Source organism: Nitrospirota bacterium, assembly GCA_040752355.1.
GTDB lineage: Bacteria > Nitrospirota > Thermodesulfovibrionia > Thermodesulfovibrionales > Dissulfurispiraceae > JBFMCP01.
Genome location: JBFMHE010000001.1, coordinates 416,150 through 460,630, shown reverse-complemented (window position 1 = coordinate 460,630; position 44,481 = coordinate 416,150). Strand labels below are relative to the sequence as shown.

34 protein-coding genes are annotated in these 44,481 nt (G+C 54.0%); 31 read left to right on the top strand and 3 right to left on the bottom strand.

Annotated features, from left to right (window positions below; genetic code table 11):
* The first annotated feature begins 271 nt into the window (after positions 1 to 271).
* Positions 272 to 2,035, top strand: a complete 1,764-nt coding sequence (locus AB1805_01980; protein ID MEW5744198.1) for a S8 family serine peptidase — start codon at positions 272 to 274, stop codon at positions 2,033 to 2,035.
* Between the two features lie 59 nt (positions 2,036 to 2,094).
* Here the strand turns inward: AB1805_01980 and AB1805_01975 are convergent, their stop codons facing one another.
* Positions 2,095 to 2,955 carry a choice-of-anchor N protein gene (locus tag AB1805_01975; protein MEW5744197.1) on the bottom strand — a complete coding sequence of 287 codons (861 nt, stop codon included), beginning with the start codon at positions 2,953 to 2,955 and terminating at the stop codon, positions 2,095 to 2,097.
* Positions 2,956 to 3,461: 506 nt separating this feature from the next.
* On the opposite strand from AB1805_01975, the gene AB1805_01970 reads away from it, so the two are divergent.
* Complete coding sequence (locus tag AB1805_01970) at positions 3,462 to 4,310, top strand: PEP-CTERM sorting domain-containing protein (GenBank protein MEW5744196.1); 849 nt, start codon at positions 3,462 to 3,464, stop codon at positions 4,308 to 4,310.
* A gap of 75 nt (positions 4,311 to 4,385) precedes the next feature.
* Positions 4,386 to 5,096 (top strand): hypothetical protein, encoded by a 711-nt coding sequence (locus AB1805_01965; protein ID MEW5744195.1) that lies wholly within the window; start codon positions 4,386 to 4,388, stop codon positions 5,094 to 5,096.
* Positions 5,097 to 5,124: 28 nt separating this feature from the next.
* Here AB1805_01965 and AB1805_01960 read toward each other — a convergent pair whose 3' ends face one another.
* Entirely contained in the window at positions 5,125 to 6,720 is a 1,596-nt protein-coding gene (locus tag AB1805_01960; GenBank protein ID MEW5744194.1) for an FAD-binding oxidoreductase, read from the bottom strand.
* Between the two features lie 423 nt (positions 6,721 to 7,143).
* Here AB1805_01960 and AB1805_01955 point away from each other — a divergent pair, with 423 nt between their 5' ends.
* Both AB1805_01955 and AB1805_01950 read left to right on the top strand, forming a co-directional pair.
* Entirely contained in the window at positions 7,144 to 7,839 is a 696-nt protein-coding gene (locus AB1805_01955) for a PEP-CTERM/exosortase system-associated acyltransferase (GenBank protein MEW5744193.1), read from the top strand.
* Positions 7,840 to 7,849: 10 nt separating this feature from the next.
* Positions 7,850 to 8,680, top strand: a complete 831-nt coding sequence (locus AB1805_01950) for an HDOD domain-containing protein (GenBank protein MEW5744192.1) — start codon at positions 7,850 to 7,852, stop codon at positions 8,678 to 8,680.
* Positions 8,681 to 8,690: 10 nt separating this feature from the next.
* Here AB1805_01950 and AB1805_01945 read toward each other — a convergent pair whose 3' ends face one another.
* The gene (locus tag AB1805_01945) at positions 8,691 to 9,032 is read right to left on the bottom strand and encodes a hypothetical protein (protein MEW5744191.1); all 342 of its coding nucleotides are present in this window, start codon (positions 9,030 to 9,032) and stop codon (positions 8,691 to 8,693) included.
* A gap of 776 nt (positions 9,033 to 9,808) precedes the next feature.
* Between AB1805_01945 and prsT the strand changes: the two genes are divergently transcribed.
* From prsT to AB1805_01815, 26 genes are all read left to right on the top strand, one after another.
* Positions 9,809 to 12,589 carry an XrtA/PEP-CTERM system TPR-repeat protein PrsT gene (gene prsT / locus AB1805_01940; GenBank protein ID MEW5744190.1) on the top strand — a complete coding sequence of 927 codons (2,781 nt, stop codon included), beginning with the start codon at positions 9,809 to 9,811 and terminating at the stop codon, positions 12,587 to 12,589.
* Positions 12,590 to 12,593: 4 nt separating this feature from the next.
* The gene (locus AB1805_01935; protein MEW5744189.1) at positions 12,594 to 13,937 is read left to right on the top strand and encodes a TIGR03013 family XrtA/PEP-CTERM system glycosyltransferase; all 1,344 of its coding nucleotides are present in this window, start codon (positions 12,594 to 12,596) and stop codon (positions 13,935 to 13,937) included.
* Between the two features lie 86 nt (positions 13,938 to 14,023).
* The gene (locus AB1805_01930; protein ID MEW5744188.1) at positions 14,024 to 14,872 is read left to right on the top strand and encodes a polysaccharide biosynthesis/export family protein; all 849 of its coding nucleotides are present in this window, start codon (positions 14,024 to 14,026) and stop codon (positions 14,870 to 14,872) included.
* A gap of 9 nt (positions 14,873 to 14,881) precedes the next feature.
* Positions 14,882 to 16,456 carry an XrtA system polysaccharide chain length determinant gene (locus AB1805_01925; protein ID MEW5744187.1) on the top strand — a complete coding sequence of 525 codons (1,575 nt, stop codon included), beginning with the start codon at positions 14,882 to 14,884 and terminating at the stop codon, positions 16,454 to 16,456.
* 80 nt (positions 16,457 to 16,536) lie between these two features.
* Complete coding sequence (locus AB1805_01920) at positions 16,537 to 17,412, top strand: XrtA-associated tyrosine autokinase (protein MEW5744186.1); 876 nt, start codon at positions 16,537 to 16,539, stop codon at positions 17,410 to 17,412.
* A 54-nt stretch (positions 17,413 to 17,466) separates the two neighbouring features.
* Positions 17,467 to 18,636 carry an XrtA/PEP-CTERM system-associated ATPase gene (locus AB1805_01915; protein MEW5744185.1) on the top strand — a complete coding sequence of 390 codons (1,170 nt, stop codon included), beginning with the start codon at positions 17,467 to 17,469 and terminating at the stop codon, positions 18,634 to 18,636.
* A 121-nt stretch (positions 18,637 to 18,757) separates the two neighbouring features.
* Positions 18,758 to 19,924, top strand: a complete 1,167-nt coding sequence (locus AB1805_01910) for a glycosyltransferase family 2 protein (protein ID MEW5744184.1) — start codon at positions 18,758 to 18,760, stop codon at positions 19,922 to 19,924.
* A 7-nt stretch (positions 19,925 to 19,931) separates the two neighbouring features.
* On the top strand, positions 19,932 to 21,179 hold the full coding sequence (locus tag AB1805_01905) for an O-antigen ligase family protein (GenBank protein MEW5744183.1): 1,248 nt from the start codon (positions 19,932 to 19,934) through the stop codon (positions 21,177 to 21,179).
* 6 nt (positions 21,180 to 21,185) lie between these two features.
* Entirely contained in the window at positions 21,186 to 22,412 is a 1,227-nt protein-coding gene (locus tag AB1805_01900) for a glycosyltransferase family 4 protein (protein MEW5744182.1), read from the top strand.
* 48 nt (positions 22,413 to 22,460) lie between these two features.
* Positions 22,461 to 23,663 (top strand): glycosyltransferase family 4 protein, encoded by a 1,203-nt coding sequence (locus AB1805_01895; GenBank protein ID MEW5744181.1) that lies wholly within the window; start codon positions 22,461 to 22,463, stop codon positions 23,661 to 23,663.
* On the top strand, positions 23,656 to 25,113 hold the full coding sequence (locus AB1805_01890) for a lipopolysaccharide biosynthesis protein (GenBank protein ID MEW5744180.1): 1,458 nt from the start codon (positions 23,656 to 23,658) through the stop codon (positions 25,111 to 25,113). Before AB1805_01895 ends, AB1805_01890 begins: the two co-directional genes overlap by 8 nt.
* Before the next feature lie 33 nt (positions 25,114 to 25,146).
* Complete coding sequence (locus AB1805_01885; protein MEW5744179.1) at positions 25,147 to 26,262, top strand: glycosyltransferase family 4 protein; 1,116 nt, start codon at positions 25,147 to 25,149, stop codon at positions 26,260 to 26,262.
* Positions 26,263 to 26,407: 145 nt separating this feature from the next.
* On the top strand, positions 26,408 to 28,480 hold the full coding sequence (locus tag AB1805_01880) for a glycoside hydrolase domain-containing protein (GenBank protein ID MEW5744178.1): 2,073 nt from the start codon (positions 26,408 to 26,410) through the stop codon (positions 28,478 to 28,480).
* A 35-nt stretch (positions 28,481 to 28,515) separates the two neighbouring features.
* A complete protein-coding gene (locus tag AB1805_01875; protein ID MEW5744177.1) occupies positions 28,516 to 29,646 on the top strand; it encodes a glycosyltransferase family 4 protein in 1,131 nt (376 codons plus the stop codon).
* On the top strand, positions 29,630 to 30,892 hold the full coding sequence (locus AB1805_01870; GenBank protein MEW5744176.1) for a glycosyltransferase family 4 protein: 1,263 nt from the start codon (positions 29,630 to 29,632) through the stop codon (positions 30,890 to 30,892). The genes AB1805_01875 and AB1805_01870 overlap by 17 nt, the downstream gene beginning before the upstream one ends.
* 2 nt (positions 30,893 to 30,894) lie before the next feature.
* Positions 30,895 to 31,902, top strand: a complete 1,008-nt coding sequence (locus AB1805_01865) for a glycosyltransferase (GenBank protein ID MEW5744175.1) — start codon at positions 30,895 to 30,897, stop codon at positions 31,900 to 31,902.
* A gap of 50 nt (positions 31,903 to 31,952) precedes the next feature.
* Positions 31,953 to 32,786 (top strand): FkbM family methyltransferase, encoded by an 834-nt coding sequence (locus AB1805_01860; protein MEW5744174.1) that lies wholly within the window; start codon positions 31,953 to 31,955, stop codon positions 32,784 to 32,786.
* A gap of 75 nt (positions 32,787 to 32,861) precedes the next feature.
* Positions 32,862 to 33,893, top strand: coding sequence for an acyltransferase (locus AB1805_01855; GenBank protein MEW5744173.1), 1,032 nt, complete (start codon positions 32,862 to 32,864; stop codon positions 33,891 to 33,893).
* Positions 33,894 to 33,936: 43 nt separating this feature from the next.
* Entirely contained in the window at positions 33,937 to 34,632 is a 696-nt protein-coding gene (locus AB1805_01850; GenBank protein MEW5744172.1) for a CAAX prenyl protease-related protein, read from the top strand.
* Entirely contained in the window at positions 34,598 to 34,960 is a 363-nt protein-coding gene (locus AB1805_01845) for a hypothetical protein (GenBank protein ID MEW5744171.1), read from the top strand. The genes AB1805_01850 and AB1805_01845 overlap by 35 nt, the downstream gene beginning before the upstream one ends.
* Positions 34,961 to 35,093: 133 nt before the next feature.
* The gene (gene xrtA, locus AB1805_01840) at positions 35,094 to 35,948 is read left to right on the top strand and encodes an exosortase A (protein MEW5744170.1); all 855 of its coding nucleotides are present in this window, start codon (positions 35,094 to 35,096) and stop codon (positions 35,946 to 35,948) included.
* Entirely contained in the window at positions 35,945 to 36,577 is a 633-nt protein-coding gene (locus AB1805_01835) for an exosortase C-terminal domain/associated protein EpsI (GenBank protein ID MEW5744169.1), read from the top strand. Before xrtA ends, AB1805_01835 begins: the two co-directional genes overlap by 4 nt.
* Positions 36,578 to 36,629: 52 nt before the next feature.
* Positions 36,630 to 38,723, top strand: a complete 2,094-nt coding sequence (prsK, locus tag AB1805_01830) for an XrtA/PEP-CTERM system histidine kinase PrsK (protein ID MEW5744168.1) — start codon at positions 36,630 to 36,632, stop codon at positions 38,721 to 38,723.
* Positions 38,724 to 38,732: 9 nt separating this feature from the next.
* Positions 38,733 to 40,088, top strand: coding sequence for a PEP-CTERM-box response regulator transcription factor (gene prsR / locus AB1805_01825; protein ID MEW5744167.1), 1,356 nt, complete (start codon positions 38,733 to 38,735; stop codon positions 40,086 to 40,088).
* Positions 40,089 to 40,383: 295 nt separating this feature from the next.
* Positions 40,384 to 40,989 carry a PEP-CTERM sorting domain-containing protein gene (locus tag AB1805_01820; protein ID MEW5744166.1) on the top strand — a complete coding sequence of 202 codons (606 nt, stop codon included), beginning with the start codon at positions 40,384 to 40,386 and terminating at the stop codon, positions 40,987 to 40,989.
* A 28-nt stretch (positions 40,990 to 41,017) separates the two neighbouring features.
* On the top strand, positions 41,018 to 44,481 hold a 3,464-nt coding region (locus tag AB1805_01815; protein ID MEW5744165.1), incomplete at its 3' end, for a PKD domain-containing protein.

Sequence of the window (44,481 nt, the reverse complement as noted above, 5' to 3'; positions counted from 1 at the left end):
CTGCCGTGCCATGATAATGTCCCTTCCTGCCATCGCTGCCTCCTTACTTAAAAAGAAGCAGTTTAGCACCTCCTCAATAGGACATTTCTAAATTGGCAACTGAGGACATTATCATTTTGGCGTTACAGATGGTTTCCCATCATCGTCCCTTTGCGTTCCGGCTCTCTCCGCTTTAAGCGCTGCATACGGTTTCGTGATCCGGGTCACACAACTTTCTTTTCGGAAAACGTATTCTCAAATCAACGATAACATTTCCGATGGAGGTGTATTCATGGAGCAGAAGAGTGTTCTCGGATGGTGTCTCGTCGCAGTGATCTTCTGCATGGGAATGCTGGCCCCCGTTATAATCATGACAGCATATGCCGACAGCGGCAAAGGCCCTTTTATCGACGACGAGTTGGTTGTACAGCACAAAGCGGGCGTAGCAGAAGGGAAGATAAGAGAGGTGCTGCAGGGGCAGGGCGCCTCTGTCGAAGATGAAATCACTCCTCTGAGAGTAAAGAAGATCAGGGTTCCGGCCCATGCCCGGGAGAAGGTAAAGGCCGCCCTGGCAAAGAACCCTCACATCACTTTTGTCGAAGATAATTTTATTGCAGAAGCGACCGTCACTCCTGACGATACCTATTATCCCTCGCAATGGCATCTCCCGAATATCTCGGCCCCCCTGGGCTGGGATCTGAGCACCGGATCGGTCAGCGTTCCCGTAGCCATAGCCGACTCCGGCGTCGACCCGTTGCATGCCGACCTCAGCGGGAAACTGATCCCGGGATATAACTTTGATGCGGGGAACGCCGATACCCGGGATATCTTCGGGCATGGGACTAAAGTTGCGGGAGCTGCTGCGGCCCTTTCGAATAATGCAGGCGGCGTCGCCGGCGTCGCCTGGGAGAGTCCGATCATGCCGATCGTCATTTCCGATTCCACCGGATACGCCACCTACTTCAACATGGCACAGGCGATCACCTACGCTGCTGACCACGACATCAGGGTTATCAACCTCAGCTTTGCGGGGTCGAGCGCTTCGTCGACACTGCAGAGTGCGGTCAACTACGCCTGGAACAAGGGCACGATCGTCTTTGCGTCAGCCGGCAATTTTTCGACGAGCACGCCTTATTATCCTGCGGCATGCGATAACGTGGTCGCCGTTTCAGCGACGACGTCGAGCGATACCCTGGCGAGCTTTTCCAACTTCGGCAGCTGGATCGACCTCTCGGCGCCGGGCTCGGGCATCTACACGACGACAAAGGGCGGCGGCTACGCCGCAGCGAGCGGCACCTCCTTTGCCTCGCCGATTACCGCCGGCCTCGCGGCACTGGTGCTCTCGGTCAATCCGGGACTGACCAACGCGCAGGTCGTCGATATCCTGCAGCAGAACAGCGATGACCTCGGGGCTCCGGGGTTCGATCCCTATTTCGGCTATGGCAGGATCAATGCGTACGGCAGTCTTGCAGCGGCTATGAACTATGTGCCGCAACCGGATACCACGGCGCCGCTGGTATCGATCGTATCGCCGGCAGAAGGCTCGGTGGCAGGCGGCGCCGCGACGGTCAATGTTTCTGCAGCGGATAACGAAGGGGTCGTCCGCGTCGAGCTCCATGTCGACGGCGCCTTTTACGCGGACGACGCAGCAGGGCCTTATAGCTTCTCATGGGATACGCGTATGCAGCCTGACGGTCTCCATACGCTCTCGGCACGGGCCTTCGATGCAGCAGGCAATATCGGAGAGTCTGCGCCGGTAGCGGTCTCTGTCAGCAATCCGAAGGATACGACCCCGCCCTCGGTGCGCATAGCTTCGCCGCTCAACGGCTCGATACTCGAAAGGAAGGCGGCAATAAGCGCAGGAGCGTCGGATGATGTCGGCGTGGTCCGGATGGAGCTCGCTATCGATGGTAAAGTGATGGCAACCTCGTCAGGGAGCAGCCTCTCCTATTCATGGAACACGGTGAAGGCAGCGCCGGGCAGCCACACCATCAGGGTCCAGGCCTATGATGCCGCAGGCAACGGGGGAGCAGCATCGGTCATAGCATATAAATAAAGAGAGGGGAGGACGGCTGCCGTCCTCCCCTCACGCTCATACCCGGGCAGTTCTATCGTTCACTTCCTGAGCTTTCTCCTTCCGAAGAGCGCAAGCCCCAGAAGACCGCTGCCGAGGAGCACGATCGTGCCGGGCTCGGGCACCTCGCTGCTGCCGCCGCCGTCGCCTTTCCAGGTGGCATCATGGGAGCCGGGGTTTCCCTCGATATCCGTGTTGCTGACAAGGGTCGTATACTTGACCGCTCTCTTCCTGCCGCTGCCGGTGACCTCCCTGACCTCCTCGGTCTCCGTGACCAATGCGAAGACATCGAAATGCACCCACTCGTAACCGGTTACGCTGATCAGGAGCTTCTTTATTTCACCATTAACAAAACCTGTATCGCCCGGCTCTTCTGCGAAATTCGGGACGGCGTTCAGACTGTTCAGAAAATTCCCGATATCGAAAAAGAGATAATCCTGGTTCTGTATCGGCGCATGATTTGACGGAGGGCTGGGAACAATAAAGCCGTATTCGTATAATGAGGAAGTATAGATGGGGCTGCTCCCGTTCACGGTCAGCGTCCCCATCGAAAGGGTGCCGTCGGGAACCGTCGCCATAAGGACTGCACCTGCGCTATTGAAGTAAGCGCCATTGAAGCCGAAGTCGGACCAGTTCTTCCCGGTTCCCTCAGGGCCGCTATACCTCCCGCCGACCCGGATGACGTCATCCTGCTTGTATGCGCCGGCAGCGTATATGATGTTGCCCGAGGTCACCGCAGTATCCTCTTCAACAGGATTCGAAAGGGAGGGTATATAGTCGGCATACGTGCCTGTATCCCCGGCGCCTGCAGGAGCTCCGACCTGCAGTACGGGTATTGCCTCGACAGGCGGGGCTGACAGCAAAAGGCCGAGTATGCAGGCTGCAGTAAATAGTTTCTTCATTAAAATGCCTCCTCAATCCCGCCTTTTTTAAAGTGATCGTGTATTCCTTTATAGTCTTTAAATCATGCACATTTCATACCAAACAGATAAAGTGAAAAACCAATAGGGGAAATCATAATAAATTTAATTGTTTGCGATGGCAGAGCACAGGGACTCCGGAACCGATGTCCGCTTTTCCTGACAGTCCACCAGTCAGTTTGGGCCTGTTTGCAAAGTAAAGCGGACGGGCTGATTTCATTAAAGTCGTTCAGAATGGTGAGATAATTTTGCTGCAGCTCGGGAAACTGTTAAGTTTCCCGACGTTTTGTCGGAAAACTTAACAATCAAGGCAGTTAGAAAGTCGATTTTTTTTACAAAAGGACAGAGTTTCAACCCCTTATAAGTTTGGCACGCGGATTGCAAACTATGAGACATCATAGTTCGCTCACGAAAACCGAAAGGGGGCAATAGAAATGGAAAATATCCTAGTTAGCAGGTCTAGTCACAATAAAAAGGAGGTGAAAGGAATGAAAAAGTTAATGTCTTTTGTGCTTACGGTGGGCGCGTGCGTGGTGCTCCTGGCATCCGGAGCCTTCGCTTTCTCGCTGGACGGCTATGCAGGACCGATTTCGATCAAGTATGAAAACTGGGAGAACATAGTCAATAACACGAACCGTGGGACCGGCCTTACCCTCACCAGCGGAAATCAGTCAGTGTACATGGGCGACAACTACGGTATCCTCAAGGTCACTTCTGTACAGGGTCTGAACGGACAGATCTGGTCTGAAAATGACGGCGGGCAGATAACCGGCATATTTTACGGGTTCGATGTATGGAAAAATGTCGGTGCTCTTCCGGCATTGCAGATTGACGCGACCGGGGGCAGGCTCGATATGTACTATAGTTCCTCACAGACGTTCAGTGCAGACCCCGACAATGACAACAATCCGATGAACAACTTATCCATCGGTGTCGACGGCCTGCCGAAGTTCACGAACACGACGGTGGGGAGCTCCTTCTTCAGCGCCCTTGCCGTACCCGGCATCCTGTTTAACCAGGGCGATTCGACAACTACGCTGAGCGGAACGTTTTCTTCAACGAATCCGTTCACCGGTGACGGGAAAGCGTACTGGAGCATCATCCCGGGGTCGGGCGATTTCGCCTCTACGTTCGATAGCGATTGGCTCTTGAGCGGATTAGCAGATCTGTTCTCCAACAGCAGCTTCCCGCGCCTCGGCTTCCCTGCCGAAGGATGGACCACGAACAGTGACGATCCGGTGACGGCGTATGCCGTTCCCGAGCCCGGCACGATCGTGCTCCTCGGCGCAGGACTTCTCGGTCTCGCAGGACTGGGCTACAGGAACAGGAAGAGATAACCACACTTCTTGTTCTCAGCAGAACGCGAAGAGGGCTGGTGACGAACCGGCCCTCTTTGTTTTATGCTAGATGCCATGGGGTTGGTCCATTCGGCACCGGGGCTCAGAAGGGTGAATGTCGTCTTCGGCATGCTCGCGACGCTCGGTATTGTTTATCTCGTAGAAAATACGCTTTTGGCAGCGGCGGTACTCATCCCTTTCTGGATAGTACTCTTCCGCCCCTGGGGCCTCGATGACGCGCTCATCTTCTCTATCGCCTCCCTCTTCTTCCTCGGACAGAATTACGCGGTGCTCAAAACAGGGGGATTCGCTTTTACTCATAAGGATGTTCTGCTGATGCCCTACTATGAACCCTTCCTCTGGGGGGTTTACTATCTTGCATTGAAGCGGTTTATCGGCGAGCCGGCCGTCACGGTGCGTCTGCAGTGGAATGCCTTCTTCGGCCTTTTTCTGACAGGCTTCTGTTTTTCGGTTTTTTCCGGCAGTTCGGATATGCTTTGGGGAGCGACGCTCGTCTCGACAGCAGTTCTTTTCCTGATGTTCCACGAGCGGTACGATCTCGTTTATGCGCTCTCGGCCCTCGTGCTGGGGCTTGTTGTCGAGCTGTTCGGCGTCTCGGCAGGGCTCTGGGAATATCCCGATCCCGACTTCCTCGGCATCCCCTACTGGTTTGCCACCATGTGGCTTTCGGTCGGGCTGCTGGGGCGGCGCTTTCTGATTCCCCTGGCTGAGCTCGCTGCCCGCAGGATTAGAAGGACGATCACGCCTCTCTCGGCAGAACCTTAGACGATCGTTTACCCGCCCTCATAACAGCTTATGCCCTCGAGTAGCGGCCCGGCGCCAGGATGCCCTGCGGGTCGAGCGCCTTTTTCAGGGCATCCACAGTGCCCCAGAATACGTCGTTTCTTCCCGTAAGTTCAGCCATCGATTGAATGCCGAAGCGATAGGGAATATAGCCGTTTTCCATGCAGATGCCGAGCAGCTCATGGTAGCATGCATCGGCCCTGGACCTGTCATCGGGATCGTTCCTGTCATAGAGTATGGGAGCCGTGCAGTCGAAGCAGCGCGGATTAACGGGGGTGAGGGTCAGGCAGCAGTCGAAGCGGTACTTGTGAAAGATAGGCTCCACGAGCTCTCTGAACTCCGCAACATGCCGGTGCGTCATCGGGATGACCGGAGACAGCCAGATGACTCCGCAGTTGTCCCTTGCAGGATTGATGGTGTGCTCAGGTTTGCTCCTGCGCGCTCTCCAGTACGGCGTGGAGAGCGCCACCTCGTTCGGAATGCCGTTCAGGATGCCGAAGGATGCCTTGACAGCACCCACCGTCTTCGACATATCGACCCCGAGCACCATGCCGATAGGGCGCTGGAACCGCTCGAGGAGCGAGATCGTGGCTGCCGAAACAAAGTGCAGTTCCGAAACCTTTCCTGCAAGCACCTCCTTCACTGCACTCTTCGCGGACTGCACCTGCTTCCTGGTTCCGTACAGAGCCCCGACGCCGTTCCAGACGCCGACGCGGTTCTTCTTCGCCAGCCGGCTCGCGACCTCTTCCGACAGGGGGGTCATACCCTTCATCTCTTCCCACGGATAATGCATGAGCAGGGTGAGTGCCCTGTTCCGGTGCAGCAGATTGAGGGGTCCTCTGACGATGCCCTGTAAGAGCAGGGTGCGTACCCCGTCGATGAGGCCGCCGAGCATTTGATCGTCATTGATAGCGAAGTAGCAGGCCTCGACATGCTCGGGCTTCGGCATGAGCCAGACGCCGATCTTCGTGACGATCCCGAAGTTGGACTGGGTAAAGATGCCATCGAGATAGGGTCCGGTGCCCCACTTGAAGAGGTAGGTCGTCTTTGCGTTTTCGTAGTGGCCGAACCCCGTATTCAGGACCTTGCCGCTGGCGAGGACGACCTCCATCCCGCATTGGCACATGAAATGGTCGCCATAGGGAGTAATGCCGTAGCCCCGCTCGAGGGTGTTGCCGAGTATGCTGCAGCTCGGCCCCGCGCCGGTGGGATCGATCATGAGCGGTATCTTATTCTCCTCCAGGTACCGATGAAGCTTCGCCTGGGTAACGCCCGGCTCGATGACCGCATAGGCGAGCTCGGTATTCACCTCGATAATCCTGTCCATCCGTACCAGGTCCAGGATGATGTTTCCGTTCGTCACCGGCCGCGCTGCACCATATCCCCAGTTGTTCCCGGTGCTTACGGGGTAGAGTGCGATGTTATATTCCCGGGCTATGTTGACGAGTTTCTGCATCTCTTCCGTGCTGCCCGGGAGCACTGCCGCAGCGATGCTTACCTCTGCCGGGATATCGCCCCAGTGATAACGGGCCAGCGCTTCGGGGCCGGTCCGTACATGCTCGTTCCCTATTGCTTTCTTGCATTCCTGCAGAGCCTCGGCGATCATGGCAAATGCGCTCCTTTCGTAGCGGCAGAGGGCTGCTCACAGCCCGAAAACTATCGCACGGCATATGTGATCCCCTGTGATCCCCTGTGCTCCATTGTATCGCGGTGTTGCAGAAGGGACAACCGGATCAGCCGCATCTACTGTTTATTATCGAAGGTTTCCGATAAATACTCACCGGAAGAGACGAACCCGGCCTCTGAGCGCGAGAGGAACCGCTGTCTTACGGAATGACCGCCGCTTATGCTGCATACCAATTTCCCGATAGATAAAACGGTGATACCGTTGTTGCGATATATACGGGGAACGGGTTGATTCCTTTGAGGGACTGGTATGGTTGTTGCAAGTCTTTCTGAACGTTGGTGCAGGTTCGGCAGTCGCGGGCAGGAATAACGAGGCGATAAGCGCCGTCAAAGAGGGGACCCTATGGAAAATATCTGGGGCTTTGAGTTTGCGAAGGTTTCTAGTGTAGCTGAGCTGCAGGATATTTACACGCTGCGGTACAAGGTGTATGTCGACGAGTGGGGTTTCGAACATCCCGACGATCACCCGGAGGGAATAGAGACCGATGCCTTTGATAAGTATTCGGTCCATTTCATGGCCTCCCGCTATGGGCAGCTGCTCGGCACTATCCGTCTGATTCTCCATTCACCCGAGGGGTTTCCCATCGAGAAGCATTGTACGATCACCGCCGACTGCTCCGCGATAGGGCCGGAGAGGATTGCCGAGATCTCGAGGCTGGCGATCAGCAAGGAATACCGGAAGAGGGCGGTTGACCGCCTTCTCTATAGCGCAAGTCCCGGCGAAGGACAGGATGTCTCGCAGGAGGACGTGCCCAATTCGCGAAGAAAGCGCCAGGAGATCATTATAGGCCTCTTCAAGGCCATGTATGCCGAGAGCAAGCGGCTCGGGTTGACGCATTGGTATGCCGTCATGGCAAAGGCCCTTCATGTCTTGTTGCAGCGTATCGGGTTCGATTTCGTTCCTATCGGTCCCGATGTGGAGTATCATGGCCTCAGGGCCCCTTATATTCTCTGCATAGAGGATGTCGAGAAGAGGCTCTCGATGAATAATCCCGAACTGTACAAAGAATTTGTCGAAGCCGCAGGATGCGGTGTGTAAAGCAGGCATCATGAACAATGATGACCTCGAGAGGCTTATTCTCGATACCATAGATATACCGAGCCTGCCCCCCATCGCCCTGCGCGTCCTGCAGCTTGCCCGGAAGGAAAATACCTCTATGGGAGAACTGGAAGCGACGATCTCAGGGGACCAGGCATTTGCCGCCCGGGTTCTGAGGATCGCCAACTCCCCTTTTTACCGGGGGCAGCATATCAGCAGTATTGCCGCTGCTGTCAGTCTCATCGGGTTCGATGCGATGATCTCCCTCGTTACCGGCGCCGCAATGCGCGATCTCTACCGAAAAAACGATCCCTTTGACTCCTCTCTCTGGGACCATAGTCTCGGCGTCTCGCTTGCAGCATCACTCCTCGCCGGGGAGACGGGAATGGCGAAGCCCGAAGACGCCCTGGCAGCGGGATTGCTGCATGATATAGGCAAGGCGCTGCTGAACCGCAGTATTCCCGGGACCTACGCCGATATCGTCGAGATGACGGGACGCGGCGGTTACTCATTCAGCGAGGCCGAAACGGCAGTGCTCGGTTATGACCATTGCAGCGTTGGCGGTGTCGTCGCCCGCCTATGGAATTTACCTCCCCTGCTCGAGGTCGTCATCGAGCGGCACCATACGCATCATTTTCCGGGATTTGCCGCGGAGACGCATAGAGACCTCTGTGCCGTGGTTGCCGCTGCCGACGCGCTCTGTCTTCAGCTCGGTATCGGGCCGCGGAGCACTCCCTCCTCCCGGGAGACCGGGCTGGGGCTCACAAAAGAAAGAATGCGCGAAATGCAGAGAGAGTTCTCAGCGCTCTACAACAAACAGCGGGAGCATCTCATGGAGTGATACTGCGGGCTTAGAGGTACATCAGTCCTGCGTGGTAGAACTGGCTGCCTCTTCTTATCCACCGCACGAGCGCCATCTGCTTTCCCTCACTGTTCAGCTCGACAATGCAGTCGCGCTCCAGGGGAAGGGATGTTTTTACGCGCACGCCGCTGTAACTGATATCGATAAGGTCGACCGTACCGGTAATCGCCCGATAGTACTTCGAATTATTATAGTAGTCCTTGTAATCTCGAGGCTGCTCCCTGCGGTGCTCGCTATTGCCGAAATATGCCGTGATAGAGACCGAACCGGAAGTATGCTCCCTCCGGTGCTCTCTCCGCTCCGCCCCGGCATATTGCGGACCATCCTGCAAGGAATGCCCCCTTTTCTCAACGTCTATGATTGGTTTCTTATGGCTCTCTACTCTGCTCCGGCTGCCCCCTTGGAAAAGTATCTATGACAGCCGGGGAGGGCTCACCATAGCGCTAATTTCCGAGAGCTCTACAAAACATTAGGAATATCAAGCAATTGTTATGCCATTGTCCAGGGAAAACACGGGCTCTCGGCAGTACTATGCGAAGGAGAGGGAAAATCGTGAAAAGTCAATGCTTCATCCTTAGTAATCAGGCGGAACGATCTGCTTACGGCGGCGATAAGGAGGCGCTGCATGCTTTTGATCAATGGCTCTGTAAGCTGATCGGCTCCGTGGTGTAAAGTTTTTCGACAACACTGTCAGAAAACTTGACACTTCACACTGCTCTCCGCTGTAAGCGCATGCGCAATGCTCGGAGCTTAATGAGGTCTCTCTCCTCCTCCGCATAGGGTCGTTCGATCCCCTCGCTGCTAAAGTAGAGCCGGATCCGGTCGATTAAATAAGAGCAGCGTTTGTTAATAAGCCCCTTCTTGGAGAGGTGTCCCGTATGCTGCAAGCCTTGATTTTAACGGATACGATTCTATAAAATTTATAGGCATTAATAGGTAAGTATTTGTCTTTAATTTGCTGTAACAATCTCTAATCCTGTTATTTCAGGTATAGGCAATCTTCTCAGCTATTGAGCCTGTAACTGAGAGGGCGGAGCATTGCCGGAATTCTCGCTGTGGTCTTTATTTCTCAATAACAAATGAAATCCTAATATGAGGAGTTATCGAATGGCTAAGCTATTGCGTGCTGTCGCTAAGGGATTCTCGGCATTGTTCCTCGTCTCCCTGCTCATCTCTTGCCAGGGCAAGACCAAAGAGGAGCTGCTCAGCGAGTCGGTCAAGCTCATGAAGGAGGGAAACCCGTCGGGGGCTATCGTAGCCCTCAAGAGCGCCCTCGAGAAAGACCAGAACTTCTTCGATGCCCGCTACCAGCTGGCGAAGGCGTACCGGGCGAGCGGCAAGCTCGAACAGGCCGAGCGGGAGCTGCAGAAGGCGATGAGGATGGACCCTTCGCGCACCGAGCTCCAGCTCGAGATGGCGCGCGTCCACCTCGATGGAAACAAGCCCGACGAAGCGATGAAAGAGGCGAACGCCTATCTTGCGGCGCACCCGGACAACCCTGATGCAACGGAGCTTCTCGGCTATGCCTCCGTTGTGAAGGGTGATGCCGGGGAAGCAGAGAGGCATTTTCTCCGGGTGGTGAAGGCCGATCCCGAACGGGTATCGGCCAGGTTCGGGCTGGCGCAGGCGTACATAGCGGACGGGAGGGCCGACCAGGCGCAGAAGATTCTAGAGGAGATTATCGGCAAAGACCAGAAGAACGCCAAAGCGTACTACCTCCTCGCCGGCGTCGAGCTCAAGGCGAAGCGGAGCGATCGTGCGATCGAGCTCTACAAGAAGATCGAGGACATCAACCCGCAGGACAGTAACGCTCCTTATCGCAGGGGCATCATCCATGTCGAGAGAGGCGAGCTCGACAAGGCGGGGACAATAGCCGACGACCTGCTCAAGAGGTTCCCTAAAAAAGCGGAAGGGAGCACGCTCAAGGGAATAGTCTATTACTATAAACGGAATTATCGTGAGGCCATAGCGGAGCTCCAGAGAGGCATTGCTCTCCAGGCCAACCTGTTCGCCTACTATTTCCTCGGTCTCAGCCATTATAACCTGGGCGAGTATGAGGTCGCGTTGACGCAGTTCAAACGGATACTCGACCACCATCCGTCCTTCCACCAGGTGCGCCTGCTGGTTGCCATGCTGCTCATGAGGCAGAACAGGACCGACACCGCGGTGGCAGAGATAAAAAAGGTCCTGGAGATGGACTCCCAGAACGCGCTGGCTCACAATATGCTCGGCAGCGCCTATATTATGAAGGGAATGCATGACGAGGCGATGCGCGAGCTCAATACGGCGATCGACATCGATCCGAAGCTCGTTGACGCCCATCTCAAGAAGGGCATCTTCAACTTCAGCATGGGCAACCTGAAGGAGGCCGAGTCCGAGCTCAAGACAGCCGTGAAGGTCGCCCCTGATGTCCTCAACACCCGCTTTCTTCTGGCCTCTTACTATGTCAAGCAGAAGAACTACGGCAGAGCAACCGAGCTTCTCAAGGAAGGGCTTACCGGCAAAGACACGGACGCCGTCGTCTACAACAGCATAGCCGCGGTCCTCCTGAGAGAGAAGAAGTATGCCGATGTGCTGGGATACCTGCGCAAGGCAAAGGAGAGCAACCCCGCCTATTTCCCTCCCTACTTCAACCTGGCGACATACTACACGGCCAGGGGTGAGTATGCCAAGGCGATGGAGGAATACCGTGCGGTACTGCAGAGGGATCCGAAGAATCTCGCCGCCCTGTTAGGCTCCGCGGCAACGCTTGAGCTCCAGGGCAAGGAGGGCGATGCCCTGGCGTTCTATACGAAAGCGAAGGAGGCGCAGAGTCCGGCAGCCTTTCTGGCCCTCGCCCAGTATCATGCCAAGAAGAAAGAGGTCGATAAGGCGGCAGGGATACTCGATGAGATGCATCGGGCGCATCCCAAGGCGCTCGAGGCCCTCGAAGCAAAAGGGAGGGTTTATGCCGGCGCAAAGAGATACAAGGAGGCGCTGTCGGCATTCCAGCAGATCGAGGCTGCGAGTCCGGAACGAGGGGTGCCGCTCCTGGTCGCCACCTACGTTGCCATGAAAGACTATGCGCCGGCAGTAAGACTCCTGGATAAGAAGCTTGCGGAGAAGCCCGACAATGTGGGGATGAGGGCCGAGCTGGCGATGCTCTATGCGCTCATGGGAGACGAGGCGCGCGCTGCCGAGGCCGCCCAGAAGATAATCGATTACAGACCCCGCTCTGCAGCGGGCTATGTGGTCCTCGCCTCCGTTTATGAGAACCGGAACAAGATCGACAAGGCGATAGAAAGCCTCAAGAGAGGACTGCAGACGGAGCCGAAAGACCTCGCCGCTTCACTGAAACTGGGCTCGCTCTATACCCGGAAAAAAGACTATACGCTCGCGATGAGCACCTACCGGGAGATCGAGCGGCACCATCCCCGGGATGTGCAGGCGCTCTTCGGCCAGGGAGCGGTCCTCGAGGTGACGAACAAGAAGGCCGAGGCGGTGAAGAAATACCAGGAGGTGCTTGCGAAAGCGGAGAATTACCTCCCGGCATTGAACAACCTCGCCTACCTTTATACGCAGGGATACGGGAGCAAGGAGAAGGCCCTCGAGCTTGCGGTAACGGCGTATAAGCTGGCGCCCGACCGTCCCGAAATCCTGGACACCCTGGGCTTCGTGTTTCTTAAAAACGGCAGGAAAGAGGATGCGCTGAAAGTGCTCAAGCGGGCCTCGGAGCAGCTTCCGGACAATCCGTCGGTGAGCTATCACCTTGCGCTCGCCTACAAGGAAACGGGCGATGCCGCAAAGGCGGCGGATACGCTCCAGCGGGCGCTCCGGGCAGGGGACTTCCCGGAGGCGAAGGAAGCGGCCCAGGCGCTCTCGCAGTTGAGGGGCACGAAACGCCCCTGATCCCATGAGGAGGAGGACGCACCTCATCGCCGGTGATGTCTCTCTTTCGGTTCTGGCCGTATGGTCCGGGCACGCCCTGCTCGGGCAGAAGATCGGGACCCCACGGGACCTCGTGCAGGTAGTGCTCATAGGAAGCGTTATTCTCTTCTCCTCGTTCATGACCGAGCTCTATAATACGAACAAGTTCATGCCCGTGCGGGAGCGTTTTGCACGCATTGTTCTGGCGCTGCTCATAACCCTCCTCCTCCTGTCCTCATTGTTCTATATCGTCCCCACGCTTATGCTGGAACGGCGCCTGCTCCTTGCGTCGATCGCTGTCTTCGGAGCTCTTCAGTTTTTCTGGCACCAGGGCTACATGTCCACCAGCAGTGCGCCGGGGTTCGCCCGGAGGGTGCTCATCCTCGGCACCGGTCCCCTTGCGCTCAAGATGAGCGAGGTGATCTCCTCGGCGAACTCCCGTCACACGGTTGCGGGATACGTCGCCCTAGAGGACACCCCGCCCCAGGTCCCTGCAGGGTCGATCCTCGGCACGAGCAAGAACCTCTGTACTATCGTGAAACGGGAGAGAATCCAGCGGCTCGTCGTCTCTCTCTCAGAACGGCGGGGGGTCTTCCCCCTGCAGGATGTTCTCAATTGCAAGTTCGACGGGGTCGATGTCCTGGACGCGCCGTCGTTTTACGAGGATATTACCGGCAAACTCCTCATCGAGAACATTACCCCGAGCTGGTTCATCTTCTGCGGCGAATTGAAGCTGACACAACCGAAGCGGGCCGCGAAACGGCTCTTCGATATCGCGGCCGCCCTTGTCGGATGCATACTGGCCGCGCCGCTGGCGCCGTTCATCGCGCTGCTCATAAAGCTCGATTCGAAAGGCCCCGTGCTGTTCAGGCAGGTGAGGATGGGGGAGCAGGGGAAGCTCTTCACGCTTTATAAATTCAGGACCATGCGCCAGGATGCGGAGAAGTCCAGCGGCGCTGTATGGGCGCAGCAGGACGATCCGCGGGTGACGCGGATCGGCAGGTTCCTGCGCACGAGCCGTCTCGACGAGCTTCCGCAGCTCTTCAATATCCTCAGGGGCGACATGAGCCTCATCGGCCCGCGGCCGGAACGTCCCGAGTTCATCGAGGGGCTGAGCAAGATCATTCCCTTCTACTCCCAGCGCCATGCCGTCAAGCCGGGTTTGACAGGGTGGGCGCAGATACGCTACCCTTACGGATCGTCGGTGGACGACGCCATCGAGAAGCTCCGCTACGATCTCTTCTATATTAAACATATGTCGATGCTCTTCGATATAGGTATTATCCTGGAAACCATTAAGGTGATACTCTTCGGCAGAGGGGCCCGATGATGAAGGCAGCTATCGGCAATCAGCTGTCAGGCTGCTGAGGACTGACAGCCGGGCGCCGAGCTCTGCTTGACCAAGGAGGAAGAAGCGTGGGAACAAGGATACCTGTCATAGCGGTTGTTGTCCTGGTATCGATAATGGGCTTTGCTGCGCTCTGCAGCGGATACAATGCGATCGGCGAGGAGGATGAGCTGATGCTCTCCGTGTGGGGGCACCCTGAGCTGACCGTGACCGTGCCGGTACGGCCCGGAGGCATGATCTCGGTCCCCTTCGTCGGCGAGGTCAAGGCGTCGGGCCTCACCTCCCAGGAGCTGAAAGCGCTCCTCGAGAAGGAGTTCGGCAAGTTCATAAAGACACCGACCGTGAGCGTCGTGATTACGAAAGTGAACAGCTACAAGGTATATATCCTCGGCGAGGGCCTTTCGAGCGGTGGCGACGGCGGGTCCGTCTCGGGCACGACCTCGGGCGCGATAACGCTCAAGCGGGATACCACGCTCATTCAGCTGCTCTCGCTGCTCGGGTTCAAGATGGATGCCGATCTCAGGAGCGCCTACCTGATGAGGGAGGGCAAAAAGCTCACTGTCGATTTCTATAAACTGGTGCGGCAGGGCGATGTCTCCCAGGACCTGCTCCTGCAGCCGAACGACGTGATCTTCGTCCCCTTGAACGTGGAGCGGCGGATCAAGGTGATCGGTGCGGTGAAGACCCCGGGCATGCTCCCCTTCATCGACGGGATGACGACGCTCGACGCCATACTGAGCAGCGGGGGGTTTACCGAGTTCGCCAGCCAGAACAGCGTCGTCGTCATCAGGAAAGAGGGCGACGAGGTGAAAAACATCGAGGTGAGAATGAAGGATGTCATCAAGGGCGGCGACCTCGACAAGAACCTGCCCCTGAAACCGGGCGATATCGTCAGGGTCAAGTCGGGCATCTTTTAGGGGGGGACGATGGCATCGCAGACGACCAAGGAATTCGATGTGCGCCGGTACTGGGGAGTGGTCCTCAAGCACCGGTATCTCATACTCGCGATCTTTCTCGTCGTCGCCTCCGGATTTACCTGGGGGAGCTTCTTCTGGCCCGAGAGTTACGAGGCGAGCTCCACCGTCTTCGTCCAGCGGAGCGCGGTGATGGACCCGCTCATAAAGGGCGTCGGCGTTGCTACGAGTATGGAGGAGCGGCTGAGGACGATCAAGGACCGGCTGATAAGCCGTAATATCATAGAGCGGGTCATCAAGAAGCTCGACATGGATGTCTACGCCAGGACTCCCGACAAATACGAGAGCCTCATCGAGAATGTACGTTCCAGCCTCGCGATTACCATAAAAACGCCGCGGGGCAAGGAGACGGCCGACCTCTTCACCATCGCCTACACCGGGCCGGATCCGCGGAAGGCCCGCGATATTGTCAATACGCTGGTGAGCGAGTATATCGAGGAGAACCTCGGGTTCAGGAGATCCGACGCCTACGGCGCCTTCGAGTTCATCCAGAGCCAGCTCATGGAGTACAAGGCAAAGCTCGAGGAGTCGGACAAGCAGATGAGGGAGTTCAGGGAGAAGCACCCGAGCATGATCCCCCAGAGCGAAGCCACGCTGCTCGGCAGGGTGGAGAACTTCCAGACCGCGAAGATAGAGACGGAGATAAGGCTGAAGGAGCTGACGAGGCGTCGGGACAATCTCAAGAAGCAGATATCCGGCGAGAAGGAGCTGACCGTCGCCATGGTAACCCGTGAGGGATCTCCCCAGTCGCGGCTCAACTACCTCAGCAACCAGATCGTCCTCCTCTCCGCTAAGTTCACCGACAACCATCCCGAGATCATCAAGATCAAGGGGGAGATCGAGGAGCTGAAACGGGAGATCGCCCGGGCAAAGGATGCGCCGCCGGACACCACCGGCTCCGAGACATCGACCTTGAACCCTATCTATCAGCAGCTGAAGGAGGACCTGGCCAAGACCGACGCTGAAATCGAATCGCTCCGTGCGCGTGCAGGGGAGCTGGCCCGGCAGCAGCAGACTGCTCAGGGCATCCTCGGCAGCATGCCGAAGGGCCAGGAAGAATGGATGAAGCTGATGCGGGACAGGAATGTCTACCAGAAGATTTATGACGACCTGCTCCAGAAGCTCGAGCAGGCGAGGGTCTCGAAGGACCTCGAGCTCACCGACAAGTCCGAGGCCTTCAGGGTCGTGGATCCCGCGGTCCTCCCCGTCATTCCGGTCAAGCCCGACCGGGTGAAGCTGATCCTGATGGGCATCGGGCTCGGCCTTGCAGCGGGCTTCGGTGCGGCGCTGGCGCTGGAGGCGCTGAGCCCCTCCTTCAAGGATGACGATTCCATCGAGACAGTGCTCAAGCTGCCGGTCCTCGCTTCGATACAACGCATCGAGGTCGCTGATGCGAAGCTGATGGCGGCAAAGAGGATGGAGCGAAAGATATTCGCTGCTGCAGGGGCATACGTCAGTGTTATCCTCCTGGTGCTGATAAAAGAGGCGCTCTACCGCTACATGGGGATCACTATTATCAGCTTTTAACCGTCAGCCGTCAGCGGTCAGCACGGGGAAAGCTGATGGCTGAGAGCTGACAGCGGTTACTAACCCATAAGGAGCAACGAATGAGCAAGATAGAGAAGGCATTGGAGAAGGCGGTCGAGGCCCGCGAGCTGGGCCCGGGTGCGCCGCCGCAACCCGCAGAGAGCCGGAATGGCGCAGGGCAGCACACCTTCGTGTCCGGCCCCGAGGTGATCGATGCCGCACTGGTCGATCCCCATGTCGTCTGCATTACCGACCCCTTTTCGGCGAATGCAGAGCAGTACAAGAGGCTCCGGGCCCGTCTCATCAGGGATACGGCAAAGGACTTCCGGAATATCATCATGGTGGCGAGCACTACCGGCGGCGAGGGAAAGTCCCTCACCGCGATCAATCTCGCCTTGGCCCTCGCCCAGGAGATCGACCATACGGTGCTCCTTGTCGATGCGGACCTCAGAATGCCGTCGGTCCACACCTATCTCGGTCTCAATCCCCGCTGCGGGCTCAGCGACTATCTGAGCGGGAAGGCGGAGCTCCAGGATGTCCTTGTCAGGACAGGCATAGGAAAGCTGGTGCTCCTCCCTGCCGGGGAGCCCCCGGAGAACCCCGCCGAGCTCCTCTCATCCGGAAGGATGAAGGAGCTTGTAAAAGAGATGAAGCACCGGTATAAGGACCGCTATATCATCTTCGACACCTCGCCGGTGCTGATCACGGCCGACGCCCTCTCCCTGAGCAGGCATATGGACGGCGTCGTGTTCGTCGTGCATGCTGACCGGACCCATCAGAAGGACGTCGCCAGGGCGCTTGCGCTGATCAGGGGCACCCCGGTGCTGGGCGTCGTACTGAATGATATACCGGGATACCTGGCGAGGACTGCCGACAGCTATTATCGCTATCGGTATGGCGATCAGAAGCGATCAGCTGCCGTCGGTCAGCAGCCGGAGGAAAAGCAGAAGCCATGAGCAGGCGGTCTCTTCTCCGGAGAGCTGAATGCTGACAACCGAAGGCTGACGGCCATGTATATCTCTTTTTTCGGACTCAGATGCAAGCCCTTCGAGCTCGTCCCCGACCCGGGGTTCCTGATGCTGAGCAAGGCGCATAAGCGCGCGCTCATCCACCTCAACTACGGGATCGCCGAACATGCCGGCTTCATTTTGGTCACCGGCGAGGTGGGCACCGGAAAAACAACGGTCATCAGGAAGATGATGAAGGGCCTCGGCAGCGACATCAAGCTCGCCCGGATCAACAATACGCGGGTCACCTCCGAGCAGCTCATCTCGATGATCAACGAGGATTTCGGCCTTCAGGTCAAGGGAAAGAGCAAGACAGAGATGCTGAGCGACCTGAGCGATTTCCTGATCGGCGAGTACGCCCGGGGCGGCAAATCGATGCTCATCATCGACGAAGCGCAGAACCTCTCGGCCGACCTGCTCGAGGAGATACGGCTCCTCTCCAACCTCGAGACCGACAAGGCCAAGCTCCTCCAGATAATCCTCGTCGGCCAGCCCGAGCTCCTGAAGGTGCTCGCCAGGCCCGAGCTGCGCCAGCTCCGCCAGCGCATCAGCATCAGCTGCCAGCTCCAGCCGATAACCCGTGAAGAGACCGAGGCCTATATCCTCCACCGCCTCGAAATCGCCGGCAACCGGCAGGCGGTCCGTTTCCAGGAGGGCTCCATTGACGCCATCCACAAATTCAGCAGGGGCATCCCGCGGCTCATCAATATCGCCTGCGACTTCCTCATGCTCTCCGCCTACGCCGAGGAGACGAAGGAGATATCACTGCACTTCGTGAAAGAGGTGATAGGAGAGATCGAGAACAGCCATGGGTACTGGCACGATGTGAGCGTCCAGGAGCATCATGAACCGCTCATCGACCGGGACACCCTGCAGAGCCTGCTCAGCCGCCTCGAGCTCCTCGAAGCCTCGCGCCACAAGGCGGAGATATCCAGGGCCGAGCGCGAGGACCTGCTGGCGCGTCTTGCTGAAGTAGAAAAGCGCCTCGACAGCGTGCTCGCTCTGCTCTCAAAAGGGAATGACGGTGAAACAGAGAGAGACCGGCACGATCCCGCGTTATCCCGGGAGATCGAGGTCCTGAGAAAGCGCATGGCCGCCTTCGAGAAGAAGCTCTCGATCAAGGAAAGTCCGGAGCTGAAGAGGAAGAATCTCTGGACGAGGATATTCAATTAGCTTTCAGCGGTCAGCACTGAAAAGAGTAGCTGCACGCCCCCGGTTATCTGCGTTCGAGCATCTTTACCTGACGCCTCAAAGCTGACGTCCGACTGGCGATAGCCGAGCGCAGCAGTTTAATATGTTTGAGTATATTTTCTGGATTTCAATAGGACTCATCGCGTATACCTACCTCGGCTACCCTTTTATCCTTTCCCTTTTATCCGCCGTAAAAAGAAGACCCGTCCAGAAGAGTGCCTTTGAGCCTCATGTCTCAGTAGTTATCGCGGCTTTTAATGAAGAGAGGACCATTGAGTGGCGATTACAGAATCTGATTGAACAGGATTACCCGAGAGAGAAGATCGAAATTGTTGTTGTATCGGACGGGTCTACTGATAGGACCGAACAGATAATAAAGGAGTTCAGTTCTTGGCAGAGGCAGGTCCGATTTTTTTCGATGAGAGAAAGAAAAGGCAAGGTAGAAGCGCTCAACCTCGGCGTTGCTCAGGCAAAAGGCGATATTATTGTTTTTACCGATGCACGCCAGACGTTCAGGCCTGAAGCCGTGAGACACCTCGTTGCGAATTTCAGCGACCCCGAGGTGGGATGCGTCAGCGGGGAGCTTATTTTCATTAAGAATCTCAAGAGCCTGATTCAGTCCGAAATGGGGGCATACTGGCTCTACGAGAAATGGATCAGGAAAGCGGAAAGCCGGACAGGATCGACGATCGGCGCAACAGGCGCCATTTACGCTATTCGGAAACAACTTTATAAACCGCTGCCTTCGGGAACGCTCCTGGATGATGTCTTGACGCCGATGAACATCGTGATGCAGGGATATAGAGTGGCATTTGACGGTAGTGCGGTCGCTTATGATGTCCCGTCCAAGGATGCATCGCAGGAGTGGACGCGAAAAGTGAGGACACTTGCCGGAAACTGGCAGATCACGAGCCTCGCTCCTGCATTGCTGAGCCCGTGGAAGAACCCCTGCTGGTGGCGCTTTATCTCTCACAAGCTCATGCGCCTGGCTGTTCCCTTCCTGCTTCCGGCCGTACTGATGTCAGGGGCGCTGCTGTCTGGCCCCATTTACCGGGTAAGCACGTCAATCCAGATGACAGTGTACGCCCTGGTTCTGATAGGATTTGCCGTGCCGCCCTTGAGGAGATTTAGACTCATCAATATTCCTTACTTCTTTATACTGCTGAACCTGGCTGCTGTAGTCGGCTTCTGGCGGTGGATTACAGGGCAGTCGCAGACGGTGTGGATTCGCTCCGACAAGGCTGGTCACGTAAAGAAAGCTCTCAAATAGTTCAAGAGTGGAATACTCGGAAACATACACATATCGCAGGCCCAATTTTGCTATTTACGGCGCAATGGCGCTTATCCCGATCTATGTAGGGCGGGTGCAGGAGCTATCTCAGTTTCTCATCAGCCTGCATACAGCAAAAGTTGCGATTGCAGCGGCGCTGTTGCTTGTAGCATATGCTCCAAGAGATGGTGATACAAGCATACGAGCAATATTTTCTTATCCGCAAATGAAATATATTCTCGGTATTATAATTCTTGGGCTATTTTCTGTACCGTTCAGCGTGTGGCCAGGGCAGAGCTTCAGCTTTATGTTCGATTTCTATTGGAAGCTAATTGTATTTATGCTGCTACTCGTTAAAAGTGTCCAGTTTCCTGAGGACATTAAAAAAATTGTCTGGACGCTGTTTGCTACTGTAGCCTTCCTTGTGCTTTATAGTTATATCAATCCCCGAATTGTCGAGGGGAACAGAGTATCGGTTACCGTATCTTATGACCCAAATGATTTCGCACTCTTTCTCATTATGTGTTTTCCCATGCTGTTTTACCTGATGGAAGAGGAACAGGGCATCAAGAAAATGGTTCTGATAGCCACGCTTGTGCTGATGCTCATTGCCATTGTTAAAACAGGATCAAGAGGAGGGTTTATCAGTTTATGTGTCGCCTTGTCGATAATGTTCTATCGTAAAGGGTTCAAATATGTACTGAAAAGTATTCCGATTTTTCTGTCGATTTTATTGATTTTGAATATCACTACAGGCAGCAGCTCATGGGAACGCTTCTCTACGATCCTCGAGCTTGAAGATGATTACAACATGGATGCTCGGGGCGGGCGTGTCGAAATTTGGAAGAGGGGTGTAAATCTCATGCTCAAAAGCCCTGTAATCGGGTGGGGAATTGGCGCATTTGCGGTGGCAGAGGGGAGCAAGAACGAAGGTGGAATGTGGAAGACAGCGCATAATTCGTTTATTCAGATCGGTGCCGAGATCGGGGTCGCGGGTCTTGCGCTCTTTGCAATGATCCTTGTCAAATCTATTACCACCGTGTGGAGACCAGGAAAGATAGATGAGCTGGAATGGTTTAGAAAAGGCTTGGAAGTTGGCTTCTATGCCTTTTGCGCCGGAGGATTCTTCCTGTCATGGGCATATTCGTATGTTTTGTATTTCTTTATAGCACTTGCCATTATTTATGCTCATCTCAATCAAGCTGTTTCCGATCAATCCGAATCCCTTCATTTAGAGTCTCAATTCAATCAATAACTTAGATTGAAGAGCATAATTGCTAACAAAAAAGAGGTCAGTGCGGTAGTCCAGATGACCTTTTCGGGCTCATTTGGCGGGAGGGAAAACGTCGCCTTTTCACTCGCAAAACTTATGAGCAGTAGCATGCAAAGCTCCGTGCTCTATCTTATTCTGGAAACGCGAGCGGATCAGGGGCACAGAAACGATTTGTTGTCAAGGTTAGAACAGAGCAAAATTAGGCATCGAATATTCTATCTTGACCGACGATTCTCATGGAATATAGCCAACGAGATCGCAGCTGCGCTGCAGGAGGACGGCGCTCAGATCGTCCACTGCCACTGCTACAAATCTGGCGTATACGCTGTCTTGATTAAACACCTTAAAGGACTGAAGGGAATGATTGTTGCATTTACTCTCCACGGTCTTCAAGTACCATTTTCGCTTAACGCACTGGTGCTGCATCTTCTGAACTTCCTCGCCATTGCTACTGTCGACAGCATAATAGGCTGTTCCGGAGAGATCGTCTCACGATATGCACGAATTCCCTTTCTTAATCGAAGAGTTGCAATCATCCAGAACGGTCTTGTTACCGATACCGCTAACATCAAGAAATATACGGAGATGAAACATTATATCCGTGAGAAACTTGCCGGCCGCTTCGGATTAGATAAGAACGCCCTGTGGATTGGTAATGTGGGGAGACTTACAAACCAAAAAAATCATGCCTTATTTATCGATGCTATCTTAAGTATGAAAGAAGACTTCAGGAGAATGCTCAATGTCAATTTTCTCATCATCGGTGATGGTGAGTTAAAGGATAAGTTAACGCGGATGACCCGAGAGGTTTCCATTGATGATGTCGTGTTTTTTACCGGTCATGTTTCGGATATGAACGAGATTTATGCTGCCTTGGACATTCAGGTGCTTTCTTCTGATTGGGAAGGTACTCCCATGTGTATACTGGAAGGTATGTCTTTCGGTCTCCCTATTATCGCGTCTGCTGTGGGTGGGACCCCTGATCTTATAGAGCACGAAGAGACCGGCTTGCTATTCAAAAAGAGAAATAAAGAGCAGTTACGGCGGTGCATGATCGATCTCATAACAAATGAGCGAAAACGACGAAGCCTTGGTGAAAAAGCGCAGGAGCACCTGTTCCAAGCCTTCACTGCCGGCGTATGGGCCGATAGACATATCGGCCATTATGTGAAGCTCCTGTCAAGGAAGAGAGGTGCTGCCTGTGCGGCTGACTGATATGCCGCGTTTCTGCAGCATAGCGGCCGTTGTTGTAGGTTCATCTCGATGCGGACGGTGAAAGCACGAAAGATAAAAGTAATGCAGGTCACCCATGATCTTGCCATTGGCGGGCTTCAACGGGTGATTGTAAATATATGCAAGGGCATCAACAGGGATATCTTTGATGTGTCGGTGCTCTGTTTGAGACGTTACGGGGAGTTCCAGCCGGAGTTGGAAGAAATGGGAGTGAAAACCTTTCTTCTCCCAGACGCCAAGGAGAGCGGTCTCGATTATCTTTCTGTATGGAAGATTAAAAGGATATTGAAAGAACAGCAGACGGATGTGGTTCATACGCATAATACGCAACCCTTTGTTCAGGGTGGAGTGGCTGCGTTCATTGCTGGCGTAAAAACAGTGGTCCACACCGACCATGCACGAAGCTATCCTGATAAATGGCGGTATATGTTTGCAGAGCGTGTGGTCTCTCACCTTGTGAGAAATGTTGTAGCCGTGTCCGATAGTACTGCACAGGATCTCATACAGCGCGTTAAAATCCCTGCCCGAAAGGTAATTACTGTTCCGAACGGAATTGACGGAAATCCTTTTTGCATCACTGTTGATAAAGACGAGAAAAAGAAGGAGTTGGGCTTCGGAGGAAGGGGGCCGGTTATCGGCTTCGCATCCCGTGTAGCCCGGCAGAAGGGCCTGACGTATTTGTTGAAAGCTATGCCGGAGATTATTCAGGTGTTTCCCGAATGTGTTTTGGTCATCGCAGGTGAGGGGCCGGAAGAGTCGCCACTGCAACAGGAGGCGGCAAACCTGAACATCAAAGATCATGTTGTATTCCTGGGGCCTCGGCTCGACATCCCGGAGCTGCTGAAGCTGTTCGACATTTTGGTGCTTCCCTCGGTTTGGGAAGGCCTGCCCATGATCTTACTCGAAGCGATGGCAGCTGGCTGTCCGACTGTCGCTACTGATGTGGGAGGGGTGTCAACCGCAATAAAGAACGGAGAGAGCGGCGTTCTGGTCGAGGCTGAAAATCCGGCAGCGCTCTCTCGAGAGATAGTCAGTCTTTTATCCGATGAGGATAAGAGAAAAGTATTGTCGGAGAAAGGCCGTAGACGTTTTCTGGATATGTTCAGTGCGGAAGTGATGACACGGAAATACGAGGAGCTTTATCTTTCAGGTGCCAACGATAAAGGCGTATTAAAACCACTGCTGGCAGCACGAAGAACAACTGTTGAGCAGGAGAGGCGCTCGCTTGAATAAACCGACGAATCTCAAGCGTAACGTCGTAGAGAGTATTTTATGGATGGGAACATCGAGTCTCGTGAGCCAGGCGGTGACATGGATAGTCACCATTTTTGTTGCTCGGATTCTTATGCCGGCTGATTACGGTCTGGTAGCACTGGCCGGCATATACATAGGCTTTACGGAATACGTTAATGAGTTCGGTATCGGAACCGCTATAATTCAGGCAGAGAGACTGGATGAAACGGATATCAGATCAATGTATTCCATATCTCTGATAATCGGGGCAATAATGACTGCTGTAACACTGTTTATTGCCCCTTTTGTTGCCGCTTATTTTAACGAAGAAAAACTGATCCTTATTATACGGGTGCTGAGCATTACTTTTCTTATCAGCTCGGCCCGATCGGTGCAGCGGAATTTGATGATTAGGGAGATGAAGTTCTCTTTAATATCCCGGATCGAGATGGTTACGAGAATAGTGACATCCGTGGTTGCGTTAGCTTGTGCACTATATGGTATGGGTGCCTGGACCCTTGTTGTGCAGTACCTACTGCAGAATTTACTGGGATTTGTGGGTTCTGCCTGGTATGAAAGGAGACTGCCAGGAGCCATCAGGATTACTCCAGAGTTTAAAAAAATGCTTTCCTTTGGATTCGGTATTATGAATTCCAAAATTCTGTTCTACTGCAACAGGAGTGCTGACAGCTTTCTGGTTGGTACCTTGCTCGGAAAAACGCTGCTCGGGTATTACACATTTGCGCTGATGCTTGCCGATAAGCCGTTCGAGAAAATAGTATCATTGCTCCACCAGGTCTTTTTCCCCATGTTCGCCAAGATGCAAAACGACCCTGAGCGACTGAAAACATACCTTCTCCGTATTATGGAAATCGAACTGCTCATTCTTTCTCCAATATTTCTGCTGATTGCGCTCACCTCGGACAACCTTGTTCTGGTGATGCTTGGAAATAAATGGGAATCGGCGATTCTCCCGTTGCAAGTCTTTTCATTCATAGGTTTTTTCAAGTATTTTGAAAATGTTGCCGGCATGGTCTTGACTGCGACAGGAAGGGCGAGAGCCCAGGTCGTTTACGTATCATTATTATTTCCTGCAATGGCGGCAGGCATCTACTTTCTTGCCCAAAGATATCACTTAAACGGCGTGCTGATCGCATGGTGTGCGATCTTTCCCTTATTGTCTTGTATGTACTTCGCTCGAATCGTAAAGTTAATCGATATTTCATTCAAGGAGATGGCTTCTATATTTAAACTTCCTTTTGGTGCTGCAAGTGTAATGGTGATAATGGTGCTTCTCGTCAGTGGAGCTGTACAGACAGGAAATCTCAACATGCTTACGATCAAAATAATCATGGGCATTGGTACCTACCTGCTCGTAATGGTCTTGCTTGATAAAGAGAAAACATTTAGCATGGTCAGGATGCTTCAGATAAGGAAAGCGGATATCTGAGAGATATCGAGTAATCTGGTCAAAAACCGCTGGATGAGAAATAAAACCATACTCTTTATTGCTCCTGATGTTTACCGGCCCGACCTCCCCAATTTTAAAAGCAAGTTCGAAATGCTGCCCGCGGGCATCTCGGGAGCGATCATCGCCAGGTCATCGCCTGATTTCGACGGCTATCGGTTAGGGGCGTTCCTGCTACGGGTGGTGCCTTTTCCCGAAAAGTACGGCGTGCTCGAAACCCTCAAGCAAATGGTGAGCATAGTCAGACGCGGGCTTGAGGTGCACAGGAAGACACCTGTTGATCTCATACAGTGTTATGACCCTTTAAAGCTCGGCATTTGCGCTATTATACTCAAGAAGCTGACAGGGGCGAAGGCTATCATCGAAGTGAACGGGCATCTGATAGATGCCGGCTTCTTGTTTCAGATAACGATTTCAGAAAAAATAAAAAGGGTTTTTTATGGAGCAACAATCAGATGGTGTCTGAAAGCTGCCGATGCAGTGAAACTGCTGAACGATAAACAGCTCGATGAGTGGAAAAGGGCGTTGGTGAACAAAAAGGTGTTCATGTTCCATGACTTTGTGCCGACGCACCTCTTTAGAATGAGTAAAAGTAATCATGGGTATATCTTTTTTGCAGGCTTCCCGTTTTACCTTAAAGGAGTGGATGTGCTTATCAATGCTTTCAAGCAGGTAGCGGCGAAATATCCCGATATGAAGCTGGTTATCATGGGACATACCCGGTCGGACAGAGAACAGTTCCAGAAGATGATACAGGATTGCGAGGCAATAGAGATACTGAAACCTGTCGATTATGACAAGATAATTTCCTATTTTGAAAACTGCACTTTTTTCGTCTTGCCGTCTCGTTCGGAGGCAATGGGGCGTGTGCTTATTGAAGCCATGGCATGCGGAAAGGCTGTTATTGCATCGAATGTTGGTGGAATTCCTCTTCTGGTCAGAGACGGTGAAAACGGGCTCTTGTTTCACTCTGAGAATGTTTTCGAGCTCGCTGCGAAAATTGACTTATTGCTGTCAGACGAGAAGCTGCGCTCCCAACTAGGCGAAAATGGGTATGCTTCGATGCACGAAAAATTCTCGAGTAAGTTGTATATAAAAAGATTTGTTGAGATGGTCGAGAGTGTATCATAAAGCAACCCGTACCTGCTGTTTTCGGGATAATGAGTACAAGTAAACGGGAGTGAAATGGCGTATGGTCCGGATGTTTGGATAACAGCGTATGAGTAACAATAGAAGGGAGATAACAGTAAAGGGGTGGCAGCTTACCCCGGAGGCAATGATGGCCAGCATTTTAGTGGCTGTTGTGTCCATCGGGTTTGCCCTGTATTTTGCCGGTAACTTCTTATCTTTGAAGAAAGCAATTGCACAAGCGCCCGCCGGTGTGCAGCGCGGTGCCGCATACAATCTCCCCCTGCAGAAAGACATCAAAGCGTTACCCGGTTCTCAATTGACTGCGGTATGGGCTAATGATGGAGGCGATAAAGTGACCCGGGAGGAGTTGCGTGCTGCGCGGGGTCTTAACGTCAAGAACAGTGCGTGGAACGGCTCTGAAATAAGACAGTTCGGCGCCAGGAATGAAGTAGTGTCCATCAATGTTGTTTTAGAAGCTGCACTAAGCCCTGCTCGAAATATGGGCATTTCTTTTAATGAACTGATCGGTCCGAACAATTCGAAAATATCATCAAAAAAAGCCGGCAAGGAAGATATCTTTAACTATGTAGACAGGAATATAGAAGTATTCCTCGTGAAGTACCTTCAGATAAGGGGACTCTCCCGGTTGGGCTATGAGCCGTCCTATGACGAGCGCCATGTGCCTATAAATTTGCAGCTGCCCTATACTCTGCCTAAGGGAAAATCAAGCGGGTCCTTTGCCGACCGTCCGGGAGCATTCAAGTTTTATCCAGATATCGCGGTTCCCATCGAGGTTGTGGAAACGTTCGATATCAATGCAGGAGAAAATCAGAGCATATGGGTCGACATTTATATTCCTAAGAAAGCGCCTGCGGGGATATATCGGGGCAAACTGACAGTCCTGGAGTCAAAGAAGAAAACGGTTGAGATTCCGGTCGAGATCGAGGTGCTTCCCTTTGATTTGCTGGATGTGCCGTCTGCAAAAACTATGGTGTACTTGAGTGAGCCGGACATTAATTACCGCTATACCGGAGTAAGATGGGATGATTCAGGTGGGGCGACTCCTGAGAAGAGAGCCGTCATGCAGCATGTCTGGAACAATCATCAACTGGTAGCCCACCGACATAGAATATCTCTGGTGAACGATGGACTTGATCCGCTCAATATCAAGCATTGGAAGATGCAGCGGTGGGTACCTGTCCTGAACGGAAAGCTTTTCACGGAAAAAAGTGGCTATGACGGGCCGGGTTTTGGCGTATCAAGTGGCATTTATTCGATAGGCACTTATGGGGCATGGAGGAACCGCTGGTCGCCGGAAAGTGAAGCCGCGATGCACACCAATACGGATCAATGGGTTCTCTTTTTTGAGCAGTACTTTCCCGGCATTGAGTATTTTCTCTACCTGCGGGACGAACCGCGGGCGCCGGATTTCTCCCTTGTCGAAAAATGGGCCTCCTGGGTCAAGAATAATCCCGGTCCGGGGAAACGGATGAAAACGCTTGTCACCACCGACCTCGTCAGAAAAAATAAATTTATGCCTTCCGTCGATATCGGCTTTGTAATGTGGGGCGATACCGCAGTCTGGAAATCGTTTATGCAGCAGTACAACAGTAGCGGTACGAAATATTGGGCATATAATGGCTGGCGTATTGCGGGCGGATCGTTCATGATCGAGGATGAAGGCGTTTCGCTCAGAGTGCTCGGCTGGACCCAGTATAAGCATAAGGTCGAGCGTTGGTTTTACTGGGCATCGACTCAATACAAAAGCGGCAGTCGGGTCAATTATGAAACCAATGTGTTTGAACAGGCGCAGACGTTCGGCAGAAAGAACGATGCCGTTCATCCGAAATACGGTGAAACCGGCCCTGAATATGCAAATGGAGACGGCGTCCTCTTTTACCCCGGCACAGACACTCATTTCCCGGCTTATAGTTATGGTTTGCCGGGACCCATTGCGAGTCTTCGACTCAAGCTTTGGCGAAGGGGCTTGCAGGACGTAGACTATTTGACAATGGCAGCCCGGAAAGACCCCCAGGCAGTGGCTGCACTCGTGCAGAAAATGATTCCCAAAACACTATGGGAAGTGGGCGTTACCGACCATAATGATCCAACGTATGTGCATACCGACATCAGCTGGTCTGTAAACGCCGATGATTGGGAGAGCGCCCGTCGGCAGCTGGCTAAGATTATCATGTCCCAAAATTCAGTCCGTGAGTAGCAGCATTTAGAACAGCCTTGCTGGCTAATGATTCTATGAAAAAAATTATAGTCTTAGATATGTGGGCCTCTGATTCCGCCAGTCGCGGGCCCAGTAAACATTGGCTCTACAACAAACTTGCTCACGATTATGAGATTGAGATCGTAAATCCCTCACCAGGTATAGGGGATGATATCCCCCTTCTTGTACGTACATTTAACTTCAGTAAGAAAAAGTGGGGGACAGAGTTCTACCGTCTCAAGGAGCATATCGGCAAAACACCTGCCATGTTCAGAAGGAGGTCTGCACGGTTTAACAAAGCAGTCCACAGGCTCGATGGTCGTCCGGACCTGTTTTTTCAGACAGGGGCGCTATTCGGGCCTATAGAGAGTCACGGCATTCCTTATATTTCGTATCACGACCAGACCGTGAGCATGGTGGAAAGGGGCTACAAGGGTTGGCTTCCCGATAATTTCCTTGAGCATAGAGATGAGTGGTATCGGCTCGAAAAGAATTTTTATCAGAGCATGACAAAGGTGGTGACCTATAGCGCGGTCACCAGGGACTCCCTTATCAACGATTACCTAGTTGATGCGGAGAGGGTAACGGTCATTCCGACTGCCTGCAAGCTTCCGTTCCCTTCGCGCGAGGAGATACTCAAACCGCGGAAGCGGCAGCTGCTCTTCGTCACGACCGACTTCATGAGGAAGGGCGGCGATATTCTTTTAAATGCCGTTCCATTAATAAAGTCGAAATTCCCTGATATCACGGTCGTCATAGCAGGAGGAAGCATACCCCCATCAATAAGAATCAGTGGTCCTGCCGTCACCTATGTGGGCGCACTGTCGCAGCAGGATCTGATGCGTTACTATCTCGAATCCGAGATTCTGGTCCATCCTGCACGATATGACGCCTTTCCTAATGTTATCAAAGAGGCGATTGCCTGCGGCTTGCCGGTGGTGGCGTCGGGGGTCTGCGGGATTCCCGAAATGCTCGATGGAGAGAGAGCCGGCGTGCTGATGCGCAATATAAGCCCTGCGGGGTTGGGCGATGCGGTCATCGGGCTTCTCAGCAATGAGATGCGCTACCGGCAGATACAGGAGCATTGCCTGACGTTGAGGGAAAAATACAGTATTGATACCGTCGGAGGGATGTTTGTGAAGCTCTTCAATGAGTACCTGGGATAAGAGATTATCCGCACGGCATCAGGACGATTCACAAAAAGCGAAAATGAAAATACTTTTTTTAGCGGCTCGGCTTCCATATCCTCTCGACACCGGAGCAAAGATAAGGGCGTATCATATTCTGAAAGGCCTGGCGCATGAGCATGAGGTAACACTGCTTGCCTTCCACGGCAGTACAACAGAGCTTGAGCATGTAGGGCCGCTCTCAAAACTCGGTATAAACGTTGTTCCCGTTCTCAATCAAGCAATAAATAAAGGGGTTTCACCATGGCTTCTCATAAGGAACCTTTTCTCACGATTGCCCGTTACCGTACAGAAGTATCAGTCAGAAACGTTTAGAATAGAACTGTCCCGGTTGCTGAACGACCGGTACGATATCGTTCACTGCGAGCATCTGCACGTAGCCCATTATGCCGATAGTCAAAAAAATTGCAAGAAAGTGCTCGATGCCCACAACGTCGAAGCGGAGATAGTCGAACGCATGTGCGCTGTTGAAACAAATGCCCTGAAGAGAGCGTTTCTGGCGTGGCATGCAGCGAAAGTGAAGCGCTTTGAGCAGTCGGTGGTGAGATATTTTGATCTTGTCCTGGCCGTTTCAGACAGGGATAGAGCTGCCCTGAAAAAAATGAGCGGCAGAAACAATGTCAGCACAGTCGAGAATGGGGTCGATGTCGATCATTTTGTCTCGAACGGGGGGCCGAAAAACGGTTCGCTCGTCTTTGTCGGCTCGATGGATTGGCTGCCGAATGTGGATGGAATCAAGTATTTTGTGGATGATATTCTCCCGCTCATCCAAAGGGAAGTCGGAGCGATTCCATTTTACGTGGTCGGCAAGAATCCTCCGCGCGACATTACCGAGCTCGCTAAAAAGAAGGAAGGTGTCATCGTGACCGGCGCCGTGGATGATGTGAGGCCTTATATCGATGCGGCTTCGGTCTATGTCGTCCCGCTCAGGTTCGGCGGCGGAACGAGACTGAAGGTGCTCGAAGCATTTGCGATGGGTAAAACAGTGGTATCGACAAGCCTGGGCAGCGAGGGGATTGACTTTAAGGCGGGTGAGCATCTGCTGATTGCTGATGATCCGAAAGCATTTGCCGAATGCGTCATCACGCTTCTCAAAAATGAAAAGAGAAATGAGCAGATGAGACGAGCGGCTCGGAAACTGGCTGAAGAGCGCTACAGTTGGCATGTTATCGAGAATAAATTGTTGCAGTACTATCATTTCAGCACCGGCAATGACAGGACGTAACGGTGGATAAAATCAAAATAGGCTTCGGTCCGATAACAACGAGTAATTCGTATTATCAGTCCGGATTGAAGGTGGCATCCGCCTTGGAGCAGTATGAGGAATTTACTTGCGGTTCGTTCCGATGGGAACCATTTTCACTTGATGAGCTCATGCAGTTCGATGTCCTCGTATTCATAAAGTATTACCCCGATTATGAAATACTGAGAGGTCTTAAACGCAGTAATAAAGTGCTTATTCTTGACTATCAGGACATGTTTCTCTATCCAAGTGTTTATGAGCTCAATCACTTTAAGAAGATCCTTAAGAGAATTTACTACTATACGGAGGAGCGGGCCATCAGAAGACGGCTTAAGATGTTCGACCTCTGCTTTGTCGCCTCTCCTATATTGATGGATATCGTCAGAGAGGCTGGCATAAAACCCTACTTTTTACAGCGGCAGATTTACAATGATAAAAATGAGTATTCGTTTAAAGCTCCGTCGGACAGACGAGACAATCTGGTTTTGTACTGGACCGGTGTCGGTTTAAATCAGAAGCAGAATGAACCGGTACTGCCGGTGTTGAGAGGGCTTTGCCGAAAGTATGGCTGCAGGATTGTGTATTCGACTGATACTCTCGGCAGTGAGCAGGGTGTCGAATATAGGTTGTGGTCGCCGGACACGTGGGAACAGGAGCTTCTCGAAGCTGATATCGCCTTTCGGTGGAGAGACACCTCGAACTTGCAGCGATGCAAAGATGCTAATAAAGTGATGTCCTACATGGCAGCCGGACTCCCGGTAGTCGTTTATCCGACAGAATCAGAAAGGCGTATTATCAAAGATGGCGTTAACGGCTTTATGACGTATACGGCAGGTGATTTCGAGAGGGTTCTTGAGAGACTTATAACTGAACCCGAATTGCGGCGGAGCATTGGTTTGAATGCTCACAAGGATGTCTGGAGCAAGTTCGCCCTACGAAGGCACGTCGAGGAAATACGTACAGTTATAGTGTCTTTACGCACGAAAGAGTAGGGTGCTGGAAGTGGCTAACTCAAAGAGGAACCAATTATAGGAGGCTTGTGATGACTGCCGGGGAGATTTTACAGAAGCCCTCAATTTATATTAAGAAAGGATTCGGAAAAATACAGCGAAGAATGATTCGACTTCCCGAAGGTGCCATAACCAAGAAGATAAACAGGAAAGTTCTCTATGAGTTTAAACTAGAGCCTTTTTTGAATGAAGATGATTTTCGTGCCATGCTTACTTCCTCGTATGATATTATTCTCTGCGATTTCCTGAAGAAGCACCTCGTTGAGGGTGACATATTTATCGATGTAGGTGCGAACGTGGGCTATATCTCTGCAGTTGCGGCATCATATGTCGGCACGTCTGGAGAGATACATAGTTTCGAGCCGCTTAAGGAGTGTTTCTTACGCTTGCAGACACTGGGTGATCTCAATCCAGCTATTACCTTCAAGTTCAACAACGTAGCACTTGGTGCGGAAAGTGGAACTCTGCCTATAGCTTATAATCCGCAGGGTGATTCCAGAAACGCCACGCTGGTGCCGAGTGAGCGTTGCATCAAGACATACAGCGTACCCGTAGTGCGGCTTGATGACTACATTAAGGAAAATATTTCTAATCCTGAACGTATTAAGGTCATCAAAATTGATGTTGAAGGCTTTGAATTCCCTGTATTGAAAGGGCTTGAACGATTTTTTACTGAGAAAAATTATCGCCCGTTAATTGTTTGTGAGGTTAAGCCCTGGGTTGTATCAAAAGTCGGATGCACACTTGAGATATTCGATAGTTACATGAGGAAGTTTTCTTATCAGTCTTATAACGTCCTACTGCAAAATAAGCCTATTGACTTGCAGAAATTGAGAGACTTGGAAGTTGTCTTGTTTCGCGGCTGAATACACTGCCGCTACCTATGCCGTCCCATTTTCCAATGCTATAAGCATATAGTGATAAGATCTGACTCAACCATTATGGAACAGGCCCATCCAAGAGCTGTAGAGAGCATCAGGGAAAATACTATTGACCGCGTAAGACAGAGGTTGCCGCATATAACGAACCTGCAGAACTTTGCAATCTTTCTGGTGGTGTTAGGTCACTGCACACCGACTAATAACTGGCGGCTGGTCCCCCCCTTTATGATGTGGCTCATAAAGGTTATATACAGCTTTCATCTCCCTTTATTTATGTTTATCTCCGGATTTCTGTTCATGTATTCTTGGAGAGGGCGTAGTATTGACTACGTTGACTTTATTTATAAAAAAATCAAAAGGCTTTTGCTTCCCTATCTGGTTTTCAGCACATTGGCGTTCTTGTTGAAAAATGCATTTTCGCAATATGCCATTCGAAAAATATCATTTACCCTTGACAGTTATCTAGCAGGTATATTTTATCCTGAAGATAATCCGATGATAAACTTGTGGTTTCTGCCGACTCTTTTTATTATTTTTCTCATAGCGCCTTTTTTGAAAAGAGTCATTGAAAACGGTAGGAAAGCTGTTCTATCGCTCATATTGCTCTTAATCCTTTTGTTAAATAGCTTGAAAATAATTCAAATAGAGCTCCTTAATATTTCCGGAGCTGTATATTTTCTTATATTTTTCTACTTGGGAGGAATTGCTGGCCGCTACCATGAGAAATTAATAATGTGTAAGCATTATGCCTTCCTCGCGGTCTCCCTCATGCTGCTCGGTGTAACGAATCTGATTGACTTTCGACTGGGCGTACTAGCTCCGCTTGTGGGAATTGCATTCTCTTATTCCCTTTCTCATTTTCTCGGCAATTCCAGTGTAAGGGCTGCTGATTATATCGACGGTTATTATTACCAAATTTTCTTGATGTCTTGGTTCGTACAGGTGTTCATAAGAGCCTTCTATAGAGTTGGAATGCTGGACTATTGGCCAACAGTATTCCTAATGCTCTTCGGCGGGCTGTATATTCCTGTCTTTGTTGCCAGGTTGGTTCAAAGAAAATCTCCTGAACTGAAAGCTGTCTTTGGAATGTAGGGGTTATAACCCGTGAATGCATTATGTTTTGAAATGAGGTATTATGGTCGTTACTAAAAATATTACTTTTCCCCGCATCCTTCCCTTCGCCCTCTACATGGCCTTCATCGGCATCGAGGAGCTGCTGCGGTATTTGACCTCGAAAGGCATGGTAAACGTCTCCACCGATGACCTCCTGTATCTTTACCCGATCAAAATCGCTGTTGTCGGACTCTCGCTGATCGTCCTGTGGCCGCGCTACGATGAGCTCAAGGCGCTCGACCTCTCAAGGATTCCACACACAGCTGCCAGCGTACTCATTGGGATCGTCGTCTTCGTCCTCTGGATCAACATGGACTGGGCCTTTGCCACGTTCGGTACGCTGCAGGGATATAATCCGCTGACCATAGGAGATGATACGCTCAGGAATGTGTTGATCGGTTCTCGTCTGCTTGGCGCGGTTATTGTGGTCCCCATAATGGAGGAGCTTTTCTGGAGGTCCTTCCTGATCCGCTACGTTATAAGGCCGGAGTTTTCGGAGGTGCCCATAGGCCGGTTCACCTGGCTATCGTTTCTCGTCATCACCGTCCTCTTCGGCCTTGAACACAATCTCTGGCTCGCGGGCATGATGGCAGGAGCTGCTTACAATATTCTGCTGTACTATACAAAGAGTATCGCACAGTGTATTATTGCTCATGCGGTGACGAACCTGGCCCTCGGGATATATGTCCTGCAGAGCGGGCAGTGGAAATTCTGGTAAGAACGGCACTGAAAGAAAGGCGATCGAAAAGGTTCTCGAGCTGATTGTGAAAACCATAGACGGCTTCATGCCTGAATCCAAACAGTACCATCAGGCCTTGCTTGACCGTGCTGCAACCTCAATACCCGGCAGACGGCCGCCTATAATAAGCGAGCAGACCTATGAGCTGCTGCAGGAGATGAAGGGATTCAGTCATTTGTATACTCATATCTATCACTACAATCTTTTGCCGCAGCGGTTGAAGGAGCTTGCCGGAAAAGGACCGGTGGTATGCGATGCCTTTGTTGCGGATATCGAGGCGTTTAAGGCAGGTCTGCCGGATTCCTGATCGACTGTCGAGAGACCAACCCTTCTCATACCATCCCCCCCGGCTTCGAGTTGTTTCATTTTGTTGAAGGCTCTGAATGCTGATGGCTGATAACTGAGTACTGTTTGCTGACAACTTACTTTTCGAGGTGACGATGGAACACGCGGATACGAAGACCTTTCCCGAATCACTCAAGGCTCATCGGCTGGAGCTTGCCGTTACCCTCCTGCTGATGATCGGCATCTATTACTCGATTGTACCCTTGATGGTAAAGCAGTGGTACAATGATCCCAACTATTCCCACGGGTTCCTGGTCCCGCTGATCGCGGGCTATTTCCTCTATCAGCGGCTCGACGAGCTGAAGAACGCCCCGGTGAGGCCGCATAACGGCGGCCTGCTGATCATTCTCTTCGGCCTGCTCATGGTGGTGCTGGGGTTTGTGGGTACGGAATACTTCACGATGAGGGCGTCGCTGGTGGTGATGCTCATCGGGCTGGTGCTCTATCTTTTCGGAAAAGACGTCCTGAAGATAACGGCGCTGCCGCTCGGGTATCTCTTCTTCATGGTGCCGCTGCCCTATATCATCTACGACGCTGTCGCCTTCCCGCTCAAGCTTTTTGTGGCGAAATATTCGGTGCTCTTCCTGAAGGTCTCGGGGGTCATTGTCTGGCGGGAGGGCAATGTGATCATGTTCCCCCAGACCGTGCTCGAGGTCGCGGATGCCTGCAGCGGCATCAGGTCCATCATGTCCCTTCTGGCGCTGAGCGTCGCTCTCGCCTTTTTTACCCGGTACGCTGCCTGGAAGCGCTGGGTGATCGTGCTTTCGGCGATACCGATCGCCATCGTAACCAATGCCCTCAGGGTGATCGTAACCGGGTTTCTCGCCCAGTACTGGGGGGCGCAGGCAGCCGAGGGCTTCTTCCATGAGTTTGCAGGCCTGGCGGTATTCGGGCTCGCCATGGCCATGCTCATCGGGCTCAGTGCACTGCTCGGGAGGCGGACGAAATGATCAAGAAGACACGATTCATGGCGGTTTTCGCACTGCTGATCCTCACGGTGCTGTTTGTCAACCTTCACGCGGACATTTCGGTCCCGATGAATAAATCCTTCGGCGAGTTCCCCGTCAGCCACCGGGAGTGGCGTATGCTCTCGCAGACATCGTTCAGCGAGGCTGTCCTGAGAGTGCTCAAGCCGACCGACTACCTGTTCCGGAGATATGCCGACGGCAGCGATACGCCCGTGTATCTCTATATCGGTTATCACGGCGGGGGCAAGAACAGCGGCGGGATCCATTCGCCGAAGCACTGCATGCCCGGCGCCGGATGGTACGAGGCCCTCGAAGAAAAGATTTCCGTGGATGTCGGTGGGAGACGGATGCAGCTGGTCAAGACGGTCTACCAGAAAGGGGATGAGAAGGAGCTCTTCCTTTACTGGTACCAGGTGAAGGGCAGGGCGCTTTCGGATGAGTATTCCTTGAAAGCGTACGAAATCATTAACTCGATGCTCTACCGGCGGCGGGACTCTGCGTTCATCAGGATATCGGTGCCGATCACGGGTGATGAGCAGCGGTCGTTCGAGGCCGGCGTCAAGTTCATCAAGGATTTCTATCCGGTCATCACCGAGTACCTGCCTCACTGATGGCAGCGTGCGGTGAGGTCCCGGTCGAACGGGTGCGCAGAGTAGCGTTATTATGGCAGGAATGATCATATCCATCGCGGCCTCGCTGCTGCTTATCGCTGCAGCCGTGCTGATCCTGGCGAGACGGCGAGCTCCGGCAGGTGTTTCCCTGCCCATAGCACTCCTTCTCCTGGGAGCAGTAGAGGCGGTAGACCGCCTTTCCCTGGAGCACGTGATCGACCCCCTCAGCGGCAGGGGCGCCGGCCTCTTCCTGGAATCACTGCTGCCTCTCGCCTTTCTGCTCCTCACGCGCGGCTACGTCCTTGATGGATACGCCCCGACGAGACGCATCTGGCAGCCGGTCCTTTTTTCCAGTGCCTTCCTGTTTCCCGCAACCGTTGCCCTTTTCCCGGCGGCCGACTTCTTCTATGCCCCTGATTTCGCCACGGAGCGGATGCTCTTTCTCGGTCCGGTCGGTTACTGGTTTTACCTCGGCCTCATGGTCTGCTGTATTGCAGCCCTGGTGCGGCTCGAGAGCATCTTCTCCGCTACCCGCGGCGCTGCCCGGTGGCGCATGAAGTTCGAGTTCATCGGGCTGGCGGGCATCATGGCGGTGCTCATCTTCTACTTCAGCCAGGGCCTGCTCTACCGGACGGTCAACATGAACCTGGTTCCCGTACGATCGGGCATTTTCATTGTCGCGGCGGTACTTATCGGCTATTCGAAGGTGCGGAGCTCGGGCGACTCCCAGGTGGTCGTATCGCGCTATATCCTTTATCGCTCTCTCGTGCTCGTATTCGTGGGAGTCTATCTCCTTTCTCTCGGGTTGATCGGCGAGGGAATGAAATATTTCGGCGACTCCTTCGAGAAGAATGCGCTCCTCTTCATAGCCTTCATAGCGGGAATGTTCATAGTGACGCTTCTGGTCTCCGAGCAGTTCCGGAGGAGGGTCAAGGTCTTCGTCAACAAGAACTTCTATGCGCAGAAGCATGACTACCGGGAGGTGTGGCTCAGGTTCACGGGCAGGCTCGCCTCGTGCCGGTCGCTCGCCGATGTGGGGCAGATGACGCTGACGATGTACCGCGAGACCTTCGGCCTGAAAGGGGCGTCACTCTATCTTTTTGAACGGGAAAAGAACTGCTACCGCCTTGCCGCAAACCAGGAGATGAGAGACGGCGAGAAAGAGCTCCGCTTTTCACCGGGGCTCGAATCCTACTTTCTCGAGCGCCACCGGGTGCTCGATCTGAAGGGCGCAGAGTATGCATTGACCGGTCATGACCGTGTCCCCCTCGAAGCAGTGCATGCGATATTCGTCGTCCCGCTCATAGCCACCGACCATATCGTCGGCGTGGTCCTCCTGGGCGGCCAGCTCTCTCCCGAGGAGCTCATCTTCGAGGACTACGATCTTATGAAGACCATCGCGCGCCAGGCGGCGCTCTCCCTCGCCAACTTCCAGCTCTCGGAGGAGCTGGTCGAGACGCGGGAGATGGCTGCGGTGGCGAGGATCTCGTCCTTCATCGTGCACGATCTCAAGAACCTCTCCTACAGCCTCTCGCTGCTGCTCGAGAACGCTGCGGAGCACATGGACAATCCCGAGTTCCAGAAAGATATGCTGGGAGCGGTCGGCAATACGGTCAACCGGGTGAAGAACCTGATGCAGAAGCTCAAAGGAGTGCCCGAAAAGCAGATGCTCAACAGCGAGATGGTCGATCTCGCCTCCCTCGTGGCCGAGACGGTCGAAGAGGTGAGGAGATTGAAAAGAGGCATGAAAATAAGCTACCATGGTGCCGCGGCGCTCACGGTGGTCGACCGGGAGGAGATCAGGAAGGTGGCGCTGAATCTTCTGCTCAATGCAGCCGACGCGATCGCTGCCGATGAGGAGATCCGGGTCGAGACCGGCTGTCTCGACGGGATGACGTATATCAGGGTTGCCGACACCGGATGCGGCATGACCGAAGAGTTTATCAGCACCAGCCTGTTCAAGCCGTTCAGAAGCACCAAGGCGAAGGGCCTCGGCATAGGGCTGTACCAGTGCAGGAAGATCATCGAGGCCCATGAGGGCCGTATGGAGGTGCAGAGCAGGGTGGAGGCGGGGTCGGTCTTTACCGTCTATCTGCCGCTCGCCAGGGGCTCGGCCGGGGTGGCCGCCGAACGCAGCATTGCATGAGAGTGAATCATGGAAGACCTTCTGATCATCGATGACAACGAAGATGTCCGCAAGCAGCTCCGGTGGGGGCTCGAGAAGGAATACACGATCCATCTCGCCCAGGACCGGCAGGAAGCGCTCAGCCTCTTCGAAAAGCTGAGGACGCAGGTGGTCCTGCTCGACCTCGGCCTGCCTCCGCACGAGGAGGGGGCCGAAGAGGGGTTCGCCTGCCTCGAAGGCATACTCCGGCACGAACCTGCCACAAAGGTTATCGTGGTTACGGGGCGAAACGAGCGTGAACACGCGCTCCGCGCCATTCAGCTCGGCGCGTATGATTTCTACCAGAAGCCTATCGATCTCAAGGAGCTGAAGATTATCGTCTCGAGGGCCATGTATCTGCGCAACCTCGAACGGGAAGTGAAAGAGCTGCAGCGATCATCCGGCCAGGGCGCCAGCGGCTTCAGCGGCATGATAGGGCTCTGCCCTGCCATGGAGAAGATCTTCGCAACGATCAGGAAGATCGCCTCATCCGACGTCCCGGTCCTGATCATCGGCGAAAGCGGCACGGGGAAAGAGCTGGTTGCACGGGCGATACACTCGCTCGGCGCCAGGAAAGAAGGGAAATTCGTAGCGATCAATTGCGGCGCCATCCCGGAGAACCTCCTCGAATCGGAGCTCTTCGGCTTCGAGAAGGGCGCGTTCACCGGCGCCCACGCGAGGACGAGCGGGAAAGTGGAGTACGCCCACGACGGCACGCTCTTCCTCGACGAGGTCGGCGAGATGCCGCTCAATCTCCAGGTGAAGCTGCTGCGGTTCCTGCAGGACAAGACCATCCAGAGGGTCGGCGGAAGAGAGGATATCCCGGTTAACGCGAGGATCGTGGCGGCGACCAATATCGATATCGCCAGGGCAATCAGAGAGGAAAAGTTCAGGGAGGACCTCTACTACCGTCTCGGCGTGGTGATGCTCAATCTCCCGCCTCTGCGGGAGAGGGGAGATGATGTGGTCGCCCTGGCCACCATGTTCCTGAACAAGTTCAGCGAGGCCGCGCATAAGAAGATCACCGGCTTCAGCGCCGCTTCACTGGAGCTCCTGAAATCGTACACCTGGCCCGGGAATGTGAGAGAGCTCGAGAACAGAGTGCAGCGCGCCGTGCTCTTCGCGGAATCTTCGAAGATCGAGCTATACGATTTCGGGTTCAGCGACCTTCCGCAAATCCAGACAAAGGAGCGGATGACGCTGAAAGAGGCCAAGGACAAGGTGGAAAGGGACATGACCGTGTCCGCTATCGAAAAGCATAACGGCAATGTCACCAAGATATCGGATGAGCTGGGAGTGAGCAGGACGACGCTGTACGACATAATGAAGAAGCACGGGATAACATAACGCAAGCTCCTTTGCCTTTGCCTGCTGCCGAGAAGGCATGCAGCGGGCAGTGAAGTGGAAAAGGGCGCCGTCCATCGAGCGGCGCCCTTTTTTATGTGTTCAAAACTGTTAAGTTTTTCGACAAATTGTCGAAAAACTTAACACTCTCCTCTCCTCCCGGCAGGAAATCTTTACACTTTCCTTTGAATTCAGTATCGAAAATCTTACGGTACAGGATTTGCAAACCATTAAGCGTTAGCATTGTGTCGGAAATGCTACAACCGTAATGTTCTGAAATATAAGGAGGTGCGCTCACATGGCACGCATAACCACATTCCTCATTTTATTTCTTGCTGTTTGCTTTGCCTTTCCCCTTCCTTCCGGGGCCTACACCATTACCTTTGAAACCCTGACCGAGGGGGATTTCGTCACCACCCAGTACAGCGGTCTGGGCGTCACCTTTTCCAATGCCTCGGTACTTACCGCCGGCAGCTTACTGAATGAATTAGAGTTCCCCCCCCATTCAGGGGACAATGTCGTCGTTGATGAGGGCGGTTCTATGACCCTTCTTTTCAGCGCACCGGTATTGAGCGTCAGCGGGTACTTCACCTATCTTGTGCCCCTGACCCTGACGGCCTATGACAGTATGAACAACGACATAACCACTGTCTTGTCACTCTTTTCCAGCAATATGGCCCAGTCAGGAGAAACCGGCAGTTTTCCCAACGAGCTGCTCACCGTTTCCTTTGCAGGGGGTATCTCCCGGCTGGTGATCGCCGGAGATCCTTCAGGAACGTCCTTCACCCTGGATGACCTGACGGCTACTACCCCGGTGACGGCAGTGCCCGAGCCGGGCACCCTGCTTCTCGTAGCAGCGGGCGTGGCAGGGATAGCGGCCTACGGAATCAGGCGGCGCTGTTAGGACTGCAACCATGAAGGGAGGGAATACCATGCGTTTTACCAAGACGGCTTTTCTGCTGCTGTTCTGCATATTTTTCGCACTAGCCCCCCTGCATGCCGGGGCAGCGCCTTCGGCGGCCGCTCCCGCCGCTTCACCGTCTACCGTTATCGCCGGCCAGGAAACGACTGTTACGGTCACCAGCGCTATTACGAGCGACCCGGGCTACCCGGTCATCGCTACCGGCGTCTATCTCCAGCGCGTTGATGCAACAGGGAGAATCCTCTGGAGCATGACCATGAGGGACGACGGGCTGGGAGGCGATGCCACTGCGGGTGACGGCATCTTCACCCGGCAGCTCAGTATCAATGAGTCTGCACCCGTGGACATGCTATTGCGGGTGAGCGCTCCCTTCACCAAGATACTCAAGAGGGTGCTTTCTCCCGTAACCGTTTTACGGGTGGTGGCGAACTCTGCGCCGGTAGCGAATGCAGGTCCTGATCAGACCGTTTTTGTGGGCAGTACGATCACCTTGAATGGAAGCGGATCCAGTGATGCCGACGGCAATCCTCTGACCTACAGCTGGCTCATACTCTCGGCGCCGACGGGAAGCGCCGCCGCTCTTTCCGACCCGGCTGCCGTAAATCCGACCTTTGTCGCAGACAAGTTCGGTGACTATATAGTCCAGCTCATCGTGAACGACGGCACGGTCAATAGCGCGTCCGATACGGTAACAGTAAGCACCCTGAACTCCGCGCCGGTGGCAAACGCGGGCCCTGATCAGACGGCGTTTGCAGGAGATACCGTCACCCTGAACGGCGGCGGCTCTACAGATGTCGACGGCGACCTGCTCACCTATAGCTGGTCTCTTACGTCGCATCCAGCAGGGAGCACGGCGACGCTCTCCGATACGACCGCTGTGAGCCCGACCTTCACCGTCGACAGGTCCGGCTCCTACACAATTCAGCTCATCGTGAACGACGGCACGGTCAATAGCGCAGCCGATACCGTGACCATTAGCACCCAGAACTCCGCGCCGGTGGCAAACGCAGGCCCTGATCAGACCGTATTTGCGGGGATGGTCACGTTGGACGGCAGCGGCTCTGCGGACGCAGACGGCGATCCGCTCATGTATAACTGGTCGCTCACGACAAAGCCGGCAGGCAGCGCGGCCGCGCTCGCCAATCCGACCACAGTGAGCCCCACGTTTATTGCTGACAAAGTAGGCACCTACGTGGCGCAGCTCATCGTGAACGACGGCATGGTTGACAGCGCAGCCGATACCGTGACCATAGATACTCAGAACTCTGCGCCGGTAGCGAATGCGGGCCCTGACCAGACGACAGTGCTCGTAGGAGATACCGTCACCCTGAACGGCGGCGGCTCTACTGACGCGGACAGCGACCCGCTGGCGTTCTTCTGGTCATTCCTTTCGCTGCCAGCAGGGAGCACGGCGACGCTCTCCGATACGACCGCTGTGAGCCCGACCCTCACCGTCGACAGGTCCGGCGTCTATATAGTCCAGCTCATCGTGAACGACGGCACGGTCAATAGCGCGCCCGATACGGTAACCATAAGCACCCAGAACTCCGCGCCGGTCGCTGTCAATGACTCGTACGATGTGCTGGAAGATTCGACGCTGAATATCGGTTCGCCCGGCGTTCTCGGCAACGACACGGACGCTGACGGCAACACCTTGACGGCATCGCTGGTGAGCGCTTCCTCGGGGCCGCTCGCTCTGAATGCCAACGGCTCATTCTCCTATACGCCTCCTGCCAACTTCAACGGCAGCGACAGCTTCATTTACAAAAACAACGACGGGACAACGGACAGCAACACCGCGACGGTTGCGATCACTGTCCAGCCGGTGAACGATGCGCCGACCCTCGACCCGATCTCCGATCTGACAATCAATCAGAACGCAGGGCTCCAGACGGTCAATCTCACCGGCATCGGGACGGGCGCGGCAAACGAGCTGCAGACACTTACTATTACGGCAACGTCGAACAATACGGCGCTGATCCCGAACCCCACGATCACCTACACCAGCCCGAATACCACCGGCAGCCTCGGCTTTACGCCGGCCTCGGGCCAGTCGGGCACGGCAACGGTCACGGTGACGGTTCAGGACAACGGCGGCACGCTGAACGGCGGTGTCGATACCTTCATACGCACCTTTACGGTGACGGTCAATCCGCCGGCGATTCCCACGGTGGCGATCACCGCCTCTGACCAGAATGCTGCCGAAGCCTCTTCCGACCCCGGGACCTTCACCGTGACCAGGACCGGCGCGACGACGAATCCGCTCACGGTCAGCTACACGGTCTCCGGGACCGCAACGAACACCGACGACTACGCTGCGCTCTCCGGGAGCATAACGATACCGGCGGGGCAGAGCTCGGCGGCGATCACGATCGCTCCTGTTGACGATACGCAGATCGAGGGTGCCGAGACGGTCATTCTCACGCTCGCCGCCGATGCGGCATATGTCATCGGCGCGCTGTCTTCCGCCACCGTAACCATAGCGGACAACGACGTCCTATCAACCATGACCTTATCGCTGGTCGGTACGCCGCTTGTCGGCCTGAACCAATCGGCGACGCTGCGGGTAACGCTTGCACAACCTGCACCCGCAGGCGGGGTGACGGTGACCGTTACCAGCGATAATACGGGTCTGCTGACCGTAACACCACCAGGCATGGTAACAATCGCTGAAGGCAGTACCACAGGAAATCTGACGGTGAACGGCGCAGCTCTGGGCACCGTCACAGTCCGGGGCAACGCCACCGGGTTTAGCGAGGCGACGCTCAGCGTCACGGTCTCCAACAACGTCATATCCATCGGCAACGTCGAGATCGGGCCGGGCGCTGCGGGGAGCGTGCCCGTGACCCTCTCCCAGGCCGCGCCTCCCGGCGGCCTCGTAGTCACGCTCACGAGCAGCAACCCGTCCATCCTCTCCTTCGCCTCGCCGACCGTCACGATACCGGCGGGCGCCCTCGTCGCCTCCCCCAATCCCGTGGTGAATGCGGGGACGACGCTGGGCACGGTGGCGCTCACTGCCAGTGGTCCCGGTTATGTGACCGGCGCTGGCACCGGCAAGGTTTCGCTCACGGCAACGCTCACGCCGGCTACGCTGAACCTGGTGACCGGGCGGTCGGAGCTGATGACAGTCAGCATCAGCCAGCCGGCGCTGGCAGGGGGGGTGACGATCAATCTGGCTGCCAGCGACCCGACCAAAGTTTCGGTTCCGGCCCAGGTGACGATCCCCCAAGGGAACACATCGATCCAGTTCTCGGTTAGCGGCCTGGCAGCGGGCAATGGCATCATCGTCACCGCCAGCGGCGCGCTGACCAGCACTACCACGGCGACGGTGAACGTCGCGCCAGCGCCGGGCATCACCTATGTCTATCCGAACTATCAGATGGCGAAGGACACGCAGGACGACGGTTTCTACGTGCAACTGGGAGCTCCTGCTCCGGCCGGCGGGGTGACGGTAACCCTCACATCGAGTGATCC

What these genes read in the sequence shown, in the direction of transcription:
- AB1805_01895 (MEW5744181.1), top strand. Translation starts at nt 22,461, where the DNA reads ATGCGGACGGTGAAAGCACGAAAGATAAAAGTAATGCAGGTCACCCAT.
- AB1805_01845 (MEW5744171.1), top strand. Translation starts at nt 34,598, where the DNA reads ATGTCCTGCAGAGCGGGCAGTGGAAATTCTGGTAAGAACGGCACTGAA.
- AB1805_01850 (MEW5744172.1), top strand. Translation starts at nt 33,937, where the DNA reads ATGGTCGTTACTAAAAATATTACTTTTCCCCGCATCCTTCCCTTCGCC.
- prsT (MEW5744190.1), top strand. Translation starts at nt 9,809, where the DNA reads ATGGCTAAGCTATTGCGTGCTGTCGCTAAGGGATTCTCGGCATTGTTC.
- AB1805_01880 (MEW5744178.1), top strand. Translation starts at nt 26,408, where the DNA reads ATGATGGCCAGCATTTTAGTGGCTGTTGTGTCCATCGGGTTTGCCCTG.
- AB1805_01875 (MEW5744177.1), top strand. Translation starts at nt 28,516, where the DNA reads ATGAAAAAAATTATAGTCTTAGATATGTGGGCCTCTGATTCCGCCAGT.
- AB1805_01970 (MEW5744196.1), top strand. Translation starts at nt 3,462, where the DNA reads ATGAAAAAGTTAATGTCTTTTGTGCTTACGGTGGGCGCGTGCGTGGTG.
- AB1805_01925 (MEW5744187.1), top strand. Translation starts at nt 14,882, where the DNA reads ATGGCATCGCAGACGACCAAGGAATTCGATGTGCGCCGGTACTGGGGA.
- AB1805_01855 (MEW5744173.1), top strand. Translation starts at nt 32,862, where the DNA reads ATGGAACAGGCCCATCCAAGAGCTGTAGAGAGCATCAGGGAAAATACT.
- AB1805_01910 (MEW5744184.1), top strand. Translation starts at nt 18,758, where the DNA reads ATGTTTGAGTATATTTTCTGGATTTCAATAGGACTCATCGCGTATACC.
- prsR (MEW5744167.1), top strand. Translation starts at nt 38,733, where the DNA reads ATGGAAGACCTTCTGATCATCGATGACAACGAAGATGTCCGCAAGCAG.
- AB1805_01950 (MEW5744192.1), top strand. Translation starts at nt 7,850, where the DNA reads ATGAACAATGATGACCTCGAGAGGCTTATTCTCGATACCATAGATATA.
- AB1805_01885 (MEW5744179.1), top strand. Translation starts at nt 25,147, where the DNA reads ATGAGAAATAAAACCATACTCTTTATTGCTCCTGATGTTTACCGGCCC.
- AB1805_01835 (MEW5744169.1), top strand. Translation starts at nt 35,945, where the DNA reads ATGATCAAGAAGACACGATTCATGGCGGTTTTCGCACTGCTGATCCTC.
- AB1805_01915 (MEW5744185.1), top strand. Translation starts at nt 17,467, where the DNA reads ATGTATATCTCTTTTTTCGGACTCAGATGCAAGCCCTTCGAGCTCGTC.
- AB1805_01860 (MEW5744174.1), top strand. Translation starts at nt 31,953, where the DNA reads ATGACTGCCGGGGAGATTTTACAGAAGCCCTCAATTTATATTAAGAAA.
- prsK (MEW5744168.1), top strand. Translation starts at nt 36,630, where the DNA reads ATGGCAGGAATGATCATATCCATCGCGGCCTCGCTGCTGCTTATCGCT.
- AB1805_01960 (MEW5744194.1), bottom strand. Translation starts at nt 6,720, where the DNA reads ATGATCGCCGAGGCTCTGCAGGAATGCAAGAAAGCAATAGGGAACGAG.
- AB1805_01965 (MEW5744195.1), top strand. Translation starts at nt 4,386, where the DNA reads ATGGGGTTGGTCCATTCGGCACCGGGGCTCAGAAGGGTGAATGTCGTC.
- AB1805_01820 (MEW5744166.1), top strand. Translation starts at nt 40,384, where the DNA reads ATGGCACGCATAACCACATTCCTCATTTTATTTCTTGCTGTTTGCTTT.
- xrtA (MEW5744170.1), top strand. Translation starts at nt 35,094, where the DNA reads ATGGAACACGCGGATACGAAGACCTTTCCCGAATCACTCAAGGCTCAT.
- AB1805_01955 (MEW5744193.1), top strand. Translation starts at nt 7,144, where the DNA reads ATGGAAAATATCTGGGGCTTTGAGTTTGCGAAGGTTTCTAGTGTAGCT.
- AB1805_01980 (MEW5744198.1), top strand. Translation starts at nt 272, where the DNA reads ATGGAGCAGAAGAGTGTTCTCGGATGGTGTCTCGTCGCAGTGATCTTC.
- AB1805_01975 (MEW5744197.1), bottom strand. Translation starts at nt 2,955, where the DNA reads ATGAAGAAACTATTTACTGCAGCCTGCATACTCGGCCTTTTGCTGTCA.
- AB1805_01920 (MEW5744186.1), top strand. Translation starts at nt 16,537, where the DNA reads ATGAGCAAGATAGAGAAGGCATTGGAGAAGGCGGTCGAGGCCCGCGAG.
- AB1805_01935 (MEW5744189.1), top strand. Translation starts at nt 12,594, where the DNA reads ATGAGGAGGAGGACGCACCTCATCGCCGGTGATGTCTCTCTTTCGGTT.
- AB1805_01870 (MEW5744176.1), top strand. Translation starts at nt 29,630, where the DNA reads ATGAGTACCTGGGATAAGAGATTATCCGCACGGCATCAGGACGATTCA.